The organism is Marinoscillum sp., from assembly GCF_965229915.1.
Lineage (GTDB): Bacteria > Bacteroidota > Bacteroidia > Cytophagales > Cyclobacteriaceae > Marinoscillum.
Map to the genome: position 1 here is coordinate 1,211,103 of NZ_CBDDJZ010000001.1, position 57,671 is coordinate 1,268,773.

Here is a 57,671-nt window from a genome sequence, read left to right on the forward strand (position 1 = left end):
TAAGGGAATTGTTCCAAACCCCTGCCGATAGAGGCTGTGATGGGTTGACCTCACGGCCCCATTGAAATACCTTTTTGAGCAAAGGCAAAGATCTATCTCCATAACCAGAGTTGCCGGGTTCGTTGTACACGTCCCAAAGTAGAATACGCGAATCATCAGCAAAATGCTTCATGACATCTTTCACATAGACTTCCAAATCGTTGACTAGCTCTGGCTGGTCGTATATCAGCTGCCCTGGATCTTGAATCCAGCCGGAGTTGTGGGTTCCGGTTTTAGGTTCTGGTTGCCTACCCGCCTGGTAAGTATTGTTCCAGCAGTCATCAAAAAACACAAACATGGTAGCAATACCATGACTGTCGGCTATCTTGAGATACTCTGCCATTCGGTTTTTAAAGCCTTCCTTATCCTGCTCCCAAGCAACATGATGCAGATACACCCGCATGGCATTCATTCCAATATCTTCGGCCCATCCGAGTTCTCGGTCAATAATTTTAGCATCAAATGATTCAGCTTGCCAGGTCTCCAGTTGATTGATGGCCGAGCTTGGATTGAAGTTAGCTCCGCGATACCAGGGCTTGTCTTTGTACCAGCTATTGGCTTGCTGCTTGCTCCAGACTTCCCGGGCAAACGGCTTTTCCGTATTCGCATTTTCTTTTTTAGCTGGAGTACAAGCTACTACCAGCAGGATCAGGATCATTGGAATAAAAATCTTCATATCAGGAAGGTTGGATTTAAATAATTGTCAATTAGCAATAGCTACCTGCAGGAGGCGGCCCCCACCACCTCCGCAGGTTGTAGCTATCTAACTTAAAATGGTTCAGTATTCAGCGTGCTGATCCAGGTTTGGATTGTTCTCCACATCCACCTGTGGGATTGGCAATCTATGAGATCTACCCACCACGAAGTTGAAAAAGTCTGGATCACGCTGCGCAATAGCATCTACGCTAGCCTGTGATTCTAAATCTCCCCAGCGTTTGAGGTCCATCCAGCGAGTACTTTCGCCACACAGTTCCAGGACTCTTTCTATTTTCAGGCGCTCTAAGAATGCATCCTGATCATTCCCAATTGCTGGATAGGCTGTAGCCAAAGGTGCCATATTTGCTCGAGCTCTCACCTGATCCACATACTGATAGGCCTCAGCTGTGTTTCCTAGTTCGTTGAGCACTTCTGCGTATAGCAGTAGAATATCAGCAAAACGAACCAGCCTTAGATTGACTTGAGAGAAGTAGTCCTCATTGTCGCGATAGTAGTCACGCTGATATTTTCTGAAGTAAGCATCTTCTGGTCCCCACTCCCAGTCACGGCCATAGGTTTTGTCTCCAAAGTCTGCTTCCAGATCTGAATACAGCGCAGAGTGTCTTAGACGCTCGTCCAGATTCCCATCCAGGTCTAGTTCTTTTTTGAACTCTTCCACTACCCAGTATCTCAGCTGACCATCAGACCATCCGATTCCACCAGGAGCAAAGAACTGTGCTCGGTTATTACCCATACTCGCATTTGGCACTTCTCCATCGCCTCCACCGAAGTTTGCGTCAGAGAACTGAATCTCAAAAACCGACTCGATGTTGTTTTCATTGAGATGCGTAAAGTTGTCTTTGAAGTTTGGTACCAAACCATAAAGGTCTCTTCCTTCTCCGGTAAAGAAATAGTCTAGAGCTCCTTTAGCCTCTGTCCACATACGCTGCTGCATGTATGTTCTCGCGAGAAATGCATAAACAGCCCCTTTGGTAGGTCTTCCCACATTGGCTGCATCCCACTCGGTAGGTAACACCGCCACTGCTTCATTCAAATCCGTCACTACTTGTGCATAGATTTCAGCTTGAGTGCGTTTCTCTGGTAGGTCTTCAGGACTGGATGGCTCCAGTACCAATGGTGCATCTTCCCACAATACTCCAATATTGAAATAATAGAAAGCTCTGAAGAATTTGGCCTGAGCCAATATCAACTCTTTCTCAGATTCATCCATGTCAATATCTGGCACATTGGCCAGCACCTGATTGCATCGGTAGATAGCCTTGTAATGATCTCTCCAGGTAATCACCTGGCCTTCCCAGAAGTTATAGTTGACATATTGGAAACGTGTCCAGTCTCCTAACTCTATCCATGGGCTTTTACTGTATCCAATGTCAGAGGTAAGATCATACCTAAAGTAGATCCATCTGCTCCACAACCCAGGCTTGTACTGCATCGCATAGATGGAGTTGACACCTAGTCGTGCGTCTTCTGCAGAAGCCCAAAACTGGTCCTCTGTCAAAGTATTAGGGTTTTTTACATCTAACAGCTCCTCATCACAGCTATAAAGCGTCATGGCAACCATCAGTAAGAATATGTATTTAAGATTTTTCATTTCGCTTCAGTTTTTGATTAAAATCCAAAGTTTAGACCTACAGACATTGTCTTTACATTAGGGAATGCTCCCAGATCTAGCCCACGCTCGTAGATGGTAGGCCCACGAAATTCTGGGTCAAGTCCCGTGTATTTAGTTAAGGTGAGCAAGTTTTGCCCTGAGATAGACACCTGAGCAGTTTGGAAACCAATCTTCCCTAACAAACCTACCGGAAGGTTGTACGCGAGGCTGATGAATTTGAGACGGGCGAAATTTCCATTTTCCAACCACCTATCCGTATCAGCTCGTGAATTCAAAGTAGTCCCATAGTAAGCTCTAGGCACGTCTGTATTTTGGTTTTCGGCAGTCCACGGCCGGATGCCAGCAGGATAGTTAGAGTTGTCATCAAATCTACCCATCACAGACATTGGAGCGTTATACACTGTAGCTCCCAAGGAGCTAAACCAGGTCATCGTGAACTCAAAGTTTCCATAAGAAGCATTTAAGTTGAGTCCGATTTCTACATCTGCCCAGGGATTGCCAACCACCACTTTGTCATCGTTAGTGATCTGGCCATCTCCATTGTGATCTACAAATCGGATATCACCAGGCTGTGCATCTGGCTGAATCACCTGACCGTCAGTGGTATGGTTCTGTACATCCTCAGCATTCTGAAACAAACCATCGGTTTCCAGTACATACCACATCCCTATTGGGTTGCCCACTTCAGTCACGGTATTGCCCACATAGATGTCATTTCTTCCATATCCAAGTGAGAGCACTTCATTGTGGATGGTCGTTACATTCAATGAAGCATTGTATTTCAGATCTTTTTCAGCTTCAGAATATGCCAGGGTGAATTCAAATCCAGAGTTTCTTAAGGAAGCCGCATTCACAATAGGGTTGCCTCCATCGTTACCAGTAGTGAGTGTGATTGGTGCAGCTGTCAACACATCGTCTGTTGTGGACACATAGTACTCAGCAGTGGCTGTTAGTTTGTTGTCCAAAAGACCAAGGTCCAATCCAAAGTTGCTCTGAGTGAGTGTCTCCCATCTCAAGTTGTTGTTAGCCAACCGGATATTTGTAGCACCTGGCTCAATGTGCTGATCATCACCCATCACGATAGTCGGGAAGGTATTGATAGTCTGCTGATAATCCCAGAAACCAATATTGGCACTACCGAGTGTCCCATGATTGGCACGTAGTTTCAAATTGCTGATTAAGCTGCTATTGAAAAATGACTCGTCACTAATTCTCCATGCACCAGCGATGGATGGGAAAGTGGACCAGCGATTGTCTGGACTTAGTCTAGATGTTCCATCTCGTCTGAATATGGCTGTAAGAATGTACTTATCATCATAGGAATAGTTCAGTCGTCCCAGGTACGAAATCAAAACCGCTTCTTGTCGGAATCCAGTAACTACTGCCTGATCTCCCTGATCTAATACTGTGTAGTACTCACCTGTAGTTGGGTTTTGAGGTAGATTTCTTTTAGTGCCTTCCATGCGTGCATACTTGTCGTTTTGGAAAGTTTGTCCCAACAACACGTTGAAATTGTGCTTACCAAAATCCTTTTCCAATGTCAGTGTGTTCTCTACCAACAATGTGCTGGATGCCGCTCGGTTTTCGATGGCGATAGCCGGATCATATGGCTGATTCAGGGTCCAGTTTCCTTCCTTTCTCAGGTACTGGTAGTGATCGAAGCTAGCATTGTACCCTACATTCAATCGGTATTTGATCCATTCTGCTGGCTTGATCTCAGACCAGAGGTTTCCACGTACGCGGAAGTTCTCATTGGTACGGTCATCCAGATCAGCAATCGCTATTGGGTTGGTCGCAAATGTTCTGGCACGATCTTCACTCCCATATCCATATCCCCCAGGGTTGTTCTCGTCATAAACCGGGATCGTCGGCATCAAACGAATTACATCAAATATCGGATTGCCAGACATTTCGTCTGCCTTCGCATTGGTGATGGCAATGTTTTCACCTACACTAAAGATTCCCTTGTTAGCAGAGGTATTCACTCTGAAGCTTAATCGCTCAAAACCTGTACTGATTACCGTTCCTTTGTTCTCGAAATAGTTACCGGAAATCAAGTAGGTTCCATTGGAGCTACCGCCTGAAAAAGACAAGTTGTAATCTTGAATGCGACCGGTCTGGAAAGTCTCATCTTGCCAGTCTGTATCATTGGTCAAGTCGTGATCCTGCCTGGGAACTCCCGCATTATCATAGGCCATGTTATTGATCTCAATGTATTCATCACGTGCCGCCAGGTCATATCTCGGGATATTCTGAATTCCCGTTTTACCGGAGAACTTCACCTGAAGTGGTCCTTCTTTACCTTTCTTGGTGGTAATGATAATCACACCATTAGCTGCTCTGGATCCATAAATGGCCGCTGCAGAAGCATCTTTCAAGATTTGTATAGACTCAATGTCATTGGGGTTGAAATCGCGGTTGGCTGTGGTGATCATTCCATCAATAACATAGAGTGGAGGTTCATTAGAAAAATTGCTCAACCCTCTAATTTGAATTTGTGCTTCACTACCAGGTTGGCCTCCGCCTCTGATGTTCACACCAGTAGCCAATCCTTGCATGGCCTCAGCCACGGTGGTAGCCTGGCGTTTTTGGACCTCTTCGGATTCCACCACAGAAACTGCTCCAGTCAGGTCAGCCTTTTTCTGCTCACCATACCCCACCACTACCACTTCTTGCAAGCTGGTATAATCTGTTTCCAATGTCACGCTTATCTCTGTCTGACCAGCTACAGCCACCTCCTGAGACTTGTACCCCACAAAGGAGAATACAAGTGTTTCTGTGTCATCTGAAACAGTGAGTTTGTAAGATCCATTAACGTCAGTGATGGTACCAATACTTGTTCCTTTGACTGCTACTGTAGCACCAGGTAAACCCTCACCATTTTCATCGAGAACTTGCCCCGTGATGGTGACATCATCAGGTATATCGTAGGTCTCCAACACACTTGGCGTTTTCAAGTGGCGATCCACATGAATGTGTTCATTGATTCGCTTGAACTGAACGTTGGCTTTTTTGGATATTTCCTCCAATATCTTGCCCAATGACTCATTGGAACCAATAGAAACTTTCTTGTTTTTCACAAACCGGTCGTTGTATGTAAAGACAAAGTCGGTCGTTGATTCAATCTCTCTGAAGATCTGGAGCAATTCCCGATCCTCAGCTGTAAGGTCAATGTCGATTTCATATAAGCTCTTTTGCTGCGCCACGCCTACTCCGGCGTGTAACATACCAGCAAAAAGCACCTGTAGAAATATGACGTAAAAAAGGGGTTTAGACATAATCAATATTTCCCTCAGTAGATTATTTTTCATACTTTTAAGGTGTTTTAGTGAATAATTAGATTGCTAGAACCAACCCTTGCAGCCGGAGTTCCCCAACTTTTTGGATGCGAGGGTTTGTTGTTTTGTAGGTTATTGATACTAACCAGTTTAGGTCATTAATTCATCATTTTTCTTCATCATAGATCCGAATGGTTTTATGGTTTATTGAATAATTGAAATGAGAGGTGTAGCTAATCCCTTTCAGGATTACTTCAAGTGGTTTATTTTGATAGCGACCGCTGTATTGTCCTTCCAGATTCAAACTTTCATCTACTTCTATCTTCACTCCATACCACTTTTCAAGAGATTTGAAAATTTCTGGCAATGTCTGATTTTCAAAAGCCAATAGTCCTTCAGTCCAGCCAATTAGCAATTCTGGGTCGAATTCTGTCTGATTCAGCGTACCATCATCTTTATTGAACACGCCCATGTCTTCCGGGAGCAGTACTTCCTTTCGACCCGCAGTGCTTTCTATCTGCACTTTGCCTGTGACCACTGCCACATAGATTTGCCTCTCTTCGGTGTAGCTTCTCACATTAAAAGAAGTCCCGAGCACCCGAGTGGTAAGCTGGCCAGACTCTATTAGAAATGGTTGTTGTGGATTTCGCTTCACGTCAAAGAAAGCCTCTCCATATAGAGTGACCTGGCGAATACTATCGACAAACTCTTTCGGGTAAACTAGTGAGCTTCCAGAGTTGAGCATCACTTTAGTCCCATCCGCAAGCTGAATGTTGCGCTTTTGTCCGGGAGCCGCCTTGATCATGACCATCTCTGGCACACTCAGAGTTTCTTCTGGTTGATTCAAGTAAAGTATGGCAGTCACAGCCAGTAAAAGGGCAATCACAGCAGCCAAACGAAAAGTATGGGTTTGTCGCCAAACGAACGCCTTATTATTTCGACGGTTGTTGGCCTTCAATACTTGTTCAAATACTCCTGTGTATTCTTCCTCAGTGAGTTGATATTGATTCTTGTAAGAAATAGACTGAACGATCTGCTGTGCTTGCTCCACTACCGGAACTCGGTCTGGATTAGTTGAAATCCACTTCTTCCAGAAGTGATCCGTTTCCTGATCGGGATGCAGTACCCAATTGACGAAGAACTCGTCCTTTAAAAAATCCTCTAATTGATAATGCCGATAGTCCATCTATGCTTCTTGTTCCTTTACCTCTAAAAGGCAAGAAACTCGCAAATGACCATAGGGTGTTGAAATATTTATAAATATCTCAACAAATAAGCTTTGCGACTGATGATAATTGCAATAATAAATCCTATAAACTACAAATTAGATAACTGTATCGCAGATAGTAAAGTGAAGATTTCCTTCTTATGTGGACCCAGTATCTTGGCGAGTGACTCAGTAGATCTGTAGATCAAGGCTCGGGATGATTTAACTTTAATGCCCAACATCTCGGCAATCTGATCATATTGTAGTCCCTCAAAAAAATACAAGACCAATGCTTCCCGCTGCAGCGGTGGGAGCTGATTCAGACTCTCTTCAATCAGCTTCTCTTTGGCAACATCTAGTTGGCCATTGATCCATTTGGCTTCTGCTGAAATAGTGATTAAAAAGGACTCATTTCCAGAGTCCTGCTCTGCCGATTTACGCTTTTTGGTATGTTTTATAGAACGTAGAAGCTTGTTTCGAAAGCTCTTCATCAAATAGAATTTGATGGAATTGGTGGATCCCAGCCCTTCGCGATTGTTAATCAAGTCTATGAAAAGATCCTGAAGAGTATCCCGTACTAAGTCACGATCATTTACAAATTGACATCCGTAATTAAATAACACCTCGGAATGGGTCCTATAAATGTAGGTAAGTGCATTTTGGCTTCCAGATTTGAACCGATCCCACAACAGATCATCACTCTCCAGATGCTCATTTTTTTGAGAAACATGCAAGAATTGATTACCGGTTGTCGCTTTAGAAGTTCTAGAAGTGTCGCTCATACACGTAAATATTACGGTTATAAATTTATCAAAAACAACACTGAAAAGCGATTAAATTTTACATTTTCTCAAATACACAGCGCTCATGGAGAATAATAATCAATGGAAACATTAAATAGTAATTCCCTTGTACTGCAGCAAAAGAGCCTTACTGTCCGTCGGTTTTTAAGAGAACTTATAAACTGTGGTGCTATGATACTCCTCCCCTGGGTAAAGAATAGTCAGTGGGAATGTTTGTTTGTTTGGTGAATCCGGATAATGCTGCGTTTCCAGACAAAAAGCATCTCTTCGCTGGTAGGTTCCACCTTTGCCCGTCTCTTTTCCATCCAGAAAGTTGCCGGTGTAAAACTGCAAGCCTGGCTCAGTGGTGAGTACCTCCAACACAATACCACTCTTATCTCCACGAGCTTTCGCAGCAAACCTCGGTCCCTGTGTGGTACGCTTATCCAGGGCATAGCTGTCAAGTGTGTAGTTGTGATCATAACCAAACCCAAATTCTATCTGCTGATGCTGATCCTCGATCCGCTCGCCAATTCGGGTTGCTTTCCTAAAATCCAGCGGAGTATCTTCTACCTTCTCAATGGTACCAATCGGTATCTGGTTCTTATTGATAGGCGTAAAAGCTGAAGCATTAATCTCCAATACATGATCCAGAATAGAACCACTACCCTCTCCGTTCAGATTAAAAAAGGCATGGTTGGTCAAGTTAACCGGAGTTGGCTTGTCAGTGATAGCCTTGTAATCCATCACCAGTTCATTATCATCCGTTAGCGAATAGGTCATTTCCACTTCTAGCTGGCCAGGAAACCCCTCTTCACCATCTGCTGCCGTGTAGGTGAGTGTAATAGCTGTATCAGAAACCTCTTTCACTCCCCAAACCACCTTATGAAACCCTTTGACACCACCATGCAGGTTATTAGGTCCATTATTCTGTGCCAGTGTGAAGATGTCCCTGCCAATTGCAAACTTGCCATTGGAAATGCGATTGCCAAATCTCCCGATGAGCGCACCAAAATACTCCTGTGAAGTGTTCAAGTATTCCTCTAGTGTGTGGTAGCCTAGATTGACATCTACCAGATTTCCATTCTGATCCGGCACAATCAAGTGTACTATCCGACCACCGTAGTTGGTAATGGTCACTTGCGTGCCTTTAGTGTTGGAGAGGAGGTAGAGGTCCACCTGCTGGCCATCCAGCTCTCGCTGAAAAGATTTTCTGATAGATGTGTATTCCAAAGTCTTGTCTATTTATTCTGGCTAATGAATGCTAGCAACCTCCTAGTATTCAAGTCTCAATACGTCAAATCTATTAAAAAGTGAAACTAGAAGACTAATTATTTGAGATTCTTCGGTTCGTATCCACATTTTTAAACAGATTGTTCCTGTAGCTTGTAATGCACTGATGATAGAGATCTCAGCTTTTCGGCGGCCATTTCAGCAGTAATATCACGCTGCGGATTGGCAAACATCTCGTAACCGACCATGAATTTTTTGACTGTAGCCGAACGAAGCAATGGTGGATAAAATGAATAATGAAAATGCCAGCCTTCGTAATCTGCTCCATCGGTAGGCCGCTGCTGCATTCCGGCCGAATAGGGAAAAGAGCAGCCAAACAGGTTATCATATTTGATAGTAACGAATGACAGCATGGATGCAAATGACTGTTCCTCTTCTTCGGTCATATCGGTCACTGCCTGAATATGTCTTTTGGGTATGATCATGGTTTCGTATGGCCATACAGCCCAAAATGGCACTAAACACACAAAATGTTCATTTTCACTAATGATTCGCTCGCTAGATGCCAATTCTTGCTTCAAATAATCTCCTAATAATGAAGTTCCGTGTTTATCAAAATATGCATTCTGGGTTTTTGTCCGCTTTTCAATTTCATTTGGAACACTGCTCTGAGCCCAAATCTGTCCATGGGGATGCGGATTGCTACAGCCCATTATGGATCCTTTGTTTTCAAATATCTGAACGTTACTGATGTAATCAATTGCTGATAATTCATCAAACTGCGCTTTCCAAACCTTCACTACCCTGGTCAGTGCCTCCACACTCATCTCCGGCATGGTCAGGGAATGATCTGGTGAAAAACAAATCACCCTGGAGGTACCTCTTTCTTCCACCGATCGCAACAGTCCATCCTGATGTTCCTCCACGCCCTGATCCTCCATCAAAGCGGCAAAATCATTTTTAAAAACATAGGTAGACTCATAGGCAGGGTTGCTAGCACCCCCCATGCGTTCGTTGCCCGGACACAAGTAACAAGCAGGGTCATAGGATGGACGCTTCACTTCTTCTACAGTCTCCGTTTTGCCCTGCCATGGACGCTTGGTACGATGCGGTGACACCAATACCCATTCATCAGTGAGGGGATTATACCTTTTATGTGGCTTTTCAATGTTTAAACTCATATGAATTAGATCCTTTTCACGCCATCAGAGATCAGTACTTTGATTGGAGTGATCTCTTTTTTAAATTCTGCCTGATAGGCTTTGTTAAGCTCATCTATAAACTGATCTTCACTCCCTTTATTCACCAGGTTGATGGTGCAGCCACCAAATCCTCCACCCATCATCCGAGCCCCCAGCACGTCACTTCGTTCGTTGGCAAAACCAGCCATGAAGTCAATTTCAGGACACGAAATCTCATATTCCGTGCGCATACCATCCTGAGCCACTTTTAGTATCTGACCAACAGTTGCCCATCTGGATTCACTCATTGCTTCTGTCATTTTCTTTACCCGATCATTTTCTTCGATCACGTATTTGCACCTTCTAAAAACAACATCAGAAAATTCATCCTTATGCGCCAGTAACTGATCCATAGTAACATCACGCAATGATTCGATCTCAGGATCGCTTTTTTGCAGGATAGCTACTCCTTCCTCGCACTGCTGGCGACGAATGTTGTACTCTGAATCAGCCAGATTGTGTGAGACATTGGAATTGCACAAGATGATGGTATGATCAGTCAAGGCTATAGGAAAGTGCTGGTACGCCAACGACTTACAATCTAGCAGTAGCGCTTGGTCTGGAGCACCCATCATACTGGCAAACTGGTCCATAATACCACACATGACCCCAGCATAATTATGCTCTGCTTTTTGAGACATTTTCACCATGTCTACTTTCTCAATTTTGAGCTGAAATAGTTCGTTCAAAGCAAAACAGGTACCACACTCCAGTGCAGCTGAAGATGACATTCCTGAACCTTGAGGAACATCCCCAGAAAAAACCATATTGAAGCCTTCTACCTCACGGCCAGATTTCTGAATCTCCGCCACCACACCCATGATATAGTTGGCCCATGAAACCGACTGAGACGGCTGGAAATCATCTACTATAAAGGAGAACGTTTCATTCATATCCAACGAGACTAGTGTAGACTGAGCAGTACCAGATTTGGACACAGCCAGGTAAATGGCTTGATCCACAGCAGCCGGTAATACGAATCCATCGTTATAATCAGTATGCTCTCCAATCAGGTTAATCCGGCCCGGTGCTTTGACCACTATGGGGTCCGCACCAAACTCTTCAGTAAACCGAGATTTAACTTCATTATGGATTTTTTGATTCATCATTTCTGAGGGTTAAGATAATTAAGCGTAATTTTAACGTTTATTTAAATAAATTCAAAATACTATTTTTGACTCATGACATATCAGCATCCTAAGTTACTAGTGGCCATTGACTGTTTGGTTTTTGGATATGATACCTCTGAAAACAACTTGAAGGTCTTGCTGTTTGAGCGGCAGGTAGAACCATTTGCTGGTGGCTGGTCTCTAATAGGTGGATTTGTCAATGAGCAGGAGAATCTGTCCAGTGCGGCAGAGCGTGTACTGGAGAAGTTCACGGGACTCAAAGATGTATTCTTAGAGCAACTATCCACCTTTGGTCAAGCTGATCGGGATCCGGGAGGCAGGGTGGTCTCCATTCTTTACTGGAGTCTGATCAAGCTGGACGAGCTACACCGAGACATTGCTAATGAGCATGGTGCCCGATGGTTTGATTTGGATGATTTGCCTGCACTCGTATTGGACCACAGTGCCATGGTGAGACTTGGTGCCGAACAGCTCGTTCAAAACGCCAAATTACGCCCAATAGGATTTGAGTTGTTGCCCGAAGAATTTACTTTGCCACAGCTAAAACAGCTATATGATGCCATTTACGGCAAACAAATAGACGATCGGAATTTCCGAAAAAAAATATTGTCCACAGATCTGTTGATCAAAACAGAAAAGAAGGACAAATCCTCCTCTAAGAAAGGTGCCTTCCTCTATCAGTTTGATACTGAGAAGTATAACTATCTGCGTAAACAAGGATATCATTTGGATTTGAATGTGTGATCTAATGACCTGCACGCTGGTAATACCACTCCATTAGTTCGGTAGTGAGCTGTTGCTTTTTACCTGGATGCTGCTCAGATAAATCGTTAGTCTCAAATGGATCCACGTCCAAATCGAATAAAAATGATTCTGATCCATCCAACCTGGTGATCAACTTCCATCTACCTGAGCGCATGGCTAGCTCTGGCCGCATCGATTCTTTATCTGGGGTAGGCTTGGGTTTTTCATAGTACCAAAACAGGTTTCTTTCCGAGGCTCCCTGCAGGTTTAGTATCGCTTTACTCCTATCCATGCCTTCAATGGATTCTGAAGGTTCAAGGCCGAGTAAGCCACATATCGTTGGGTAAATGTCTATACTTCCCATTACCATGGTACTGTCTACTGATGGCTGGATCTTTCCTTTCCAATATGCGATAAAAGGCACTCTGATACCACCTTCATACAAGCTCCATTTACGACCCTTCAAGCCGCCAGTAAATCCTGGTGCTCTCAGGGGTCCCTGATAGCCGTTTGGATAGCTATTTGGCTGATAATATCTGGGCCAATCCGTCGGACCATTGTCACTAGCTATGATGATGAGTGTATTGTCAAGTAATCCACGGGACTCTAACTCCTGAGTAAACCTACCAATCTCACGATCCATGGCTTTGAGTACGGCAAAGAAGTCGCGTTCATAGGGATTATCGGTCACTGAATCAAACTCTCGAGCAGCTCCCTCTTTGGGCAGGTGCCAGTCGTGTACGTCATTTGGCCACAAGTTGATGTAAAAGGGTATTTGCTGGTGCCTATCTATGAATGATAAAGCACTATCTACATAAATTCCGGTTTTCTGATGTTTGTAGACGTATTGAATGTCGCCATTACCTAGAGCAGCACTCATCTCGTGTAGCTTGTGCCTGGCATCTATATTCAGCAAACGATCTCCCATCCCTTCAAAACTGACCAGAGACTCATCAAAACCATAAGCAGTTGGTCTCGGGGCCTCTGCAATATCTCGGCCACCGCCCATGTGCCATTTACCAAAATGCCCGGTGGCATATCCTTCATCTTTGAGGTGGTTAGCTATGTTGGGTTTATCGGTTGGCAGGAAATAAGGCATATTCCATTCCTCCAACTCCTGGCGATTTCCAAAGATGGAATTGATACCCAGAGTGGCTGGATACTGACCTGTAAGTAACGACGCTCTGGAGGGAGAACAGACCGGAGACATGGCGTAGTAATTGGTAAGTCTTAGACCTTGACCAGCTAATTGATCGATATGAGGTGTTTGTACTTTTGAATTGCCAAAGCAACTTAGATCACCATAGCCCATATCATCAATGAGTATAACTACTACGTTAGGTCGATCATTTTGAGCAATAGTCAGTTGAGACAGCACTAGCAGAAGCAGCATGATGTAATACCTCATACTATTTCAGCAATTATGATTACACCTCCTCCATTCATTGTCATTTTTTTTGAATGATTTTGTTCATTGTATTCTCCATTTCATTAACCAAATCTTGCTGCTTACTTACCAGGTTGACTTCTTCCTCCTTATCAGAATTTAAGTTGTACAACTGTGGCGTGCTGGATAAACCAACGGCTATATCCTTATTGGCCAGCCAATCAGGTGTCTGCCCTTCAAAAGGTTTGATATACTTCCACTCTCCAGATCTGAGTGAAAGAGTGAATGATTCTTCCAGAAGTTCATCCCGACCATTCTTATCCTGACCGAACCATGCCTGTAAGTAATTCTCACTATCAACCACTCCATCTCCTACATGTGCACCAGTAAGACTCGCTAGAGATGCAAGTAGATCAATTTGTGTGACCAATGCATCAGAAATCATGGGTTGAATCTTTCCCTGCCAATAGACAATGGTGGGAACACGTGTACCAGCCTCATAAGCCGAGTACTTACCTCCCTTATATCCTCCACTAGGATCATGATCCCCTACTAGCTCCACTGCCTGATCAAAATATCCATCATCCAGTACAGGTCCGTTATCGCTTGTAAAAATGATCAAGGTGTTTTCGAGCAAGCCCTTTTTCTTCAAATTACTGATGATATCCCCGACAGCCCAGTCCATTTGAGCAATAGCATCTCCTCGTGGACCCATACCAGTTAATCCTTGAAATTGTTCATTCGGAACTCTAGGCACATGAATGTCATGGAAGGAATAGTACAAAAAGAATGGTTCATCATTTGTCGTGCCAATGAAGTCTTTAGCCTTGTCATTAAGGACAAAAGGTATTTCTTCATCTACCCATCTTGCCGACTGACCTCCCGTCATGTACCCAATACGACTGATGCCATTCACCACCGTTTGACTATGCTGTACATCTGCTTTCTGTTTGAGCTGATCGGATATTTCCAGTCCTATTGGGCCTGGATCTATTCGCTCACTGTAACTCACCTCTATGGGGTCCTCTGGGTCTAAATTGACTACAGCGCCATCTTCTACAAAGACGGCAGGAACTCGATCGCCAGTGGCAGGTATAAGAAAACTGTAATCAAACCCGATTTCATTTGCCCCTGGGGTTATGCGCTGATTCCAATCTATTCTACCATAACCCAGACCTAGATGCCACTTACCCACCACTGCCGTTCGGTAGCCAGCGGACTTCAGCATTTTGGGTAAGGTTTGAAGTGCGGTATCAATAAGCAAGGGAGCGTCTCCTGGCAGAATAGCCGCGTTATTCCTGAAGGCATAATTTCCAGTGAGTAATGAATATCTGGAAGGAGTGCATGTAGCAGCTGAACAGTGACCATCTGTAAAACGAACACCACCAGCTGCTAATTGGTCTACATTTGGGGTGCTGATGGCTGTGGCTCCATAGCTACTCAAATCACCATAGCCCAGGTCATCTACATAGAATAAAACAATGTTAGGCTTCATTTTCTCTTGCTCCTCCTGCTTAGGAAGTTCACATGAGAGTAAAAGCCCTAAATAAATGATCAATAATACGCTCAAAAGTCTTTTATACATTATTACTTCGTTTTCAGCTCTTGCCCGTCGTATGAGGTGATATTTTGAAGTGCACCAACTCTATCGGCCCATTCCTGCCATTTGATTTGCATCTGCTCAACCAACTCTGGGTTTTCATCAGATACTTCATTCATTTCAGTCCTGTCATCCTTCAGATTATAAAGTTCCCACTCTTGAGTTCTCGGTGCTCCGGGAAAATGCCAACGCCTAAAGTAAATGGTATCGTGTACAAACCGAGACACGAGCTTCCAATCTCCAAAACGCACAGCTCTATTGCCTTCGTGCTCCCAAAATGTCCATTCTCGACCAGTAGCACCCTGCTTTAGGGCAGGTACCAAACTTTGTCCTTCAAGCTTCTTAACTCCCTTTTCGATTGGAAACGTGCTCTTAGTCAAATCTAAAATAGTGGGTACCACGTCAATAATATGGCCTACCGCACTGGTGGTAACACCATTTGGAATACGAGGGCCGGCTATAATAAAAGGAGTTGATATCCCACCTTCATTCAAAAAGTGCTTGTAGGTTCTGAAAGGCGTATTACTTACATTGGCCCAGGGCAGATTGTATGAGGTGTAGGAGTCCGGTCCTCCAATGAGGTTACCTTCCTGCCATCCTATCGCCTCAGCACAGGCTCCATTATCAAAGAGAATCATCACATAGGTATTGTCAGCGATCCCCAATTCATCCAGTTTGTCGAGTACTCTACCTATGTTTTCGTCCAACGACTTGAGCTGTGCTGCATAAGTAGCCATTTTTCTGGTCCACTTTTGCTGATCTGCAGGGCTGAGGTCTGACCATGCAGGAGCCTTTGGGTCCCTGCCGGGAATAGACCAATTGGGGTCAATCAATCCTAATTCTAACTGATTGGTAATACGCTGCTGTCTGATCAGGTCCCATCCAACTTCATATGTTTCAAGAAACTCCTGAATGTATTGTTCTTTTGCCTGGAGTGGCCAATGACAGGCATCCCATCCCACGTAACCAAAGAAGGGTTTTTCGGACTTTACACTTTCATCGATAAACTCCAGAATGTAATTTCCTGTATAATCTGTAAGGTAATAGTGCTGGTCCTCTGTGGTCCAATCTTCACCATCTAGCATGATACCGTTCCGTTTGAAGTAGTCTACTCTTGCATGTCGCCACCATGATCGATCAAAGCCTCTTTCAAAGGGAGTTTGATGGTTTTTTATATTCCCAACATGCCACTTACCCACCATAAAGGTGCTGTAATCATTGGACTTCATGATCTCAGCGGCAGTGCGTGCATGATCATCCAGATGACCTTGGTAGCCATCTTCGTTCCAGCTTTGGTTCATGTAGCCAACGCCCGCCTGGTGAGCATAGAGACCAGTAATGAGACTAGCTCTAGTCGGGCAACACCTGGCTCCATTGTAAAACTGGGTAAATGACGTCCCTCTATCCACCAAGCGGTCAATATTCGGGGTAGGCACCTCACTACCAAATGCAGCAATATCTGAGTAGCCCATATCATCCGCGAGCATGAGAATGACATTTGGTCGTTGCTGTCCAAATGAACTGATCCAAAGAGCTACAAATACTGAACTAAAGATGAGTCGTTTCATTTGCTATCAATAAAGACTTTCTTAGAATAAACCTCTTGTCCACTTTTAAGTGTCAGTTGATACACGCCGTTTCTCAAGTCAGACAGGTCCAGGCGGATTTCATCGGTTGAAAACTCGTTCACTTGCAACTCCTTCCCTTCGAGTGAGTGAATAGTAATTTCAACTTTTCCTTTCAGTCTACCTCGATCAATTTGAAGCAGTCCTGCGGTTGGGTTGGGGTACAAACGGATGGTGTCATGGATCTCTTCAAACACTTCTCCCAATGGCAGTCGGTAAGACGCCCACTCGAGGTAATCATCTACACACAATGGATTAGCTGCCAACGAGCCGTCCTCTTCCAGTTCTAATGAGACCTGCATGTAAACCGGATTGATGAACCACAATGGTGACGTGGGGTTGAGTACCTGGGGTGCGGATTGCTGCAAGATGGGGTAAGTGGCTAGAAAGACCCCATACTGATTGAATTTTTCCCGGTAAAGGTCCAGGTAGTTTTGAGGGTACCATTCTCTCGAATCAAAAAATGCCTTGAATTCATCAGGAGTAACTCGCTGAGAGTTCACCACAGTATACCACTGGTAAGACTTCCAGGTGGGATCATACCCGTAGGTATTAGCGAAATCAGTTCCAGCTTCTGTTGCATTGAGTGGTTCTTCGATTTTGGATCGATACAACCGATGAAGCGAAAACTCCGTGATCAAAAAAGGTTTTTCAGGCATAATGCTTCGGGCAAACTCAAATCCAGCATCCACTTCATCAAAGCTTTCAATGTGAAAGTGCAGGTCAAATCCAGCAATTCGATCATCATCGTTGGCCATCTGAAGCAGTCCACGTACCGCATCATTGTTTTGTGTAGACGTCTGAAAAATAGCCGGGATAGATCCGCCATAAATCTCCGGTCGGCGAAAGGATGGCCGACGGTCGTAAAACGGCTCTACTACCTCATCCAAAAGACGCTGAGTAAAAACAACCAAAGGGATACCGCCGTGTGACTCCTGAAAGACCATATCTGCACCCACTGTCTCAAGGTTCGGCTCATTACCTAAAGTGAAAATATCAATGTGCTCACCAATTCGTGCGATCACAGATCCAATCACATCAAACATTTCACGCTCACGCTGTGAGTTAGGAATGGGAATTCGTTCGTTCTGATGAAAATCAAATCGGAAACCAAAAACGACTTTATATCCAGCATTACTAGCCCGGATAATGTGTTCCAATCCTTCATCAGTAGCTGGATCCAATTCACCATTCATGTATCTAAAAAACCGAGGAGTGACCCGTACCCAGCGGACACCGGCTCTTGCCAGTAGCTCATTCTCAATTAGGTCTGGGTCATGATTGTAGTTTGCGCCTAGTTGTGTTTCTAATCTCTGGGCCTGCAGTGAAGCAGAACTTAGAATAATAACTGTGAAAAGAATAAGTCTAAACATGCTGATCTGAAAGTTAGGTCTGTCCGCTGTGCGGACAGACCATCTATGATTATGAAGAAGTATAAAAATTAATTGTATCCCTGATCCTGTACGATGAGATCGTTGTTATTAGCCTCTTCGGCAGGGATTGGGAATCTACGTCTGTGCGTGCCATCTACTGATATTCCACGCGCCTCGGCATTGGATAGGAACAAATCATGTCTGAGCAGATCTTCTCTTCGCTTAGCCTCATGGATAAACTCTTTAGCTCGCTCAGAAAGAATGATATTTCTTAAAGCCGATCCTTGTGAAGCAGCATCTATAGTCGTATGATCTGTGAGACCGGCACGTTCGCGTACTTGTTTGATCAAATCCTTGGCCTCCCCGATAGACTGGTTGAGTTCATTTAGTGCTTCAGCCCTCGAAAGAAGCATGTCTGCATAGCGAATAACAGGGATATCCACGCCATGGAAGTTTCCCTGACCATTCGGATCAAAAAGCTTCATGTATCTGCGATTGTTAGCACGCTGGTCGCTGTATCTTAAATTTGATCCGGTCACATCTATATAATCGTCTACTGCTGGCAAAGCTCGATCATCGTTGGCTTCCATACCATCTATCACCCAGTCAGTCACTCGCCAGTTCGTAGCCCATGCCGCCATCTGAGCAGGGTCTCTCACCAGTTCCGGAATGTTTGGAGCGGAGTAAAAATCTGGAGAGGCTACTCCGTTGGGAAAGGTGGTATGATATCCCTGCTGGTTAATGGCTGGCCACACAGACATCATCTCCCTGTTTCCTTCATTGGACACAAAGAACAACTGACGGAAGTTTGGATATAGGTCATAGTATCCCAGATCCATTACCTCCTGAGTCATATCAGCAGCTGACTGCCATTGCCTGGTGTTCAGGTAGTGTTTGGCAAGATGTGCCATGGCAGTTCCTTTGGTGGCACGACCGTACTTATAGTAACTCGGTACGGAGCCGGGATGCGGCAAGTCTTCTATAGCTTCGAGCAATTGGGTCTCAATAAATTCTAACATCTCCTCTTCTGTGGCTCGAGCTTTGTTAGTTGGCTCTCCCGATGCTTTCCTCAGCACTACTGGTCCATAAAGGTTATAGAGCAGTGCATAAGTAGAGCCCCGAATGAATTTGGCTTCAGCCAACACGATAGACTTGCGTTCGGTATCTCCTTCAAAGTTGTCAATATTGTCGATCACAATATTGGCGTCTCTGATGGCTCGGTATAGTCGACTCCACCATTCATTGAGCCACTGGGTGTCGGCAGTCCAGGTGAACGTCTCGAATGGAGAATTCAACCCGGCCACACCTCCTTCGGATACGATCATGATGTCGGTGGTTGTTTCCTGTGGAAGGATGAGTGTATGGACACCTTCTTGAGGATTGGTGAATCCATAGGCATTGAAAAGCATGGCTTCAATACCCTTGGCATTGGTTAGGACATTTTCGGGGGCAAACTCATCGAATGGAGGTGAATCCAACTGGTCTTCACATGACCAGCCGATGAGTAGTGCCAAAATGATTAGTGAACTTTTGATATATCTTCTCATGATTGATAGCTATTAAAATCCAATATTTAAACCTACAGTGTATGTTTTGGCAAATGGATATGCATTGAAATCCATCGGTATATTGTTGTTGCCAAACGAGTTAACTGCCGGATCCACTCCTGAGTAATTGGTCCAGGTCTTGAGGTTCTGTCCGGTGGCGAATACACTGAATGAATCAATGAACTTCAACCCGATCTTGTCTACAGGCACCTGATAAGACAACCTGATGGATTGCAGTCTCACGTAGGAGGCATCTTCCACCGTTCGCGAGTTGACTTGATACCCTTCACCAATATTTGGTCTGACGAATGATGCATATTCGTTGGTCGGGTTGTCTTCTGTCCATCGGTTCAGGTAAGGTTCTGCCAGCCTGTTGTTTCTAAAGGTGATGGGATAGTAGGTGTTTACCAGATTTTGATTGAGTAGTTTTCCACCATTGGCTGCATCGATAAAGACCGTCAGGCTTATACCCTTGTAGCTCACTGTATTGGTAAGACCCCAGGTGAAGTCGTGAAAGGAATCGCCAAGTGCTACCCGATCTTCGGAGGTGATCACACTGTCTCCATTCACATCGCGATATTTCCAGTCTCCTGGCTGTGCATTGGTCTTGGTGGCTGAGTAATCATCGTCTGTCTGCCAAACACCATCCACTTCATATCCCCAGTAGGTGTACAATGGTAACCCTTCCTGCACGATGGTAGCTCCCTGAACGAAGTTGAGGTTACCGGCATAGAAGGCATCCACACCACCAAGGTCTGTTACCTTGTTTTGTAGTGTAGAGAAATTGGCCGAGACTTCCCATTTCAGCTCTTTGTTGTCAATGACATATCCGGAAAGCGCCACTTCGATCCCTTTGTTTTGCATTTTACCCAGGTTTTCTGTTCGCGTGCCGAAACCAGTACTGGTTGGCTGTGGCACTGCCAAGAGCAAATCTTTGGTGTTTCGCTCATAATAATCCACCGAACCCTGTATCCGGCTATCTAACAAACCAAAGTCTACTCCAATATCAATCTGCTCAGCTGACTCCCATCTCAAGTCAGGGTTGGGGTATCTGGATGGCTGGATTGTTCCATTTATCACCCCGCCAAGTACAGCACCCCCTCCAGGTTCGAATGTGGTCACGTAGAGGTAGTTGCCAATGGCCTGGTTACCGATGGCTCCATAGCTAGCTCTCAACTTCAGTTCTGACACAAGACTGGCATCTGTCATAAAAGATTCTTCATGCAGTTTCCATCCGATGGCTGCACTTGGGAAGTATCCCACCTGATTGTTTGGACCGAACCTGGATGATCCATCAGCTCTGATAGAAGCAGTGAGTAAGTACTTGTCACGAAAAGAATAGTTGACTCTGGCAAGAAATGCATTTAACTTGGCTTGGGCTCTTCCACTTCCTACAAACTCCAGTGAGTCTGCTCCTGAGCCAATGGCATCTGTTTGCAGATCTGGATATAGAAACCCTGCTCCTTCCGCACTGTTATTGTTGACATTGAACTCCTCATAAGTAACCCCGGTCACGGCACTGATCGAATGCTCTCCAAAGGTTTCATTGAAGTTTAGAGTAACTTCTCCCAGATGATAAGTATTGTTTCGGTTGAAGATATAGCCAACACCACCAAACCCTACACCATCAAGGGTCTCAGGACCTATCCATACATCTTTTCTGGCAGTAGATACATCACCGGCTATTTTCAGCTTGGCTGAGAGTGACGGCATGATGAAGTACTCAGCAAATAATGAACCGAAGGTGCGAAATGAGTTTTGACGGGCTGTTTCGTGATTGGCAAGAGCAAGCGGATTATCAATTACCTGAGTTTGAGAGGTGATATACCTACCTGTGAACGGGTCAATGACACGCGTGATGGTAGGATCATAATAGATGGCGGCATACAAGGCACCAGCATTTTCGTTGACGCCAGTACCATTGGACATGAATCGATCTTTCAATACTGAGGTGTTCAGACTCAAACCCAGATTGAACTTTTCATCCAGTTTGGTATCCACATTTACTTTGAAGTTGTATCGGTCTAATCCTGAATTGATCAAAATACCATCCTGACTAAATGCACTAAGTGACATGTAATAGTTAGTGGTAGCATTGCCGCCTGAAATGGAGAGGTTATGTTCATCTATGCTACCATCTCTGTAAAGCAACTCCGGCCAGCTGATACCGTCACCTTGGAAATCGGCAACTCGTGTGCCTGAAGCTCCTTCATCGATCAAACTATTGAGAATGGTCTGATACTGGTGTGCATCCAGGATTTCATACTTTTTAGCCACCTTCTGAATACTTCTGGAGTAACCATAATTGACTTTTATTCCTCCGGCACCACCGCTTTTGGTAGTGATGATGACAACTCCGTTAGAACCTCGAGACCCGTAAATGGCAGTGGCGCTTGCATCCTTCAATACTTCGATGGAAGCTATGTCATTAGGGTTTAGGCTGTTCAGTGGGTTTCTAGGTGTTTGGTTACCCACAAATCTGCCTCCTGTGCTAGTAATCTGAGTACCTGTATTGAACGGCATGCCATCTACTACGTAGAGTGGATCATTACCCGCTGTGATAGAGCTGGCACCTCGGATCTTTACACTGATAGCACCACCTGGTTCTCCACTTTTAGACTGAATAGATACTCCAGGTGCTCTACCTTGCAGCATCTGCTCCACAGATAAATTAGCTCCGGCGGTCATATCTTTTGGCTTCACAGAGACTACTGATCCGGTGAGGTCAGATTTTTTGACTGTACCATAGCCTACCACGACTACTTCTGATAGTTGCTGTAGGTCAAGTTCCATTTTCACATCGATCACTGATTGGTTACCCACTGATACTTGCTGGGCGGTGTACCCAACATAGCTGAAGGTAATCACAGCATTGCTACTTACAGATAGTGAATATCTTCCATCCAAATCCGTGATGGTCCCATTGGTAGTTCCTTTTTCCAGCACCGTGACGCCAGGTAGGGTTTCTCCCTCTTCAGAGGTCACCTTCCCTGTAATATTTTGCTGAGCAAAGGCACCAATTGTCATGGTAGTCAGCGCTACTACAAAGAGGAGCCGAATCCATGAATAATTGAGTTTGTTGTAAACTAGGTGCATATTCATTCTTGTTATGTTAAGTTTATTGGTTGATTTCTTTTCGGATTAGTTGCCTGCCGGATCACTTGCAGTGGTTCCCATAGCTTTTTGGGCTTTATCTGGAATAGGCTGAACCTGCTCTGTGGCGTAAATACCCACATCAAAGGATGCCTTTTCATCTTGCCTGGTTACTTCTGCTGTAAGTACATTTTTTCCAGTCTTTAACAGATGCAACCATTCGGAAATAGCCACATCCGTATAGTGTCTTTTTCTTCCACCCTGATCCTTTTGTTCAAAAATAAGTGTCCCATTGAGCCATAACTTCAGACCCGCTTTCGGCAAATAATGGCGTAAATACATCGTGGAAGGGATGGTGTTGACGCTGAAGGTTTTGCGCGCATATAGCTTGTCTGAGCTCCACTCCGTGGCGTTAGGTAGGAATGGGTTCTCATAGGAGCTGAAGGGTGCATCCTGTGTATCCCAGTTAAAGTCGTCGTATTGAATGGACCTCCATTTTTGGTCAGGTTCTGTGAAGGAAACTTTCCATTGATTGGCCTCCTGTTCGGAATCTCTCACCAGTCTTCTGGCACTCCAGTATTCACTATATAAAGGTGCTATGAGTTTTCGGAGCTTTTCTGGGGCTACTTTAGTCACCTCTCGATCATATGTTATTAACCCGTTAACTTCTCCTTCTACATCTGTGGTCTGAGTATAGATAGCTCCTGAGAGTCCTGAGCCTACCAGACCTTGCAAGCCATTCATTAGTTTTTCGAATTCTCTGATATACGTGTCCTCATCATGGAAAGTAAGGTATCCCCAGTTTTTCTTGTCCCACCATAAGTGGTCTTTTACTGGATATCCAAGCCCTCCAAATTCTCCCAGGACAGCTGCACGATTCTCCTCCACCGGTTCCATACCCGGTCCAGGATATAAATGAATATCGATCATGTCCCCAACACCCCTGTCAGCCCAGCCACTGGGTGAGTCTATTAAGCGAGAAGGATCATATTCGGTAACCCATTTGGTCACTCGCTCGGTATCGTACTGTCCCCAGCCTTCGTTGAAAGGCACCCATACCAGGATGCTCGGGAATGAATGAAATTGGTCCATCATTTCCTTGAGTTCGGCCTCAAACTGCACAGCCGATTCTTTGGGACGATTGGCATCCTTCTCTTCCCAGGCTTCTATTCTTAGCTCTCTCAGATAGTTGCCATTGGGCATATCCTGCCACACCAGCATCCCCATGCGATCGCAGTGATAGTAAAACCTAGCCGGCTCTACCTTCACATGTTTACGGATCATGTTAAAGCCCATTTCTTTGGTCATCTTCACATCATATAGCATGGCCTCTTCTGTAGGTGCCGTGTAAAGACCATCAGGCCACCAGCCCTGGTCCAATAGCCCAAACTGAAACAACGGACGGTTATTGAGCATAATACGTGTGTAGCCATTGGCGTCTTTGCCTAATGAGATTTTGCGCATGCCGAAGTAAGAATCTACTTCATCTAAGGTCTTTCCGTTCTCATCCAGAAGGCGCACCTTGAGATCATATAAAAATGGATCTTCAGGTGACCAGAGTCTTGGTTGCTCTATACTGAGCGGCTCACTTTTCTGTGTAAGATCATAGCTCTTGGTACTAACCACCTTGTTATCAGCAGATGCGATCACTTCCACTTTGAGACCTTCTGAACCTCTATTAGTCCATGTCTGCACGTCTAACTGGCGCGTGTCAATATTGGGGGTTAGTTTCAAATTGGTAATTCGAATAGCAGGTGTTTTCTCCAGCCATACAGTTTGCCAAATGCCAGTAACAGGAGTATACCAGATTCCGAATGGATCAGATACTTGTTTACCTCGTGGTTGAGTGCCTTTGTCCGACGGATCCCAGACTCTTACTACCAGCTCTTGCTGTCCATCTCTCAAGTGATTAGTGAGGTCAAACTCGAAGGCATCATACCCTCCACGATGCGATCCTACTTCCTCTCCATTTAAGTAAACGACAGCTTCCCAGTCAACCGCACCAAAATGTAAGATGAGTCGTTCATCTGCTGCTAAATCAGCTGCATCGAAGAGTCTGCGGTACCACAGATAATGCTCCTGACCAACGAGTTTTTTCACTCCACTCAATTCGGACTCCACTGCAAAGGGAACCAGGATGTTACCATCAAACTTTTTTGGTTGTGATTTTCCTTTTTTTGCAATGGCATATTCCCACTTTCCATTCAAACTCTGCCAATAAGTATCGCGGCTAAGCTGAGGCCGTGGATATTCTGGCCATGGGTTGGACTTGTCCATCTGGTCGCTCCAGCGTGTTTTCATGCTGTACTTCAGGACCTCATTCTTTTGTGCCTGCACTACCACACTTAGGATAAGGCAGGCTATAGTTAGTATTCTATTCAATTGTTTCATTCTGTTTCTTAATTATGGAGCCGGATATACATCCAGGCTCCCTGCCATTTCTTCCCACTTTTGTTTCAATTCTGTCACCAGTTTCGGATGACCTGCAGACAAGTCATTGGTCTCCGTACGATCGTCTTTCAGGTTGTACAGCATCCACTCTTCATTTGGGTTTAGCTGTACCAGCTTCCAATCTCCTTTGCGAATGGCTTTACTGTTAAAATGCTCCCAGAAGAGGTACTCATGATCCTGACGAGTATTGCCCTGCAGCAATGGAATGAGTGACTTACCCTGCATTGGTGTAATGGCCCTTCCCCGGAAAGTGGCCGGGTATGTAGCTCCGGCCACATCTATAGCAGTGGCCATCAGATCCATTACATGACCAGGACTGGTGTTCACAGAGTTGGGGTCTTTGATGCCGGCTGGCCAGTGTACAATCATCGGTGTACATATACCTCCTTCGTATACTTTGGACTTCCAAAATTTGAAAGGCGTATTGGCTGTGTGTGCCCACTGTGGACCAATCCCGGCATGTACGGTTTGTGGTCCAGGCAGATGCTCCACTTCTTTGTCTACTGGGAAGTACACCTCCTGTCCGTCTCTGGTACTTCCGGCTCTGTCAAAACCAGGACCGTATTTTGAAGGTCTTTCATAACTGGCACCATTATCAGAAAGAAATACAATGATGGTATTGTCCAGTTCTCCAAGTGTTTTCAGTTTGGCTATCACCTTACCGATCCCTTGATCCATCCGATCCACCATGGCTGCATGCACAGCCATAGCTCGGCTATCCCAGACTTTGTGGGCATTGTCTTCCCAGCTCATTTCTGGAAACTGCCAGGAAGCCAGCTTAGTGTTTGACTCATCCATCAAACCCATGTCCAGCATCCTTTGATAACGACTGGACCTTATGGATTGCCACCCGCTTACATACCGATCTTCATATTTTACAATGTCCTCAGGCAAGGCGTGCAGTGGCCAATGCGGTGCGGTCTGCGCCATGTAAATGAAGAAAGGTTTTTCATCAGCAGCAAACTGCTCTACGTAGGCAACCGTGCTGTCTGTTATCGCATCAGTGTAATAAAAATCTTCCGGTACGTCCTGTATAGGCTCTTTTCCATTTACTAGGCTAAAGGGATCGAAGTAGTCTACGACACCCCATATATTGCCATAGTATTTATCAAAACCACGAGCTGTAGGATACTGAGTTGTATCAGAAAACGGACTGTAATCTGCCCGGTGTGCCAACCACTCCAGTTGCTTCTCTTCTTCCAGACGATTGGTCTCAGATACGTGCCACTTGCCTGTCATGCCCGTATTGTAACCAGCCTGTTTCAGTACTTCCGCTATGGTAACAGTATTTTCCTTCAAAAACCCACGATAACCTGGCTTTCCAGTATCAAAAGTCATTCGACCTATACCAGCCTGATGTGGATACAATCCTGTAAGTAATGAGGCACGAGTAGGGCAACAACGGGAAGTATTGTAAAACTGAGTAAACCTCATTCCATTGTATGCTAATTGATCTATGTTAGGCGTTTGAATCTCTCCTCCATAGCTACCCAAATCTGAGAAACCAAGATCGTCAGCCAGGATGATCAGAATGTTTGGTCTTGGGTCTTCGCTCACCGCTTGCTGCTCTGTAGCTGTAGTACAGGCAGCAAGCATGAGTGATATAACCCCAAATGATGTGCGTTGTATTGTCTTTCTAAAGTTCATTCAGTTTCTTATTTGAAAATATCGTCCCACTCATTGGTCACCCTCAGTCCATCAATAATGTATCGACCTTGAGGATCATTCTCCTGAAAAAGTGTCACTGATCGGATGTAGTATTTATCCGGAATATTGATCATGGTATACACCGCCTCTGGTTCGTTCTCCACATCAATGGCGTCACCTTCTTCAAACACAAAGATGGATGCTGTGGATGTGGCAGTGGTTTCCAGTTCGGCAGGAATGGTAGTGGTAATGGTGTGTTTCAGCACTATAAGATATGTCTTGCCAATTTCCATTGTTTTATCTGATAGTTCATTAAGTGCTTCATATCGAATACCAAAAACCATGTTATCAGGATCGGTATCATTGGCTTTGTCATTTTGTACCACAAACCCAGAAGACCACCAGGACGCTCCATTGTTAGGATTCCAACTCGAGAAAATCAGCGGACTGTTGTACCCTCCTGCAGCGGTGGGCACATCTTCAGCTTTGAAAAGAAAAGAGGCATAGTAGCTTCCCGTGAATTCTGCATTTTGTTGAGGATCAATATTGTGCTGCAGCAAATTGGTTTGACCACCCGGCACATCAGGGTTTCTGTCGATTACCACGGCCTTACCGATCCCAGACTCTGGATAACCTTCAAAGGTGAGACTCTCACTAACCAGCTCCAGATCTTTATTGGCTGCACGCACTTTCAGCCATCCATCCAGTGTGGGGTTGGTGTCATCAGTTGCGCGGTTTGTTGATGGCAATAGATCATCGGTGTAATCAAAGTTATCTCTGAAGAGCAAGGTGGGAATGGACTCTGGGTCGGTCACTCCTATACCTGTTGCAGTCACTACTCTGGATATATCCAGGCCTGGTGTGGAGTGAGTAATTTCTGCCATGAATTCACCCTCCTCCTGTGGGTCCAATTGTACATAGACATTGGTAATGTTATTGGTAAAATCAGATGAGCTGAAGGTCACACTAGAAGCAAACCCCTCAGTAGCTGACTTGGATACCTGAAATGGACTGGTAGTGGTCACGGTGACATCACCTTCCAGTAAGCTGCCATATAATCCATAGCTCTGCGTTTTGGGGGAGCCAATCGTCACTCCTTCAAAATCAAGTGAACTCACCTGGGTTGCCAGATCGAGAAACTGAGGAATGTCTCCACCTTCATCCTCCACGCACGCTACAGTTAGTGCAGCTAGTGCCAGGAATAAGCATAAGTATTGTGCCGGTCTTTTCATTTGAATGTATTTAGTTCGGTTAGTCGTACCCTGTGCAGACGAGTGGTCCCGGGCTGATAATTGGTTTGGTTTGTTGGTATCTCTTGCCATAAGTGAATCATCAAGTTTTTTTGACTTCATTAAGCTTCATCCCTGACCATTAAATGTTTTGCAATTATGAAGCTCAGATCGAAGGTAGTATTGCCAATTTCATAATTACTGGAGTATTGTTTATTCCAGCTGGACGATTGTTCAAAAGGTGTGTTTCAGGGTCCTGAGAGAACTCTTTTGAACATTTCTGCTGCATCAGATCAGGAAATATCCTAACCCGAAGATCCGTTAGTCTACTGCTTCTTTTTCCTTTTGTTTGTATTCGGTAGGACTCACTCCAAATTTCTCTCTGAATGACCTGGTGAAGTAATTGGGATCTCCATAGCCTACTTTATAAGCGATCTCAGATACGGTAAGGTCTGACTTTTCCAGATACTGCGCAGCACGTTGGAGTCGGATGGTTTTCACAAACTCTGATGCACTAAGGTTGGCGAGTTTTTTCAGCTTGAGGTGGAGTAGTGTACGGCTTACTCCTGCTTCCTGAGTAAACGTGGTGATGTTGAAGTTTGACTCTTCCAAATGATCCTCCACGATCTGTTTTAGGGAAGATAAAAACTCCTGATCCCGATTGTTCAATGACAGTTCGATATCCTCACCCACATTGGCAAACTTCATGAAATGACGATGAAGTTTTTGCCGATGATCGAGCAGGTTTTTTACTCTCAAATCCACCTCTGCAAGGTTAAATGGTTTGGGTATATACAGGTCTGCGCCTATGTCCAGGCCATGCATTCTACTTTCTGCACTTCCCTTGGCTGTCAGCAATATCACAGGAATGTGGCTGGTTTCCAGATTACTTTTTACCTCTTTGCAAAATTCATAGCCGTCCATTTCGGGCATCATCACATCACTGATGATCACATCGGGGATATTCTTCTTCAACTTTTTCAATGCTTCTACTCCATTGGTGGCGGTGTAGATTTTATAGGAACTAGAAAAGTGTCCCTGCAGTAACCGAATGATCTCCTCATTATCCTCCACGAGCATGATCTCGTATTGACTATTCATTTCCCGTGGCATTCCTTCCAGTTCATTGCTGACAAGCTCGTGCTCCATGTCTAGTCGTTTGTTCCCTTCTACTGACCGGATCACTTCTTGCTTTGGCTGCTGCTCCAGCGGCAGTGTAATGGTAATATAGGTACCTCGGTGCAGGTTGCTTTCCACATCAATTTTACCTCCCATAAAATCTACCAGTCCTTTTACCAGAGCCAGGCCAATACCTGATCCGGTCTGTAACTGCTTGCCTTTGTCTACCTGGTAGAATGGAGCGAAGATCTTATCGATTTCCTCAGATGCCATACCATGTCCAGTATCACTGATAATCATTTTCATCAGATCCTGGCCTGGTGCGTCATCTGGGATGAACGTCACTTCCAAATCAATATGACCCTGGGCGTCTGTGTGTTTAATAGCATTGGAAATGAGATTTGTCACCACTTTTTCCATTTTATCACTATCAAAAAAGGCAATATATGATTCATGGCTGGTGGTGAAATGGCTATCGATTCCCTTTTCCAAAAACATGGGTTTGAAGGCATTGAGTGTATCCATCAGGTAAACCACCAAATCCCCCTGACTATAATTGATTTTGGCATGATCAGATTCTATTTTCCTAAATTCCATGAGCTGCTCTATTAAAAACTGCAGTCGCTTGGCATTGCGTTTGATGGATTTGTAATCGGCACTGTACTCGGTATCCTTTTTACCCAGTAGAAACTTATCGATGGAAGCAATAATGAGTGTAAGTGGTGTTTTAAACTCATGTGAAATGTTGGTAAAGAAGTTGATCTTGTGTTGGTTGATTTCGGTAATTTTCTCACGCTCCAATCGCTCAATCTGAATGGCCATCCGCTCCCTGTTTCTATAGTTAAGAAACATCCTATAGGCTAAAAACAACCCGGCAATCATCAATACATAAATCAACAAAGCCCAGTCTGACTTCCAGAATGGTGGATGAACTAAAAGGGAGATCTCCCGTGTATCATTGGACCAAACACCGTCATTATTAGCTGCTTTCACCTTGAAGGTATATGCACCGGGAGACAGATTGGTATAAGTGGCACTCTTCTTATTACCCACATAATTCCAGTCATCCTCAAATCCCTCGAGGTAGTAAGCATAGTTGTTGTTGCCCAGAGAGAAATAATTGATTGCGGCAAACTCAAGTGTAATGACATTTTGCGAATAATCAAGCTCGAGGGTAGAGGTAGCATTGATTGACTGAGACAACAAGGATTCAGCACCAACAGGCACGCTCTTATTGAACAGCTTCAGGTCTGAAAAATATACCTCAGGAGCAAGAGTATTGACCATCAGGCTGTCAGGGTGGAAATAGCAAAGCCCGTTGATCGTGCCGAAATACATCGTTCCACTTTTGTCTTTAAAGGCACTTTTAAAGTTGAACTGGTTGTTAGGCAGCCCATGTGAAATATTGAAATTGAAGAAGGTGGTGGTATTAGGATCAAACCGACTTAGGCCTTTGTTGGTGCTAATCCAGAGCGCATTGGAACTGTCCTCCTGTATGATGCCATAGACATAGTTGTTTGGCAAACCATCCTCGATTGTGTAATTCGAGAACAACTGGGTAGCAGGATTGAAATGCAGCAGGCCGTAATTATTGGTTCCGAACCACATGGTGCCATCCCGGTCTTCCAGAGCACTGATCACCCCAATGCTGCCACTTACTTCATCGCCCTCGGTGATGTAATGGTATTTGTTTAGTTGGTTCTGGTTGTCCAAGTAGTAAATGGAATCGAGGTTGTTGACACAGAACCAAAGACCATCATTTCTATCTTCATAGATTTCATAGACAAACTTACCGGCAAAGGTTTCTGGCATGGCCAGATCATAGGTCTGCCGCTGTTCATCAAAGAGGTTGAGCCCTGCCTGCGTACCTACCCAAAGTCTCTGACCAGCATCCCTGTGAACCGCATAGACCATGTTATTCAGGAAGTTATTTGTTCCTTCACTTTTATAAACTTCCACCCTTCCACTTTGATGGTTGTACTTATTCAAACCTCCCAGAAAAGTACCAATCCATACATCTCCATTGCTGTCTTTATAGATTTCATGTACATTATCCACACTCAGGCCATTCTTCCCTGGCTGGTTTCTGAGGTATTTAAATACGTGCTCCTGCCGATCCCAGATTGTAATTCCCCCATCTTCGGTCCCTATCCACAGCTCCTTATCGCTTACCTGACTGATCTGACTAACAGCTTTTCCGGATAACCGTTCTTTGCCTCCATCTGCCATAATTTTGTTAAACCCTTTATCCCTCAGTCGCACCATATTCACCCCTCCGAAGTATGTGCCTACCCACATGATTCCCTCTCGACTTCTATGAATGGAGTACACTGCCTTGTCGCTTAGACCAGTCTGTGGATTGGAGAAATCCTGACTGAATCGCTCGAAAGAACGATTTACAGGATCATAAAGTAACAAACCAGATTCGGTGCCAATCCAGATTCTTCCCAGCTCATCATCGCTGAGTGATCGCACGATATTCACCTCTAGTGGATTGAGGTCATGCTGCGCAAGAGACTGGGTGAACAGGTCCTGATCTTCGTTATAGCGGATCAAGCCGTTTTTCCTGGTACCAATCCACATTATACCCGATTGATCCTTGTAGAGACAGCTAACATTTTGCTGTAAACTGATACGCTTACCATCTTCCATACGAACCTCTCCAAATTGCCGAATGGTTTCTCCATAGATATTGATCATTCGGATACTCTGTAAGGTGCTCACCCAGAATATCCCCTTGCGGTACTCAATAAAATCCACCACATTGGCCCCACTGATCAAACAGACAAAATCATCACTGCCGACTCTCCTCACATAAAGCCCTTTGTTGGAACTTACATAAACGGCACTATCATTAGATATATAAATCCGGCTGATATGGCCCATGCTGGCCCCATCAAACGTGCAGTGCTCGAATGTCTCTGATTTATGAATATACCTGGATAGCCCCACTGGTGTACCCACATAGAGCGCCTCTAAGCCAGACTCCAATGCTGTAATGTGGTTTGAGTTAAGACTCAAGGAGTCTCCTTTGCGATGATAATATGTGACGATTTCCTCACTATCAAACCTGTTAAGTCCTTCGCGAGTACCAAACCACATGAAGCCCTTATGGTCCTGTTCGATGGTATAAACAGTATTGTGAGATAAGCCATCACTGGTAGTGATCTTGTGAAATTTGAGATCATTGGCTTGAGACTTTTCTAAAAGAATCAAGGCAAGGAGTGTTATGTATACCTGGCTTCTGAACATTTGGGGGTTGTTGTTACTACAAAATAACCAAAGTTGTCCAAAATGGCCTTCACCATACTCTATGCAATGTTCAAATCACTAGCACTAATGTTTATATTTTGATCTTACCCCCCCTGGAATGAAGCTGAAGAAATAAAAGAATCCATGATTATTTGCTGATATAGGATGGGACTGGTGAATTCACCCTAAAAGACAACTTCCTGTCTAAGGCAGAGCATATGGCTCCCGATAGTGCATACCAGACTCAAACTTTTGGGGGACAAATTGACAGCTGGTATCACTGGATGTAATTTTTCGATCATGATGCTGACGGAGATGTTGGCATGATCGCAGATGATCAAAACTTCTTTACCCCAAATTATGTGGTTAGTTCACAAAAACGATGACGCCAGGTAATAAGCTATTGGATACCCAAACCGTAGCGAACACCCAATTCCAATCCAGATAGCTCAGAAAGCCCTTTCATTCGCCCAATGGTAGAATATCCGGGGTAGAATGATTGGGGTCGCCGTACATCATCGAGAAGCAAGTGTCCATGATCAGGACGCACCGGAATAGCGACATCTGATCTTCCCTCCTGCTCACGGCGCTGTTGTTCTTTGACAATAGCGGTCATTAGGGCAGCCATTGGCGCACTACCCTGCAGGTGATTAGCCTCATAGAAGCTTCCATCCTCCTGATGCTGCACACTACGCAAATGAAGGAAATGAACCCTTGATCCAAATTCTTCGAATAACTTCACCAGATTATTGCTCTGATCAGCTCCCAACGAACCCGTACAAAAAGTAATGCCATTGGATAAAACATCCACTTCGTTCATCAAATACGATAAGTCCTCTCTGTTCTTCACCACTCTCGGCAATCCAAATATGGGTCTGGGAGGATCATCTGGGTGAATGCAGAGCTTGACACCAAGCTCTTGAGCCACAGGAGCTACTTGGGATAGGAAATGAACCAGATTTTTTCTGAGCTGATGAGCATCAATGGATTCGTAGCGTGAGAGATGCTCACGAAAAGCCTCTAAGCTTATAACATCGCGGGTGCCTGGCAATCCGGCCATCAGGGTATTTTGTAGGTTGGATAGTCCTGATTCATCAAGACCATCCAGATACTTCTTTGCTTTTCTCTGTAGTTCTTCGGAATGCTCCTGCTTTGCTCCTGCTCTTTTCAAAACATATAGATCAAATGCTACATAAGCAACATGATCATACCGAAGGGCACTTCTACCATCGGCAAGCTGGTAGTTTAAATCAGTTCGTGTCCAGTCTAAAACTGGCATGAAATTATAGCATACAGTCTTGATATCATTGGCAGACAGGTTGCTGAGTGTTTCAATGTACTTGTCAATGTACTTCTGACATTCTAAGCTATTGGTTTTGATCGCTTCGTGTATATTGACACTTTCCACCACCGACCATTTCAGTCCGGCAGCTTCTATTTCTGTCTTTACTGATTGGATAGCCTCCGAGCTCCACACCTCACCGGTAGGCACCTTGTGCAAAGCTGTCACCACTCCCGTCGCACCTGTTTGGCGCACATCATTTAACGTTACCCCAAAATCAGGACCGAACCACCTAAATGTCTTCTCTAAGAATTCCATTGTGCTAAACTAACGAAGAGTAATCAATTTACGCAACCGGTTGATCTTCAAAAAAATGCAGTCAGTAAGCCTATTTGGAAAATCGCTGACGGTAAATGGATTGAACTCCGGCAGTTACATATACCAGTGGTGCATTCCAATTGATGGCCACTTCATTGGTAGAATAGCTACACACTTCGTCCAGGTAGCATTTGGCTGGTAAATGAACGGGGTATTCATCCGCACCACAGTCCTGATGGATGTTTCTCGGGTTTGGGCCTCCCACTAAAAATCCAGGAATCGGCTGATCTATATTATCAGAGGCAGATTGCCGGTGATGTATATTCATGGGAGACACCTGACCATAGCCAGTGACAAAGCAATATCCGGTGGCATTTCTGCCAAGCACATAGTCCAGACCCGAAACTGCTGCTTCAAAATATTCCACATTTCCCAACACCCTGTAGGCATTCAGTAAAACCATACTTTGGTTCATCACCTCTGCATTGCTACCCCAAACGAATTTATTGATGGTCACCCTGTATGGTGATTCACGCCAATCGGAAATCAAACGTTCTGCCAGGACCATCAGTTGGTCGGAGGCCTTTTTCTTTAAATGATTGTTGAGATCGCTGGATGCAAGTGAAATCAAACCTAGTGTTTCTACGGTGGCCCAATTGGGTACATTAAAATAACTGAACTCATCTATACTCTGAGCCTGGAGGTAATTCATATCCATAGTAGCCAGATACAACTCTGCACCAGCCCAGAAGAATTCATCCTGAAAATGATTGTCACCATATTCGCCTGTGTGGATAGAAGGATACTTTGGGCTGTTGGAGACTGGGTTTTTAAATTCTGCATTAGGGTGCCGCTGTGCCCAGTTCCAGGCAGCTTTGGCTCTATTTAGCAGTTGCTGTGAGTACACAGAGTCTTCTGACTTATACACCACACTAGCTTTAGCCATTACGGCTGCAAAATTAAGCGAGGCGGCAGTTCCTTTGGTCACTACAAAACGTTGAGCAGAAGCCTTGGAGGCTTCCATAAATCCTTCAAAATTGGCAGTGGTGGTTTTGTGATATACACCTCCATCCAGGGTATCCTGCATGGTTTCCATCCACTTGATGTTCCATAAGATTTCATCGAGCAAATCAGCACGTGAATTATTGCTCTCTGGGATGTTCCACTCCAGCGTGTCAAAGAGGGTTTGATAATGTTGGTAGGAAGTTAATAAGGTATAGGTAGAAATACCCGAATTGACGATGTACTTGTTAAAGTCTCCCGCGTCATACCATCCAAATGGGGTGGAAATGGAGGTTCCGGCGGAGATAAAATCTCCTGCAGCAGACGCATGGATGAGCACGGTGGTATCTGGATGTGAAAAAGGTCTTTTGTAGACACCCGCATATTCTTCTTGTAGCTCAGTAGTAGCACGGTTAAAGTAATACGTTTTAGCCGCTGATTTGAGTAATTCTGTGTAAGGTTGTTCGCTGATGGTAAAGAGCGCTGACTTGATGTTTCCATTTTGAAGGTAATACTCACCTGTCTCAGAAAAAGCCGAAAAATCAAGAATAGAAGCGTTTTCACCCGACTGATCCCAATACTTCGCTGGTAATACTTCGCTGGTAAAGACAGTTTGGTCGTTCTTGTCTTTGAGTTCAAAGCTATCGTCTTGTGGACCAACTATGATGGCTAGCTTCTGTCCATTTGGATAAAACCCAACCTGATTCAATCTAATATTGGGGTCTGATTGACTTGACTTATCCATAAACGCACAACTCCACATCAATAGCGTGAGCAAAGTGAAGCTTAGAAATGATCGAAGTGTTCCTGTCATACCAAATGAGTTACGATCAGTTAGAGGTACTTATCTGATTGAGAAAAAATACTTGAATGGTTTAAATGATGGGCCGATCTGATGATCGACCCATCTATTTAGAGATGATGAACTATTTCAATCCTATATGGTCTATGAAGATTGTTCCGGCCCAGTCGGTATCCTGAAACTGCAACTCAAAGATACTAGCTGGACTTCCCAGCTCTGAAAGAGGCACTTCAAAATCAACCCAACCATTGGCTTTCATCGACACCTGCACAGAAGAGGCTGTACCTCCTTCTGTTGGTATGAGGTTCACCTGAATGTTGGTACCATCTGTGATGTCTGCACCATAGATAGAGAATGCAAGGTGAGTCATGCCAGAAGTAGACAATGGAGAATTGCCCCATGCTCCAAACTGAGCCGCTCCGCCCCAGCCCCCGACATAGGTGGCCTTAATGGCTGCACTTCCGCCACGTGGATTTTCTTCGTTGGCAAAGTCTGTGGTGGATCCACCCCAGCCTCCACCTCCGCCAAATGGCGCAGAGATAGCGTCCTGATAAATAAACGTGACAATGTCAGGTAGTAGTCCAAGTGGCTCTTCTACCGTCAAACCTATTTCATCTACATACAGCGTGGTATTATTCGTTGCGGCATCTGAGTTATTGTTTTTGATGCGCAGTTCACCGACATTATCAGCACTAGCCAGATCTGCCAGAGGTACCACTACTTGGTGCCACTTATCACCGACAAAATGTGCAGGGTAATAATCTGCGTTACCATCTATTTGTACAATCACATCAGACTCCTCTCCTTCCACATACACATAGAAGACCAGGTAATTATAGCCGTTAAAGACCCCAGCATTACCTCCTCCATTGTATATCTGCATGGCACCATAGGCATCATTAAACACCGTTTTGATGGCCAGATCACCATTGGCAGGATTTTCTCCATTGTTGTAATCCTGGCTCACGTGACCCCAGCCTCCCCAGGCTTGCCATCCATTTTGCAATCCATCGCTGTAGATGTAATAATCCAAAGTCGGGAACCCACCTGATGGAGGTAGCTTGAGTAGTGCACCTTCCAGCGGAGCCTCATACCCGTGTACTGTTACATAGCCAATTGCTCCTTGAGTAGCGGATTCTGGAATGTTGAACGATATCTCTGTAGCTGTATGTGTGAGGAATGAAGTAACAGAGCCTGCTCCTGGTAAGACGATTTCTGATACCAGATCCAAATCTTCACCAGCAATGACCATCACATCCTCACCTGGCTTAGCAGGAGAAGGTGTTACTGAAGTCGCTTTTGGCAAAATAATAGTTAGCTCCTCGGCCGTCACTACATCCACAGGCGAAGCTTGCTTCAAAGTGATCGTTCCTTTTACTGCATCAGCAGGTACCGTCACTACAATAGCTGTAGCTGACTGACTTTTGAACTGTCCCTTGGCTATGGATATCCCATCCGCCAAAATCACCTCTGTTACCAGATCAAGATCTGTTCCATTGATGGTAAGATCTCCTGTATGTCTGATCGATGCAGGGCTCAAGGAAGTAACAGCAGGGAGAGTCACCTCCACCTGATTCTCTGTAGCGAAAGTCATCGGCTCAGTTCCTCCTGAAGCGAAAGTTAGGAAACCACTTTGCGCTTCCATTGGGACGGTAACCACCAGCTCAGTAAGTGACTGACTCACGAAATCATCTTTCATTACTACCTGATCTGCAGCAAACGTAACCTGCTCAATCCAGTTTAGCTTCTGCCCAGTAATGGTCACATTCGTACCCGGTTTGGCTTTAGCTGTCACACTCTCGAGTATCACAGGCACTTCAAAGTTCAACATGGTTTTCGTCTGAATGGAGTCTCCAGCACTCGTCTTCAGCAACACATAACCAGCCTCTGCCGCATCGGGAACATTGAGTTTGATTTGGCTGCTGTTTTGTGATGTGAATCCATCCTGACCGATCTCAACGGAAGGACGAAATACGATGGAAGTAATCTTGTCAAGGTTGGTCCCAATAAAAATCACTTCTTCTCCATGCTTAACCCCTGCAGGACCAAAACTGAGCAACTCAATCTCCGAGGTGCCCATGTCATCCTCCTCACAAGCAGTGGTAAAGGTCAGCGCCAGCAGCACCATAAGTACTGCCAGGCTTCTAAATGTATGTTTGATATAAATATTCATTTCTCTGCTTAGTTAGGGTTGAACAAATCGGATGTTATCAATGTACATCTCTATGTAGTTGCCATCATTTTCAGGCGAACCGATCAACCAGGTACTTAATGAACCAGCAGCAGTTTCGATGAACTTCTGACCGCCAGTGTACTCAACAGCGTCAGGCACTTCTATGTAGTACTGAAATGCAGTCAAAGGGATAACCATGGTGATCCACTGACCATCAGTGCTGTATTCCTCACCTTCGGCCTGCCATGGAGCCCAGATAGCACGAGCGTTGATGTCGTTGCTCCAGATCTCCTGGTTGCTTCCTGTATGATCTGGTGGAGCCAGACAGAAGTTTAAGTGCCCACCATACCAGGTATTCACTTTCACTTCAAACTTCATCACATAGTCCTGATAAGAATTTGGGTAGTATGGGTAGAAATTGTTATCACGATTCGGATCACTACCACCCCAGTATTCCATTACCTTGGTAGACTCAGATGGTGCGCCAGGTCCTTCATCACGTTCGTTGGCATTTACATTTCCACCTACTATTAGGTAGTTTCCATTTATTGGACCATCACTGTTACCTGTCGCTCCAATTCTCCAACCATTCGGATTCTTACCATCAAAATCCAAAACGATGTTTCGAGAATCCCAAATATTAAAACTCGATGTAGCTGTACCGAAGTTGGTAGTCACCGTAACTGGTCCTTCTATAGCACCTTCAGGTACATCCACTTCCAGAGTATTCTGATCGACCACTGTAGCCTCCGCTTGAACCCCGCCGGCAAAATCCACCGTAACAGGCACTACATCAAAGAAATAGTCTCCATTCAAAACCAGCTTCTCACCATCCTGTGGCCACTCGTTGCGAGCACTGAATACCTCAGGTGCTGGAATCGTCACCACAAATGGATAGGCAAGTGTATCTGCGTTCTTGTCCACCAAATACAATTGATCTGTAACTTGAAGTGGTGCTACACTTGGCACTGAAACTATAATGGTGTTATTAGTCACCCATGAAGGAGTAACAGTGGCCTGACGGTCATTGAACCATACCTGGCGTGTTCCTCCAAGGTTTTCTCCCATGATCACCACTCCCGCACCTAACTCGGCACGTACCAGCAGTGAGTCACTCTGCTCCGGATTAGTCACTCGGATGTAACTGATCGAAGGAGCTCCATTCGGCTCTTCCAATGGCACTCCGTCATCTTCTTCACACGATGTGAGCACGAATGCAACAGCGGCCAACAGCATGAGAACCGTATTGTAGATTATTTTATGTCTATTCATGTCTTTCAAATTAATCTTCGAAACTATAGTCTACTGCATCCTCACCAGGACCCAAAAGCGGGTTCACTGTGACCTGAGGAGCAGGCATTGGAATGAGCATATCTTCTGCAGTGAAGGTCACCACAGGGTCGTTGTTGACGTTGTCTGGATTGCTACCAACACCACCTGCGGGCACTAACTCATATCCTGCAGGATCGCTTTCCAAATCATCATTTGGGTCTATACGGTAGTACCGATCGGTTCTTCCCTGGCTGTTTAGGTAAGAAAGTGCGTCTGTTGCATTGCGGTAGAATCGTCTCTTGATGTCTAACCACGATTGTCCTTCCAGACCAAACTCCACTCTTCGCTCATTGAAAAGATCTGTGTAGGTCATGTTACCATCAGTAGGTGCACTAAGACCTGCTCTTGCTCTTACAGCCAGGTAAGCATCATACCCCGGCCCACCAGTGAGTGATGGGTTGGTTCCCAAAAGTGCTTCAGCATAAATCAGATATACATCAGCTAACCGCAACATGTACATGTCTAAAGGAGAATCCTGATTAGAGATGACGTAACCGTGATCTGCCACACCACCAACAACGTACTTTTTCAAGCTGTTGAGAACTGGTGTTGCACCCTCTAGCTGGGTACCTTCCTCATCACGAGACACAATCTCATATTCGTACCCTTCACCTATGTAGCTATAGAAATCACCATTTTGCATGTAAATAGCTCTTCTACGCTCATCAGTGGCTCCCTCTGCATTGTTTTGCAGATTCTGCACATAACTAACCGTCATGCACTTTCCACCACCCCAAGCTTGAGCATCGCCGGTAATTCTAGAGTGACGAGCATATCTTGCCTGACGGCTATTACCCGTGCCGTATCCCTGATTGATGAACTGGATTCCCCATAGGATCTCCTGATTGTCCTCATTTTCAATCATGAACATTTCCTCATAATTTTCCATAAGTGATAGCCCACTGTTGTTGATCACATCAGCTGCATAAGAAGCTGCTGTATTGAAATCTCCCAACGATCCAATATCTGAGCCGCCAGCTGCACGCTGAGCCAGAGTCACATGAAGTTTAGCTAGCATACCTTTGGCTGCCCACTGTGTGATTCTTCCAGCCACATCTGCAGTTGGTAGATTCTCAGCGGCATACACTAAGTCTCTGCGAGCAAACTCATACAAACTAGCAGCAGTATTCTTAGCCTGGAACAACTCTCCACCAGCAATTTTGGATGCTGGTTTCTCAATGATTGGAGCTTCTCCCCAATACTCTACCAGCAGAAAGTAAGCTGCACCTCTGAAGAATCTTGCCTCACCCAGAGCTGCATTGATCACATTCTGATCCACTCCATAACCAGAAGCGATATCCGGCATGTCATCTATGATCAGGTTAGCATAAGAGATTACATTGTACAATCCCTGGAAACCACCGTTGATGTACGGGTTACTTTCATTGAATGACAAGTAAAAGAACTGTCCTTCCTGGTCCCAGTTGTGGTGCATATCACCAGATAACAAGTCTGATGCAAGCCATCCAAACTGGTCCTGGTAACCAAACCACGGATCGTGATAGAGCGAAGCTGTCGCTTGTCTTATTTCATCTGCATTTCGGTACCAGCCAGCTACTGTAGACTGATCCTCCGGGACGAATTCAAGGAACTCATCTCCACAAGCGCTTGTGAATAACATCATCAAGCTCAAGAGTATATAATTGATATAAGTCTTCATTTCTTTTGGATTTTGTAATTAAAAATCGATGTTCAGACCTAGTGTGTAGATTCTTGGCGCTGGGTATCTACCCAGATCCCAGTTCTGTCTTCTTGGATCTTGATTGAATGCACCAATGACTGGATCTAGTCCAGAGTACTCGGTGAAAGTTGCCACATTTTGCACGTTGGCATACACCTGCACTCGTTGCATTTTGATCACGTTCGCCAAGTTTTGTGGAAGGTTATAGGTAAGCTTTATGTTCTGAATACGAACGTAAGACCCATCTTCAATCCATCTGCTGGACATCACGTGGTTTTGGTTTTCAGCACCATTGTCAAATCTCGGCATGTTAGTGCCTGGGTTGACCAGCTCTACATCGTCGATGTTGTTGATATCAGTACCACCCTCTACCAGCTGAGTGCGTGCACGGTCTCTAACGCTCACGTTCTGGTTAGCAAAGTTACCAGTCATGGCCTCACCTCTGGCACGTGTATAGTTGAGGATGTCTCCACCGATAGACCCAACTACAAACGCATCAAGAGTGAATGGTCCTACAGTAAGGCTGTTGGAAAAACCGAAAGTAAAGTCTGGGTTTGGATCCCCGATGAAGGTACGATCTTCAGGCGTGATGTAGCCATCACCATTTACATCTTTCCACTTCACATCTCCCAACCAAAGTCCAACTGTACGGTCGATCAGGTTCTGACCTTCGCCGTTATCAATCTGCACGGCATGGTTTTCGATCTCCTCTCTAGAGGTAAAGATGCCTTCCATTACATATCCGTAGAACTGACCTACCGGATAGCCCCCTCCAATAGTGCGAGTAGACTGCTCGAATCCTGTGTACCAGTAAATAGGCATGTAGAATTCCAGGTCATTTAGATCTTGCACTTTGTTGCGGTTTATGGACACATTCGCATTGGTAGTCCACTTGATGAATCCATTGTCGAGGTTGACTGAGTTCAATGAAAACTCCAGTCCCTGGTTTTGCATGCTTCCTACGTTGGCATAAGGACCGGCAATTCGGTTACCAAATGGGCCAGGTAGCTGCTGCTCGAGCAAGAGGTCATTGGTGTATTTACGATAGGCATCAACTGTCAGATCCAATCGACCTTCGAAGAGTCCGATATCCAAACCAACGTTTACGGTCTCAGTTGCTTCCCATTTTACAAATGGGTTAGAATAACGCTGATTTCTTACTGCCGGTCCAAACTCCGTGTTTAGCGCATTCAAGGCAGATCCGAAAGCGTAGTTGGCAATTTCCTGGTTACCTACCTGTCCCCATCCAGCTCTCAACTTCAAGTTATCAATAAGGGCTGTTTGCGGCATGAAAGGCTCATTGGAGATTCTCCAACCAACAGAAGCTGATGGGAACCACCCCCAACGATACTCTGGACCAAATCTGGAAGATCCATCACGTCTGATGGTAGCTGTCACCAAATAGCGATCACTGAATGAATAAGTACCTCTGGCAAAGTAAGATGCCAGGGAGTTCCATCCTTTGTAACCTGTGTTGGCGATGTTAGAGATATCTCCCTGGTTCATCGTCTGGATGTCATTTGGCAAGTTGACTTTAAAGGCTGTAAATCCTTCATAAGAACCTCTCTGAGCCTCATTACCTACCATCATGGTAATGTCGTGATCACTTAGTTTCAGGTTGTAGGTAGCATAAGTCTTCCAAAGCCAGAAGAACGACTCTGAGTTTCTCTGTGCAAACTGGCTAATTTGGTTTTCAAAGGTTCCCCATTTGAAGGTTGGGAAGAATGACTTGTTGGTACCATTGTTATAGTCCACAGCCAATTCTGTTCTCACTTTGAGTCCTTTGTATAGGCTAGCCTCTGCATATAGGTTATTCATTACCCTATTGGAGAGGTTGGTGTTGTTTCTTACCAGCGCCATCGCCACCGGGTTGTTCCCCACCTGAGCTGATGGGTTTTGCTGCTGTGGTCCTGCGAATGTACCGTCGAAGTTTCTCACCGGAATGTGTGGCGGCATGGATGCTGCCTGGGCTATTACTCCATCTCCACCATCCGTATTAATGATTCGCTCATCTTTTCTGGAAAGGGACATGCTGGTACCAATTTTCAACCAGTCTTTTACCTGATTGTCAATATTCAACCGGACGTTGATCCGATCAAAGTCAGACCCTATAACAATACCATCTTGCTGGAAATAGCCAGCGGAAAGCATGTACTGCAGCTTATCAGCTCCTCCAGAGAATGTCAACGAGTGACTCTGCATTGGGGCCAACTGGAAGATTGCTTCTTGCCAGTCAGTACCCTCACCAAGTAAGCTTGGGTCAGCAAAATTGGCGTTTTCACCAATTGTGGACACTTCCTGCGCTACTTCATTGTTGTATTCTGCATACTCACGCAGGTTCATCATGTCCACCGTCTTGTAGACATCCTGCACAGCATAGAACCCATTGTAGGAAACTTTGCCATCTCCCTTCTTACCACGCTTGGTGGTGATGATGATCACACCATTTGCTGCTCGCGAACCATAAATAGCCGTAGCTGATGCGTCTTTCAATACTTCGATGCTTTCGATATCATTAGGGTTGATAGAGGCCATCGGGTTACTGGCAGCTCCTTGCTGTCCACCAGTTCCTCCTTGCCAGTCGAAACCGGTAATTCCTTGGGCTTGACCGCCCACTTGAATTCCATCTATCACATACAGGGGCTCACTACTCTGTGTAAGTGAAGTGGTCCCTCTGATCCGGATGGATACAGCTCCACCTGGCTGTCCTGAGTTTTGGGTCACCTGCAAACCAGCTACACGACCTTGAAGGCCCTGATCCAAACTGGTATTTACCGACTGTAACAATGCATCACCGTCTAGTGAGGCAATGGCTCCAGTGAGGTCACTTTTGCGCTGTGTACCATAACCCACCACCACTACTTCCTGCAGGGTGGATACGTCTGACTCCATCGTTACACTGATAGTTGACTGGTTCCCAACTGTCACTTCCCGTGTTTGGAAACCCACAAAGGAAATCACCAGTACTGCATCCTCATCAGTCACAGTAATCTTGTAATTACCGTCAATGTCTGTGATGGTACCATTGGTTGTTCCTTTCTCCAGGATGGTCACACCAGGCAACGTACTACCGTCATCCCCAGATGTGATCACCCCCGAAACCGTTCTTTGCTGAGCGGTGGCAACCAAAGTCACCAGCGTCAGGAAGAAGGTAAACATTGAGGACATCCACCGCTTGCGCGGGGACCGGTCCCCATTTGTAGAATTACTTCTCATAGATCATCATTTATGTTTACAACTTGGATAATTTTTTGATCGACTCTTGTCCATTGAGCCAGATCAATATTACCGAGATGATCGACAAGAGATGTATTCCATTTGCTCTCAAATGGGTATTAAAATGTCAATTATGATTTTTCATATATAAAAATGCCTTAAAAAGCCTATATAGCATGTTTTATTTGTACTTAATGAAGTAAGCAATCTGAAACAAGAGTCTGTTCGTTTGATAAAAAAGTAGAAATTACAAATTCACTAACAATCAGCCTTATTCATTAACATATTTCCATCAATCGAATGCGTAATTTGCAAACGTTTTCAGAGAAGAATTATTCATGCACAAAATATCCCCCTCCAAAGCACATTCCATACGCATATCGAGCTCCTAATTGACCGACAAAAACCTCAGAGTATCAGTTTGGGCACAAAAAAAGCTGCATCGGTCCGACGCAGCTTCAATTTGACTAAACTAAAAATGTGCTATCTAAATTAGAAGTCTATGACTTTATAGTAGGCTTCTTTAGGTTGATGGTTTTCATCGAATAAAAGTGGATAATCTTTGCGATCTCTCACAGGAAAGTTATCTAACCAGCTGTAGCGGTCTGAGATATTCCAAAAGGTAACTGCATTGATGTCATCTTTGTACTCTCGAAACACTCGAAAAATCATTTCATATTGTTCGATTTGTTTTTGCTTCTGCTCAGCTGTGAACTCGTCAACATCAGTTTCCCGCTTTTCTCTTCTAGAGTGCTCCTTAGGATAAACCGACACATCCAGCTCAGTGACCTGCACCTTCAGTCCAAGATCAGTAAATCGCTCAATAGTAGCTCTCAGGGTTGCTTCATCAGGCTCATAGATGGACCAGTGACCCTGAATTCCCACTCCATCAATCGGTACCCCTGCCTCCTTTAAGCCTTTCACCATCTGATAGATTTTCTCTCGTTTGACCGGATTGATCACTTCATAGTCATTGTAAAAAAGCGCTACATCCGGATCAGCAGCCCGCGCATATTCAAAAGCCCGGGCAATGAACTCCTCACCACAGATTTGATACCATTTAGAATTACGATAAATCTCCTCTTTAGAATCTGAGATGGCTTCATTCACCACATCCCAGGCATAAATATCGTCTTTGTATCGTGATACCACCTCAGTAATGTGCGCTTCCAGCCTGAATAGCAATACTTCCTTACTAACATCCTCCCCATTTTCATCTACAAAGATCCATTCTGGGGCCTGATTGTGCCAGCAAAGCGCATGTCCACGCAGCTTGAGGTCGTTGGCTCTGGCAAACTCAACGATGGTATCAGCCGGTCCCCATCTATAGGTATCTTCCTTAGGATGGATAGGCCCCATTTTCATGACGTTCTCTGGAGTCATACTTTCAAAATGGGCTTTGATCAGCTCTGCCTGCTCACCCTGCATGGCTCTTGGATAAACCGCTACTCCCATTGGGAAAAAATCCTGATAATAATCCTTGAGACCTTTGGAACTTTCCGTCTCCACGGGTGAAGAAGACTGCTGACAGCTAAACGCAACTAGAGTCAGGCATAGAAGTAACAATTGGTTGATTCGCATGATTAGTTGATTTTAAGTCTTTGGCTAATTTGTCTACCCGAGATGGTAGTAATAGCCACCACATAAGTGCCTGCTGGAATGTGTCCCGGAAGCTCCACCTGCTGACTGCTACTTTGGTGAACGGTTTTACCCACCAGGTCGTAGATTTTAACCTGCTTGATAGCTTCTTCACTTTGAATGGTAAAATAGCTTTGGGCAGGATTCGGATAGATGGACAGTTCTTGTTTCAATTTTTCATCAAGAGTTAAGGAAACAAATGTTTCTTCCACATACTCCCTGAGCCAGGTCAATGCTGGTCTCTCTGATCCGTCGGTATCAATCAAATAGGCTTTTTGCTCGTTTCTCCACAATCCTTGCCTGAAGCCCCATAGCGTTATCCCGATCACTGAGGGATGCTCCCAAAGTAATGGAAAGATTCGTTGGTAGTCTTCCAATTGTTTTTGATCACTGGGGCCATCAATGTCCAATTCTGTCACCATAATCGGTAGCTCCGTGGCAGCAAGAATACCCAACACCTCTTTCATCGTTTCGTTGCTCGTCGTAGTGGTAAATGCGTGTCCCTGTACTCCGATCACATCGATTAGTCCTTCACTCTTGAGCAAGTTGACGATTGTTGCATATCGATTCGCATCCGACGTGTTATTCAGAATATTGTAATCATTGATAACCAATGGCACATCTGGAAAACGTTCTCTCGCCATTTTGAATCCATTGACAATCCAATCATAGCCACTACCCCAGCCTCCAAGGGCAGCGAGGTAATTACCATTTCCTGCTCCACTCGGTGGATCATGTAGCGGCTCGTTGATCACTTCCAGGTAGTCGATATCTGGATAGCGCGCTGCAAGGGTGTCCATCCACTCTTCTATTTCTTCTAGCTGCTCATCCGGTTCCAAAGACTCAATCCAGGAAGGCTGCTGGTTTCCCCAAAGCAGCACATGGTATCGGAAAGGAAACCCATTTTCCTTGGCAAAGTCGTAGGCTGCATCCAGGGCCGTCCAGTTATAAACGTCACGTGTGCTCTCTACACTTCCCCATTTACCGGCATTTTCAGGAGTAACCTGATTCCAGTATTTTTCAAAATCCTGTATTTGTGACGAGCTGTGAATGCTCCCCAACCACTTCTCTTTTCCCTGAGCCAAGGGCTGCTGAGCCATGGCTTGAAATGTCAGTACAGTACTAACAATAGCTGGTAAAATTCTTTTCATGTTATTTTAAATTCAATGTTGCAGTTTGAAATGTAGAAGCACCAAGCTCCAAACTTCTTGAAGTAGGCAATGAACCACCTACTGAAATGGTGAAGGCACCTTTTTCCAGGCGTTGATTCCCATTTTCGTCAATTAGTGAGAGCATATCAGTAGTGATCGGAAATGTAACCCGCTTACTTTCGCCAGGTGCTAGTGCTACTCGCTCAATACCTTTCAGATCAAATAATGGCACACGAACACTTGCCTCCCGATCGGTAGCGTACAGCTGCACTACCTCCTCCACTGCATAATCTCCTTCATTGGCAATGGTTATAGCAGCGGTTATTTCTCCATTTTTTTTAATGGTACTTGATGATAGATTCAAATCCGAGTAATTCAGTTTGGAATAAGTCAACCCAAATCCAAATGGATAAAGAGGCTCGGCTTTCATGTACTTATAAGTTCTGCCGACCATGCTGTAGTCGTTGTAGTCCGGCAGTTGATCGAAGGATCTTGGAAAGGTGATAGGCAATCGACCACTAGGCGAGATTTTCCCAAATACAATATCCGCGATGGCGTTTCCTCCCTCTTCTCCCGGGTACCATGCCAGCAGAACTGCATCAGCTATTTCGTGCACCTCAGCCAGGTTCATAGGGCTTCCTCCTGTGACAATGGCTATCACCGCATTGTCGTTTCCATCCTTGAGTTTCTTCAAGTAGTCTATCTGGTTTTGAGGAATGTTGTAGTCCAGACGGTCTCCATAGTGTTCTGATGCTATGGCCGCTCCTTCTTCTCCTTCAATGTCACCAGTGATTCCCATCACCATGAAGGTGGCTTCTGACGTATGTGCCACACCAGATGCCCAGTCGATCGGGTTGGAGTTTGGGCGGTCTAATAATGTGCCTGCCCGGTATTGCACCTGACTGCCGGGAGAAATCGCTCCAGCAATGCCTTCCAATACCGTAACCATATCAGGATTCACGCCATAATAGTTACCAATGAGCGGCATGATGTTAGCCGCATTGGGGCCGGTAACAAAGTATCGTTTGTAGTCATTTCGGAGCGGAAGCACACCATTGTTTTTCAGCATGACGATTGATTTGGTGGCTGCCTCTCGTGCCAGAGCCCTGTTCGCCTCGCTATTGACTACTTCCAGTCCTATGCGGTTGTAAGGATTCGATTCTTTGCTGTCAAATAGGCCAAGCTTGAATCGAGTAACAAGCAATTTGGTCAATGCTTCATCTATTTCAGCTTCGCTGATGAGTCCTTGTCCCACAGCATCGACCAGTGCCGGATAGGAACTGCCACAGTTCAGGTTCACACCAGACTTCACCGCCATGACGGATGCTTCGGCCGCATTGGCTGCCACTCCATGACCATTCTCTGCATAAAAATCCACAATAGCCCAGCAGTCGCTGAGGATGTGCCCATCAAATCCCCATTCTTCTCTCAATAAATCTCCGAGCAAGGTTTTGTGAGCACAACAGGCTTCTCCATTGGTGCGATTATATGCACACATAATGGCTTCCACATCAGCATCTACCAATGCCTTAAATGCTGGTAAATAGGTCTCAAACATATCCTTTGGAGAGGCGATGGCATCAAACTCATGACGCAAGCGTTCTGGACCACTATGTACGGCAAAATGCTTTCCACAAGCAGCTGTTTTCAGATAGTTGGGATCGTCACCCTGAAGCCCTCTTACGAAAGAAACACCTAATAAAGAGGTCAGGTATGGATCTTCTCCATAGGTCTCCTGACCTCTTCCCCATCGTGGGTCCCTGAAAATATTGACGTTAGGTGTCCAAAAAGTTAGTCCGCTGTAGCGGAGGTAATTTCCTTGAGCGGAGGCTGCATTGTACATCGCTCTGGCTTCATCTGATATAGCCGATGATACCTCATAGGCAAGGCTTTCATCAAAAGTTGCTCCCAGCGCGATCGCCTGCGGGAATACTGTGGCAATCCCTGCCCGTCCTACCCCATGGAGGGCTTCATTCCACCAGTCGTATGGTGGAATATCCAGGCGATCTATCGCTGGAGCATTCATAACCATTTGGCCCACTTTCTCTTCCAATGAGAGGCGGCTGACCAAATCCTTCGCTCGCTGCTGATGTGAAAGTGACTCATCTAAGTAATCCTGGCCGAAAGTGTACGATGTACATGCCAGCATCAATAGAAATAGTGTATATACTCTTATCATTGGGTCTTTTGGTTACGTTTGGACTAATATAATAGACCAGCGTTTGTATAATGGTCATTTTGACAATATGTACTAAAGTAATTAACAAATGATACTTTACACAATCGGTTGCGTAATCGAATGTAATTATTATCTTGGCATTATGAAAATCTCAATACAAATCCTTTTCATCACAGCATTCTTGCTGATTTATCAAAAAACTACCGCGCAGGATGGTTATAAGCTTTGGCTTAGGTATGATCAGATAACCAATCCAGAGTTGTTAGATGAGTTTCAAGCAACCATTGGCACCTACACAGTCAGCGGCACATCACCAACCCACCAAATAATACGCAATGAACTTGAACTGGCGCTGCCTCAGTTGCTCGGAAAACCAATCTCAGCTGCGGATGATGGCTCCATTTTAATTACCAAAAATCATCCTAAATTCATATCCGATCTTAAAGATCTGGGTGAAGATGGTTACCTGATCAAGAAGGTTGATGATCAAATAATAGTTACCTCTGATTCGGATATTGGACTTTTGTACGGAACATTCGGCTTGCTTCGTCATTTACAAACCCAACAATCCATCAAAACAATTGACATAGTATCCCAACCGAAAATCCAACGACGCATCCTCAACCACTGGGACAACCTCGATCGAACCTCTGAACGCGGATATGCTGGCTTCTCTATTTGGGACTGGCATAAGTTACCTTTATATATAGACCAACGATACCTCGACTATGCACGCGCAAATGCTTCCATCGGGATAAATGGCGCTGTGTTAACCAACGTAAACGCCAATGCGCTCATTTTAACACCTAGCTACCTTGAAAAGGTAAAAGCACTTGCAGATGCATTCAGACCTTACGGCATCAAAGTTTACCTGACCGCACGATTTAGTGCCCCTATTGAGATTGGAGGTTTAGAGACGGCCGACCCACTAAACGATGAGGTGATTAACTGGTGGAATGAGAAAGTGGAGGAAGTTTATAACTACATACCAGACTTTGGAGGCTTCCTGGTAAAAGCAAACAGTGAGGGTCAGCCGGGGCCACAAAACTACGGTCGGTCTCATGCCGAAGGGGCTAACATGTTGGCCAAAGCACTCCAGCCATTTAATGGGATCGTGATGTGGCGAGCCTTCGTTTACAGCAACGAAGAGCCCGAAGATCGTGCCAAACAGGCATACAACGAATTCATGCCTTTGGATGGAAAATTTGAAGAGAATGTGGTCATCCAGGTGAAAAATGGAGCTATAGATTTCCAACCAAGAGAGCCCTTTCACCCCCTTTTTGGAGCCATGAAGCAAACACCTTTGGCTATGGAGTTTCAGATCACACAGGAGTATCTGGGCCAGGCAACGCAGCTTGTCTATTTGGCACCAATGTACAAAGAAGTGTTGGATAGCGATACCTATGCCAAAGGTGAGGGATCAGAAGTATCCAAAACCATAGACGGCACTCTTTACAATCATGATGTAAGTGCCATAGCAGGAGTTGCCAATATTGGCACCGACCTCAACTGGACAGGACACCCGTTCGCCCAGGCTAACTGGTACACTTTCGGTCGGCTGGCGTGGGACCACTCCTTGTCGTCAGAAAGTATCGCAGATGAATGGATACAGATGACCTGGTCTCAACAGAAAGCGGAACTCGAAACCATCAAAGAACTAATGATGACTTCATGGCCAGCTTCTGTTAATTACATGACACCTCTGGGGCTACACCATCTCATGGGCACCGGACATCACTACGGTCCAGCACCATGGGTTGATAACTTGCCACGTGCCGACTGGAACCCAGTGTACTATCACAAAGCAACCGCGGATGGAATCGGTTTTGACAGGACCCGTACAGGTAGTGATGCGGTAGATCAGTACTTCCCAGCAGTATCAAATGTATTTAATGACCCTAACAAATGTCCTGAAAAGTATTTGCTGTGGTTTCACCACTTATCTTGGGACTATGAAATGAAGTCAGGTAATACGCTGTGGAATGAAATTGCACTTCGTTATCAAAAAGGAATTGATCAGGTGCGGAATATGCAAGCCAAGTGGAACTCACTAGAAGATGCCATCGATCCCAAAAGACACACCCAGGTAAAAATGCTTCTGTATATCCAGGAGCAGGAGGCTATCTGGTGGAAGGACGCCTGCTTGTTATACTTTCAGCAGTTTTCCGATCGTGCGATACCTGACACCGTTGAACCTCCAGAAAAAACACTTACTTATTACAAAAGCCTTCGGTTTCCTTATGCTCCCGGGCACTAGTATCAACTTAAAAATGAAATGATGAGAGCACTTTTCTTTACTCTTTTAGCCTTCGTTTTGGTTACTTCTTACAGTCAAAACCAAATAAAACTTTATCCTGAGCAATCTCAAACTCAGATAAGCAAACACATCTATGGCCACTTTGCAGAGCACTTGGGTCGCTGTATATATGATGGTATGTATGCCGGTGATAGCTACGACATTCCCAAAACGGATGGAGTCCGGAACGACGTAATTGATGCGCTGAAAAAACTTCAAATTCCTAACCTTAGATGGCCTGGAGGGTGTTTTGCCGACACGTATCACTGGAAAGACGCCATAGGGCCAAAAGACCAGCGTAAACCCATTGAAAACACCTCATGGGGCGGTCGGGAAGACAACAGCTTTGGCACCCATGAGTTTCTCAATCTCTGTGAACTATTAGATGCTGAGCCATATCTGGCTGTAAACATGAACACGGGATCTGTTCAAGAGGCGGTAGAATGGGAGCAATATGTCAATAATGCTAACGGCAGCAGTTACCTGACCGATCTACGAGAAGCCAATGGACGTGAGAAGCCCTGGAACGTAAAGTACTGGGGAATCGGAAATGAATCCTGGGACTGTGGTGGCGATATGACCGCTGATTATTACTCCAATCTATACAAGCGCTATGCAGTAGCCATGACAAATTATGGTAATACGGATGGTCTATTTAGGATTGCTGTTGGGCCTGGTCAGCCGGATTATGAATGGACTGAGACCATCATGAAACAGGTACCCGCCAGACGTATAGAAGGTTTATCTATTCACCACTATTCAGTGTTCAACTGGAGCAACAAGGGCTCATCCTATGCCTTCTCAGAAGAGGAGTATTTTAAAACCATGAAGCGCGCCTGGTTTATGGAAGAGTTTATTACCAAAAACAGTGTGGTGATGGATAAATACGACGAAGAAAAGCGTGTGAAACTCATTGTAGATGAGTGGGGAGGTTGGTACAACACCATGCCGGAAGGCAATGGGGCACTCTACCAACAAAACACCATTCGTGATGCGATGATCGCTGGCATGACGCTGAACATCTTCAACAACCACGCCGATCGGGTGCACATGGCTAATCTGGCACAAACAGTAAACGTGCTACAGGCAGTGATTTTAACCAATGAGGAGAAAATGATCCTTACCCCAACTTACCATGTGATGGAAATGTACAAAGTACATCAAGATGCCCAGCTCGTACCTCTAGAAATAGAGAGTGCTAGTTATACAATGAATGGGGAAAGTATCCCATCGGTCAGCTCATCAGCATCACTTGACACGGAAGGTAAGTTGCATATTTCTCTAACCAACATCGACCATCTGAATGAACAGGAAATAACAGTAGACCTTGGATCTATTCAGTTGAATAAAGTCACTGGGAGAATTTTAACCTCCGCGCGAGTACAAGATCGTAACACCTTCGATCAACCAGAAGAAGTCACTCCTGAGACATTCAGAGGAGCAAAAATCACAAAAGGTAGTCTCAAGGTGACCTTACCAAAAAACTCAGTAGTAATACTTGAGCTTTCTAAATAGTTAAGTTTTATTTTTGATTGAGCCTCGCCAGCGTGTGCTGGCGAGGTATTTTTCATCTCATCATTGATAATCCTCTCACGATCTGAAACACCAACTTGGAGCTGAGTGCTTCTGCGACTTAACTACTCATTTCGCAAGGAATTCACTGGATTGGACCGAGCAGATCGCAAGGCATAATAAGCTACGGTAATGGAGGAAATAAGGGTTACCAGCATTCCTGCTAACAGCAGAATCCACACTGAATTGTTGACTCGATAGGCGAAATTACCCAGCCATTGGTCCAGCCCCCACCAGGCTACAGGCAAGGCGATTACCGCTGATATCAAGACCAATCGGATGTAGTCTCGGGACAGCAATAAGATAATATGGCTGATGGTGGCCCCCATCACTTTACGTATCCCTACTTCTTTGGCTCTTCGCTCCACCACAAATCCCATCAGTCCAAACAACCCAAGACAACAAATGAATACTGCCAGTGCCGAGAAGAGTATAAATAATTTGCCAGTAAGCTTTTCTGCTTCATAAAACTTAGCCATGGATTCATCCAGAAAACTATAGACAAATAGCTGATCTGGTGCATACTTTAGCCACAGAGCATCCAGAGCATCAATTGTTTCAGACATCTCATGCGGACTCACCTTGATAGTAGCTGAGCGGATAGCGTCAGGGAAGTTTTCAACGGACATTAGAAATGGACTGACCGGAGTATGAAGCGAGCTATAATTAAAATCATCCACCACGCCAATGATCGTCAGGTGCATATCGCCATTTGACACCACCTGATCTACTGCTTCATCAGGGCTGTATCCGAGTGATTTGGCCGCCGTAGCATTGATAATAATATTGATGTTGTCACTTGGTTCTGCTATGCGCTTTGCTTCACTTTCCCTGAAATTGCGACCAGCCAATAGATTAATACCATACACTGGAATAAAATGTTCGTCAGCATCCAGATGAGTCATATTCACCCAGTTCTGCTGCTCGTCAAGGTTACGAACAGATATACCAGACCTTATATTTTCGAAAGGAAAGCTAGTTATAGAAAGGTCATGAACACCAGGAATCTCTTTTGCCTCCCGGACAAATACATCAATTTTCTCATCAGAGAATGGCAACTGTTTAACACTGATAAGCTGATCCTTGTCAAAACCTAAAGGCTTGTTGGCAATGTAATGCATCTGTCGATAGACAGTAGTAGTACCAGCAATGAGTATAACGGCAATCACAAACTGACCAACTACCAATACATGGCGCAACTGTTGTTTCCCCCTTCTAACCGTGAACTTCTGAAAAATAGAAGACGGTCCAAAGTGTGACAAGTACAAGGCCGGGTAGAATCCAGACAGCATCCCGAGCACTACTGGTGTGAGACCCAAAATCACTAGCGCCACTGGAGTCGTATATAACTCCATGGAAATGGACTTGCCTACCATTTGGTTGAATAATGGAATGAATAGCTGCGTAACGGGCAGAGCGATCAATAGCGCTAACATACTGATCAAGGTGGACTCTAATAAAAACTGACGAATCAGATCTGCCCGACTGGCGCCAATCGTTTTGCGAATACCTACTTCCATGGTGCGATAAGACGCTTTCGCTGTAGCCAGATTCACAAAATTGACGACTGCCATTAACAGTATGAAAAACCCTACTATGGCGAAGAAGTACACGAAAGATTCGCTGGAGTTAGCTTCAAACTCATCTGCCAAATTAGACTGCAAGTGAATGGATGTAAGCGGCTGTAAGAAATACTGATAGTAGTTGCCCGCATCCAGCCAGGCCTGATAAGTACCATCGCCAGCACCTTGATTGCGCTCAGAGATTTCATTGATTTTCTCTTCCAGCAAGCCCAGATCCGTGTCTTTGTGTACTTTGATATACGAATAAGTGGCCCAGGTACCCCAGGAGGTAAGTAACCACGGAGGAAGCGGAAAGGCTTTGAAACTACATAATACCTCATACGAAAAGTGACTGCTAGGCAGAGGGTCAGCTATGACCGCTTCTACAACCAACAGTCGATCCTCATCTTCAAACGTGGCATGGAACAGCTGACCCACTGCTTCCTCATCTGCAAAGTACTTTCTAGCGGCAGACTCAGTAAGGATGATTCGATCCTTGCGTTTAAACATATCGTTGGAGATCTTTCCACTGATCACAGGAGTATGAAAAATGTCAAAAAACCCGGAATCTACCGCCACAATTCGTTGCTCTTGCATTTTATCATCCACTGGTGAAAGGAGATAATCTCCCCAGATCATCCGTGTGAAACTTTCCACCTCCGGAAGCTCATCGGTGATGGTTGGGGCCACAATGGGTGCCGTAATCGCCCATTTCTTCGACTGAGTGGGATAAATTCTATTGAGTGCAATCCGCTGAATATTTTCTGCACCCGGGTGATGCTGATCATATGACAGCTCGTAATCCACATATGAAATAATGATCAAACAAGCCGCCAGACCAATAGCCAGACTGGCAATGTTCAAAAAGGAATGCAGTTTGTGCTTGAGTAGATTTCTCCAGGCGGCGGTTAAGTATTGAGTAAACATAGCAGTAGTGTTAGTGAAAGATACTTCATCTGAGACCAACACAGTGCCACTACTTGTATATATCTGTTTTTCAGATATATACATGATAAATGAACACATCAAACTGTTTCACTATGAAACAACTTATGTTTCACTTTCTCACAAGCATCTACTTACTCCACCATTACTTTTAAGCCTCTGGCTCCCTGGTCAGTCCAAAGTCTGATGAGATAGGTCCCCTTCGTTAACATCCGTAGATCCATGGTCTTTCGAGTACCAACTCCAGTCGTCCTCACGGGCAGTTCTAATCCCTGCAAGTCGAATAACTGAATTTTCTCAATAGTCTCTCTCTTGGACTCGATGTACAAAAAGTCGGTTGTGGGATTGGGGAATGCTCGCACCTGCAGCTGAGAACTGATACCTAATGGTATTACCTCTTCATCTGGAAAGTCTGGACTCTCATATTGATAAAAATCCGGCAACTCATCCAGCGTAATCACATAATCATGTTGATATACATCTATTAGATGATCCACTTCATTTTTCTGGCCATCCATGATGAAGTCTCCACTCCACACCATGAACCAGCTCCAACGGGCTTTTTGCTTGTCCAGCTCATCGGGAACTGGGATCGTCCCGGTTTCCGAAAGCGTGATCACTTTGCTCCCTTCATGAATACCTGCCATATCATCAAACATGCTGAAATTGGTAGCGTAGTTGCCGTCTTCCAGGTAGATATCGGCTCCAATGATATCTACATAACCATCTCCAGGGTACCAGTCCAAAGCTTCTTCAGAGTTAGTACCAGTCCATACCCAAATCAGGTTATCCAGACCATGTTCATTGGTCATCCGATCATACATGAGCTTCCACAGCCATACGCAGACGTCAGGTCCCTTGCTACCCCACCAAAACCAGCCTCCCTCGGCCTCATGGAGCGGTCGCCAAAGCACTGGGACATCCGCCGACTGTAACCGTTTCAGTTCCTCGGCAATCACGTCGATATCCCGTATGATCAACTCATATGCTTCTGAAGTCTCATCATTCATAGCCTCAGTGGGATCAAAAGTAGTAGCATAGGTGTAAAAACCACTCCACCAGGGTGCATCATCGGTATCCAGCAGATCTTTGGGTGCATTCCAATGCCACATCATAGAGACAATACCCTGCTGCTCATTCCACCATTCCAGCGCGAGATCAGTTTCTTCTGAGGAGGTGCCGTTAGCCACACGGCTCGGAGAGTAATCGATGAGATCAAACCCTTTAATTGCCGGCAGATGACCTGTTTTAGCATTTAGGTAATCCAGTTCCTGATCTCCTCCAGCATTGGCTTGCTGACCTGATATCACTCGGTGACCGTAATAGTCTCTCAAAAAAAGATAAAGAGTGGCCGCTTCAAAGCTTGGATTTGGATGAATAAGCTCATTGGGGTAGTGATGTATTTCATTGGGAGTGGTTGGTGTCACCCGCACATAATCCACTTCAAAATACCCCCAGTTTTTAACAATTTTGATTCGATTATTTTCTTTATCCAGCATCACCTTGCCAAAGTATCCCTCTTCAAATGACTGGGACGATGGAAAGATTTGACTACCGGCATAGCTCCCATTGACATAGATATCGTTGGTTTTCTCCCCGTTTGGTGCGGCATATCCAACCCACAGATCATACAGACCCGCTCCGGAAACAGTAACCGGAATGGAAACAGCATCTCCGTCATTGTCAAATCCCGTGACGTAACCATCTCCCGAATATCCAGCCCGAGAGTTGGCAATTTCCGTACCGGTGAGTGAGCCGCTTTCGGCTTCAAAGGTTTGTGCTACACTGCTCAGTGTCAGGCAGCATATTCCGAAAAAAATCAACGTTCTATTCATGGCCGTAATAAGAAATCGGGTGACGATTGCCACCCGATTCAACAATATTCCCTTAATATGAAACAACATGCACAATCAGTTATATATCTGAAGAGGTCTGATTGTTATTTATTCAATATTAGATGTTTATGAGCTACTCATAATGCATGTTTTGCATTCATGTGGGGGTTAAAATGTATTAATTATAAGTAATCCCCGGCATAGCAGCAATTAACCACCATCATATCGTACAAGAGTCACAGGTTATTTTTCCTGGCGCTCGGCTGCTGCAGCTGCATATTTCGATGGCAGCATCTTATATGCTTTCTTAAAGTACTTAGTGAAATACTTCGGATTGTTGAATCCGACACTGTAAGCCACTTCTGCTACGTTCAGCTGACT

At 44.9% G+C, this 57,671-nt stretch carries 33 protein-coding genes (2 of these 33 cut by a window edge); 3 read left to right on the forward strand and 30 right to left on the reverse strand.

Going from position 1 to position 57,671, the window contains the following annotated elements; all coding sequences use genetic code 11:
- The 8 genes from ACO067_RS05220 to galK all read right to left on the reverse strand — a co-directional run.
- Positions 1 to 715: the 5' portion of a glycoside hydrolase family 2 TIM barrel-domain containing protein gene (locus ACO067_RS05220; RefSeq protein ID WP_421871525.1), read on the reverse strand. 371 nt of this gene lie to the left of the window's left edge; 715 of the gene's 1,086 nt are visible here — the first part of the coding sequence; it begins with the start codon at positions 713 to 715; the stop codon falls past the left edge of the window.
- A 102-nt stretch (positions 716 to 817) separates the two neighbouring features.
- A complete protein-coding gene (locus tag ACO067_RS05225; protein ID WP_421871527.1) occupies positions 818 to 2,347 on the reverse strand; it encodes a RagB/SusD family nutrient uptake outer membrane protein in 1,530 nt (509 codons plus the stop codon).
- Positions 2,348 to 2,364: 17 nt separating this feature from the next.
- The gene (locus ACO067_RS05230; protein ID WP_421871529.1) at positions 2,365 to 5,679 is read right to left on the reverse strand and encodes a SusC/RagA family TonB-linked outer membrane protein; all 3,315 of its coding nucleotides are present in this window, start codon (positions 5,677 to 5,679) and stop codon (positions 2,365 to 2,367) included.
- Between the two features lie 133 nt (positions 5,680 to 5,812).
- Entirely contained in the window at positions 5,813 to 6,832 is a 1,020-nt protein-coding gene (locus ACO067_RS05235; RefSeq protein WP_421871531.1) for a FecR family protein, read from the reverse strand.
- 131 nt (positions 6,833 to 6,963) lie between these two features.
- On the reverse strand, positions 6,964 to 7,635 hold the full coding sequence (locus tag ACO067_RS05240; protein ID WP_421871534.1) for an RNA polymerase sigma factor: 672 nt from the start codon (positions 7,633 to 7,635) through the stop codon (positions 6,964 to 6,966).
- Positions 7,636 to 7,800: 165 nt separating this feature from the next.
- On the reverse strand, positions 7,801 to 8,868 hold the full coding sequence (locus ACO067_RS05245) for an aldose epimerase family protein (protein ID WP_421871536.1): 1,068 nt from the start codon (positions 8,866 to 8,868) through the stop codon (positions 7,801 to 7,803).
- Positions 8,869 to 8,999: 131 nt separating this feature from the next.
- Positions 9,000 to 10,049 carry a UDP-glucose--hexose-1-phosphate uridylyltransferase gene (locus tag ACO067_RS05250; RefSeq protein ID WP_421871538.1) on the reverse strand — a complete coding sequence of 350 codons (1,050 nt, stop codon included), beginning with the start codon at positions 10,047 to 10,049 and terminating at the stop codon, positions 9,000 to 9,002.
- 5 nt (positions 10,050 to 10,054) lie between these two features.
- Positions 10,055 to 11,218, reverse strand: coding sequence for a galactokinase (galK, locus tag ACO067_RS05255; protein WP_421871541.1), 1,164 nt, complete (start codon positions 11,216 to 11,218; stop codon positions 10,055 to 10,057).
- A 72-nt stretch (positions 11,219 to 11,290) separates the two neighbouring features.
- Here galK and ACO067_RS05260 point away from each other — a divergent pair, with 72 nt between their 5' ends.
- Positions 11,291 to 11,983, forward strand: a complete 693-nt coding sequence (locus tag ACO067_RS05260) for an NUDIX hydrolase (RefSeq protein WP_421871543.1) — start codon at positions 11,291 to 11,293, stop codon at positions 11,981 to 11,983.
- A 1-nt stretch (position 11,984) separates the two neighbouring features.
- On the opposite strand, the gene ACO067_RS05265 is transcribed toward ACO067_RS05260, so the two are convergent.
- The 19 genes from ACO067_RS05265 to ACO067_RS05355 form a co-directional block, all read right to left on the reverse strand.
- Positions 11,985 to 13,391, reverse strand: a complete 1,407-nt coding sequence (locus tag ACO067_RS05265; RefSeq protein WP_421871545.1) for a sulfatase-like hydrolase/transferase — start codon at positions 13,389 to 13,391, stop codon at positions 11,985 to 11,987.
- 40 nt (positions 13,392 to 13,431) lie between these two features.
- The gene (locus ACO067_RS05270; protein ID WP_421871547.1) at positions 13,432 to 14,955 is read right to left on the reverse strand and encodes a sulfatase family protein; all 1,524 of its coding nucleotides are present in this window, start codon (positions 14,953 to 14,955) and stop codon (positions 13,432 to 13,434) included.
- 2 nt (positions 14,956 to 14,957) lie between these two features.
- The gene (locus tag ACO067_RS05275; protein ID WP_421871550.1) at positions 14,958 to 16,538 is read right to left on the reverse strand and encodes an arylsulfatase; all 1,581 of its coding nucleotides are present in this window, start codon (positions 16,536 to 16,538) and stop codon (positions 14,958 to 14,960) included.
- Positions 16,535 to 17,968 carry a T9SS type A sorting domain-containing protein gene (locus ACO067_RS05280; RefSeq protein ID WP_421871552.1) on the reverse strand — a complete coding sequence of 478 codons (1,434 nt, stop codon included), beginning with the start codon at positions 17,966 to 17,968 and terminating at the stop codon, positions 16,535 to 16,537. The genes ACO067_RS05275 and ACO067_RS05280 overlap by 4 nt, the downstream gene beginning before the upstream one ends.
- A gap of 68 nt (positions 17,969 to 18,036) precedes the next feature.
- Positions 18,037 to 19,515 (reverse strand): RagB/SusD family nutrient uptake outer membrane protein, encoded by a 1,479-nt coding sequence (locus ACO067_RS05285; RefSeq protein ID WP_421871554.1) that lies wholly within the window; start codon positions 19,513 to 19,515, stop codon positions 18,037 to 18,039.
- A gap of 12 nt (positions 19,516 to 19,527) precedes the next feature.
- A complete protein-coding gene (locus tag ACO067_RS05290) occupies positions 19,528 to 22,617 on the reverse strand; it encodes a SusC/RagA family TonB-linked outer membrane protein (RefSeq protein WP_421871556.1) in 3,090 nt (1,029 codons plus the stop codon).
- Between the two features lie 39 nt (positions 22,618 to 22,656).
- Entirely contained in the window at positions 22,657 to 24,999 is a 2,343-nt protein-coding gene (locus tag ACO067_RS05295) for a glycoside hydrolase family 2 protein (protein ID WP_421871558.1), read from the reverse strand.
- Positions 25,000 to 25,011: 12 nt separating this feature from the next.
- Positions 25,012 to 26,706: an arylsulfatase gene (locus tag ACO067_RS05300; RefSeq protein ID WP_421871560.1), complete on the reverse strand. Its 1,695-nt coding sequence runs from the start codon at positions 26,704 to 26,706 to the stop codon at positions 25,012 to 25,014.
- Between the two features lie 8 nt (positions 26,707 to 26,714).
- Complete coding sequence (locus tag ACO067_RS05305; RefSeq protein WP_421871562.1) at positions 26,715 to 27,938, reverse strand: hypothetical protein; 1,224 nt, start codon at positions 27,936 to 27,938, stop codon at positions 26,715 to 26,717.
- Between the two features lie 318 nt (positions 27,939 to 28,256).
- Positions 28,257 to 32,306 carry a hybrid sensor histidine kinase/response regulator transcription factor gene (locus ACO067_RS05310; RefSeq protein WP_421871564.1) on the reverse strand — a complete coding sequence of 1,350 codons (4,050 nt, stop codon included), beginning with the start codon at positions 32,304 to 32,306 and terminating at the stop codon, positions 28,257 to 28,259.
- A 400-nt stretch (positions 32,307 to 32,706) separates the two neighbouring features.
- Entirely contained in the window at positions 32,707 to 33,906 is a 1,200-nt protein-coding gene (uxuA, locus tag ACO067_RS05315) for a mannonate dehydratase (protein ID WP_421871565.1), read from the reverse strand.
- Between the two features lie 70 nt (positions 33,907 to 33,976).
- On the reverse strand, positions 33,977 to 35,722 hold the full coding sequence (locus tag ACO067_RS05320) for a glycoside hydrolase family 9 protein (protein ID WP_421871567.1): 1,746 nt from the start codon (positions 35,720 to 35,722) through the stop codon (positions 33,977 to 33,979).
- A 112-nt stretch (positions 35,723 to 35,834) separates the two neighbouring features.
- A complete protein-coding gene (locus ACO067_RS05325) occupies positions 35,835 to 37,883 on the reverse strand; it encodes a hypothetical protein (protein WP_421871569.1) in 2,049 nt (682 codons plus the stop codon).
- Between the two features lie 12 nt (positions 37,884 to 37,895).
- Positions 37,896 to 39,155, reverse strand: a complete 1,260-nt coding sequence (locus ACO067_RS05330; RefSeq protein ID WP_421871571.1) for a glycan-binding surface protein — start codon at positions 39,153 to 39,155, stop codon at positions 37,896 to 37,898.
- A gap of 10 nt (positions 39,156 to 39,165) precedes the next feature.
- On the reverse strand, positions 39,166 to 40,875 hold the full coding sequence (locus ACO067_RS05335) for a RagB/SusD family nutrient uptake outer membrane protein (RefSeq protein WP_421871573.1): 1,710 nt from the start codon (positions 40,873 to 40,875) through the stop codon (positions 39,166 to 39,168).
- 18 nt (positions 40,876 to 40,893) lie between these two features.
- On the reverse strand, positions 40,894 to 44,112 hold the full coding sequence (locus ACO067_RS05340) for a SusC/RagA family TonB-linked outer membrane protein (protein WP_421871575.1): 3,219 nt from the start codon (positions 44,110 to 44,112) through the stop codon (positions 40,894 to 40,896).
- Positions 44,113 to 44,604: 492 nt separating this feature from the next.
- A complete protein-coding gene (locus ACO067_RS05345) occupies positions 44,605 to 45,693 on the reverse strand; it encodes an endo-1,4-beta-xylanase (protein ID WP_421871577.1) in 1,089 nt (362 codons plus the stop codon).
- Positions 45,694 to 45,695: 2 nt separating this feature from the next.
- Positions 45,696 to 46,901, reverse strand: coding sequence for an endo-1,4-beta-xylanase (locus tag ACO067_RS05350; protein ID WP_421871578.1), 1,206 nt, complete (start codon positions 46,899 to 46,901; stop codon positions 45,696 to 45,698).
- Between the two features lies 1 nt (position 46,902).
- A complete protein-coding gene (locus tag ACO067_RS05355; RefSeq protein WP_421871580.1) occupies positions 46,903 to 49,080 on the reverse strand; it encodes a glycoside hydrolase family 3 N-terminal domain-containing protein in 2,178 nt (725 codons plus the stop codon).
- 142 nt (positions 49,081 to 49,222) lie between these two features.
- Here ACO067_RS05355 and ACO067_RS05360 point away from each other — a divergent pair, with 142 nt between their 5' ends.
- Both ACO067_RS05360 and ACO067_RS05365 read left to right on the forward strand, forming a co-directional pair.
- Complete coding sequence (locus ACO067_RS05360) at positions 49,223 to 51,337, forward strand: alpha-glucuronidase family glycosyl hydrolase (RefSeq protein WP_421871582.1); 2,115 nt, start codon at positions 49,223 to 49,225, stop codon at positions 51,335 to 51,337.
- Between the two features lie 18 nt (positions 51,338 to 51,355).
- Positions 51,356 to 52,891 (forward strand): alpha-N-arabinofuranosidase, encoded by a 1,536-nt coding sequence (locus ACO067_RS05365; RefSeq protein ID WP_421871584.1) that lies wholly within the window; start codon positions 51,356 to 51,358, stop codon positions 52,889 to 52,891.
- A 122-nt stretch (positions 52,892 to 53,013) separates the two neighbouring features.
- Here the strand turns inward: ACO067_RS05365 and ACO067_RS05370 are convergent, their stop codons facing one another.
- From ACO067_RS05370 to ACO067_RS05380, 3 genes are all read right to left on the reverse strand, one after another.
- Positions 53,014 to 55,521 carry an FtsX-like permease family protein gene (locus ACO067_RS05370; protein ID WP_421871586.1) on the reverse strand — a complete coding sequence of 836 codons (2,508 nt, stop codon included), beginning with the start codon at positions 55,519 to 55,521 and terminating at the stop codon, positions 53,014 to 53,016.
- Positions 55,522 to 55,589: 68 nt separating this feature from the next.
- Positions 55,590 to 57,359 (reverse strand): glycosyl hydrolase, encoded by a 1,770-nt coding sequence (locus ACO067_RS05375; RefSeq protein WP_421871588.1) that lies wholly within the window; start codon positions 57,357 to 57,359, stop codon positions 55,590 to 55,592.
- A gap of 174 nt (positions 57,360 to 57,533) precedes the next feature.
- Positions 57,534 to 57,671, reverse strand: the 3' portion of a protein-coding gene (locus ACO067_RS05380; RefSeq protein WP_421871590.1) for a two-component regulator propeller domain-containing protein. The gene runs 3,915 nt beyond the window's last position; only the last 138 of its 4,053 coding nucleotides appear in the window; its start codon lies beyond the right edge, outside the window; its stop codon occupies positions 57,534 to 57,536.

Excerpts from the sequence above, each read along its gene's own strand:
- ACO067_RS05225 (WP_421871527.1), bottom strand. The coding sequence starts at position 2,347 with ATGAAAAATCTTAAATACATATTCTTACTGATGGTTGCCATGACGCTT.
- ACO067_RS05230 (WP_421871529.1), bottom strand. The coding sequence starts at position 5,679 with ATGAAAAATAATCTACTGAGGGAAATATTGATTATGTCTAAACCCCTT.
- ACO067_RS05235 (WP_421871531.1), bottom strand. The coding sequence starts at position 6,832 with ATGGACTATCGGCATTATCAATTAGAGGATTTTTTAAAGGACGAGTTC.
- ACO067_RS05240 (WP_421871534.1), bottom strand. The coding sequence starts at position 7,635 with ATGAGCGACACTTCTAGAACTTCTAAAGCGACAACCGGTAATCAATTC.
- ACO067_RS05250 (WP_421871538.1), bottom strand. The coding sequence starts at position 10,049 with ATGAGTTTAAACATTGAAAAGCCACATAAAAGGTATAATCCCCTCACT.
- galK (WP_421871541.1), bottom strand. The coding sequence starts at position 11,218 with ATGATGAATCAAAAAATCCATAATGAAGTTAAATCTCGGTTTACTGAA.
- ACO067_RS05260 (WP_421871543.1), top strand. The coding sequence starts at position 11,291 with ATGACATATCAGCATCCTAAGTTACTAGTGGCCATTGACTGTTTGGTT.
- ACO067_RS05265 (WP_421871545.1), bottom strand. The coding sequence starts at position 13,391 with ATGAGGTATTACATCATGCTGCTTCTGCTAGTGCTGTCTCAACTGACT.
- ACO067_RS05270 (WP_421871547.1), bottom strand. The coding sequence starts at position 14,955 with ATGTATAAAAGACTTTTGAGCGTATTATTGATCATTTATTTAGGGCTT.
- ACO067_RS05275 (WP_421871550.1), bottom strand. The coding sequence starts at position 16,538 with ATGAAACGACTCATCTTTAGTTCAGTATTTGTAGCTCTTTGGATCAGT.
- ACO067_RS05280 (WP_421871552.1), bottom strand. The coding sequence starts at position 17,968 with ATGTTTAGACTTATTCTTTTCACAGTTATTATTCTAAGTTCTGCTTCA.
- ACO067_RS05285 (WP_421871554.1), bottom strand. The coding sequence starts at position 19,515 with ATGAGAAGATATATCAAAAGTTCACTAATCATTTTGGCACTACTCATC.
- ACO067_RS05290 (WP_421871556.1), bottom strand. The coding sequence starts at position 22,617 with ATGAATATGCACCTAGTTTACAACAAACTCAATTATTCATGGATTCGG.
- ACO067_RS05295 (WP_421871558.1), bottom strand. The coding sequence starts at position 24,999 with ATGAAACAATTGAATAGAATACTAACTATAGCCTGCCTTATCCTAAGT.
- ACO067_RS05300 (WP_421871560.1), bottom strand. The coding sequence starts at position 26,706 with ATGAACTTTAGAAAGACAATACAACGCACATCATTTGGGGTTATATCA.
- ACO067_RS05305 (WP_421871562.1), bottom strand. The coding sequence starts at position 27,938 with ATGAAAAGACCGGCACAATACTTATGCTTATTCCTGGCACTAGCTGCA.
- ACO067_RS05310 (WP_421871564.1), bottom strand. The coding sequence starts at position 32,306 with ATGTTCAGAAGCCAGGTATACATAACACTCCTTGCCTTGATTCTTTTA.
- uxuA (WP_421871565.1), bottom strand. The coding sequence starts at position 33,906 with ATGGAATTCTTAGAGAAGACATTTAGGTGGTTCGGTCCTGATTTTGGG.
- ACO067_RS05320 (WP_421871567.1), bottom strand. The coding sequence starts at position 35,722 with ATGACAGGAACACTTCGATCATTTCTAAGCTTCACTTTGCTCACGCTA.
- ACO067_RS05325 (WP_421871569.1), bottom strand. The coding sequence starts at position 37,883 with ATGAATATTTATATCAAACATACATTTAGAAGCCTGGCAGTACTTATG.
- ACO067_RS05330 (WP_421871571.1), bottom strand. The coding sequence starts at position 39,155 with ATGAATAGACATAAAATAATCTACAATACGGTTCTCATGCTGTTGGCC.
- ACO067_RS05335 (WP_421871573.1), bottom strand. The coding sequence starts at position 40,875 with ATGAAGACTTATATCAATTATATACTCTTGAGCTTGATGATGTTATTC.
- ACO067_RS05340 (WP_421871575.1), bottom strand. The coding sequence starts at position 44,112 with ATGAGAAGTAATTCTACAAATGGGGACCGGTCCCCGCGCAAGCGGTGG.
- ACO067_RS05345 (WP_421871577.1), bottom strand. The coding sequence starts at position 45,693 with ATGCGAATCAACCAATTGTTACTTCTATGCCTGACTCTAGTTGCGTTT.
- ACO067_RS05350 (WP_421871578.1), bottom strand. The coding sequence starts at position 46,901 with ATGAAAAGAATTTTACCAGCTATTGTTAGTACTGTACTGACATTTCAA.
- ACO067_RS05355 (WP_421871580.1), bottom strand. The coding sequence starts at position 49,080 with ATGATAAGAGTATATACACTATTTCTATTGATGCTGGCATGTACATCG.
- ACO067_RS05360 (WP_421871582.1), top strand. The coding sequence starts at position 49,223 with ATGAAAATCTCAATACAAATCCTTTTCATCACAGCATTCTTGCTGATT.
- ACO067_RS05365 (WP_421871584.1), top strand. The coding sequence starts at position 51,356 with ATGATGAGAGCACTTTTCTTTACTCTTTTAGCCTTCGTTTTGGTTACT.
- ACO067_RS05370 (WP_421871586.1), bottom strand. The coding sequence starts at position 55,521 with ATGTATATATCTGAAAAACAGATATATACAAGTAGTGGCACTGTGTTG.
- ACO067_RS05375 (WP_421871588.1), bottom strand. The coding sequence starts at position 57,359 with ATGTTGTTTCATATTAAGGGAATATTGTTGAATCGGGTGGCAATCGTC.